Origin of the sequence: Nostoc sp. NMS4 (assembly GCF_017115095.1) — a bacterium.
In the GTDB taxonomy this organism is placed as follows: Bacteria; Cyanobacteriota; Cyanobacteriia; order Cyanobacteriales; family Nostocaceae; genus Nostoc.
In genome coordinates, this window is sequence record NZ_JABXKI010000113.1 from 1 (window position 1) to 57,163 (window position 57,163).

A 57,163-nucleotide genomic window follows, 5' to 3' on the forward strand; every position below is an offset into this window, starting at 1 on the left:
GCTTCAACTTCTACTTCTTGTGCTACCTTCACTGGTGCAAATTGACGGCTAGAACCTGCTATAGGAGTTGCTTCTACCTCGATTTTGTGGGGTGAACCATCAAAAAATTGTTCAAGCCATGTTAACTTACCTTGTTCGTCGGGAATACCTTTGTAGTCAAAAACTGTTAAATTATGTTCTGTGGCGATCGCTTTTACTTGTAAAGCTACATCTGTGATAGGTTGTCCGGTTCCAGCATCTTTCACCTGTAACCCTAAATTCGCAAGTTTTCCGACAGTTGCGTTTTTATCTCCCTCAATATTAATTTCCAATCCCTGAGATTTTTGAGATGATGGTGCAATGGCTTCGCTACTAATTGAGTGATGTTCGCTGCCATGAGCTTCTGCAACTTCTGCACTAATGTTGATAACTATTAGAGTTATTATAGCCACTACAGTTAATGCACTTAATAAAAGCCGGACTGACTGTGGTGCAATTTCTCCTTGTTGTAGTTCTTCTTGTCCGCCAATAACCCAACCACCTAACAATCCAAGTGATAGTAGAATAGCTGCGATCGCAACAAAATATTTATATTTTATGGGATTTTCCCGAACTTTCAGATTTAAGGTTTGTTCATAAGCAGCAAAACTATTTACTACCAAAGGTGACACTTTAAGTAATAGTTTGTAAGTACCGCGTATAGGTAACATCTGCTGAATTTCTAGCTTACCATCAGGTGCAGTGGCATTCATTTGTAACAAAGTTGTTCCCTCAACAATGGGAAAATCTGTTGTTAACCAAGGATTACGTGGCGGTGTCAAAATTTGTAAATTAATTTTGGCATTTGTTAAAGATTTCCCCGCAGCATCAACAGCTTGTAAAGTTAAAGTAACAGGAGATTGTGCTTTTTCTGCTTCTGCTTCAAAAGGAAGAATACGTTCTAAAGGTGGGTTGGTAGAAAGTAGAACTCTGGATGTAGGAATTTGGGAACTTACCACAAAGGAATAAAGAACTGACAAAGCAATGCAAACAGCACTGATAACTCCAAAAACTCGATATCTTTTCATAAAAACTGACGGTAAATGTAAAAATTATGTAATTTTTGCAACTGAAACTTTAGAGGTTGTTTGAAAAGTGGTTAGTTGTTATTTTTAGCACCTCTTTATCCCCCCTAACCCCCCCCTTTTTAAGGGGGGGGAACTTCTTAAATTCCCCCTTAAAAAGGGTGATTTAGGGGGATCTCATTAATAGTAGTGGATAAAAGCTATTCTAGATTCTTATTACTAAGTCAAATAATTAGTCATAAATTAGACATTATCTTAAATTAAGTTCAGGTGATGTAGAGATGTTGACACTCCCCGCACTAAAGTGACGGGGATTCTACATTCATAGACTCGCCGTTAGACGACAGGCTTGCGCCAATCGCCCAAGAGGGCAAATCTCCTGTAGCGTAAATTCCGGTATGCCCTACCGTACTCAATCCTAATTTCAAAATATTGATGCTAGCGTTCAAGTCTCTATCAGCCACATAGCCACAATAGGGGCATAAATGGGTTCTTGTAGATAGAGACTTTTTCACTTTCTCGCCACAGTTAGAACAATTTTGGCTTGTATTGTGGGGAGGAACAGCAATAGTTACTTTCCCATATTTGTGTCCAAAATACTCTAACCACAGTCGGAAAGTGTACCATCCAGCATCACTGATAGATTTAGCTAAATGTCGGTTACGAACCAACCCTTTCACATTTAAATCTTCATAGGCTACCAAATCATTAGATTGGATGACGGAGTATGCTAATCTCTTGCAGTACTCTTTTCGTTGCCTACTTACCCTTAAATGTTTACGGGCATACCTAACTCTAGCTTTGTGGTAATTGTTGGATTGTCTAACCTTGGCTTTTTTCTTTATCGGGCTGAACTTCTTCGACTTTTTACGATTGGCACGGTTCAAGGCTTTCTCGGACTTGCGGTAAAACTTAGGTGCAGGTTCTACATTACCTTTACTATCGGCAATGAAATATTTCAAACCTAAGTCAATACCAACCAGTTGTTGAGTCGGCCGTGTCTCAACTTTAATCTCAACATCAATCGCAAATTGAACATAGTAGCCATCAGCACGACGTACTAACCGGACACGCTTAATTTGCTTAATGTCGTAGTAATTAAGGTCGTAGGTTCCCTTTAGTTTTAAAGTTCCAATGCCTTTCTTATCAGAGAAAGTAATCGCTTTCCGGTTAGTGGAAAGTTTAAACCCAGTAGTTTTGTATTCAACTGATCGGCAATGTTTTTTAAACTTAGGGAATCCCCTTTTACCCAAAACTTTCTTTTTGCAGTTAGACGCTCGCGGACTCGCTACCGCTACGCTATCGTAAAACCGTGCTATGGCTGACCACGCACGTTCAGCAGCAGACTGTCTAGCCATTGAATTAAGTTCATCAGCAAAGGGAAATTCAGCAGCAAGTACAGCGCAATATTTATTCAGATCGTACTTAGTGATATTTTTATTGTCCATCCAATATCTCAAAGATTTATTCTGGATGAACTGACTAGTACGAATAGCGTCATCTATTGCACGATACTGCCTGTCTTTCCCTTTGACTTTGAACTCGTAAATTATCATCGGCTCGACCAACCAACTACATACTTATGCTATTGTGCTTTGCATAAACTAACAATCAATGCAAAACAAAGCTTCACGGAGTCCTTTAGGACTCAGTTAGCTTTCATCCCCAGCAATCAAGTACGAAATACGCAACTGCGTTGCTGTTTCTCAGGGGTTTTCAGCATTTCCCTTATAAACAAAACATCTCTACAAAACCTAAAAGTCATTTCCCAGCCAAAATACTGGCGCTAAATTTGCGCTATTTTAGCGTCGTAACTTTGTTATGTTACCTAGCAAAGCTTCATGTACATAAAAAATCTTGGGATTATGATAATTTAGTGACATGCAACGCCTAATGTGTGGTGACGTGCTGAGTGTGTTGTGTTATGAGCCGCAGGATAGGTGGAGAACAAAACAGTCCAGATAACTAAAGAAGATAGCATCATATAAAGCGTTACCTGCACAGGTTTGGATAAGGTAATACCTGCGGTCTTCTGGAATAGGGAAATATGAGAAAAAGTAGTCATTTTTGACCTCCTAATAATAAATTTGGGTAATTCATCAATCAAAGGGCATAACGCCACTTGATTGCAAAAAGATATACCATCAACTTTGTATTTGACAAGTGTGTATCAAATGTATTGTGTAATTCGACTTTAGTGAATACTATACTATTCTTTGACATCGACCGATCGCAATGCAGTAATCTACACATAAAGTCCATACAAATAACAAAAGAATGACATACGGTTTTGAGTGATGGCATTTTCAGCGATGCTAACACGAAGGTAACAGATAAAAATTAAAAATACTCATGTTGCCAAATATCCAAAATTATTTGCAGAAACGTGATTTATGTTATCTCTAAACCAATTAAATACGCTACAGATTAGGAATAGTTTCTTGCTTGCGTCCATATCCAAGGTGTTATTATACCCATTCTTTGTACTTTAAGTACTGCTGAAGCAATCAGCATATCAGGAATATGCATGAAACAGTTAATTTTATCCGAATATTATTTATACATAACTAAGCGTATAAATACAGTTAAAACCCAGAAAATTTTGGCGAGAGTTTTTCGGGACTGATTCTTGCTCGCACTAGATTTAACAACTTAACTGGCAGTTTAGAAGCATTTAAAAATTATTGACAATAATTATTAATTCCTCTAATATCTAAAAGCAATTGCAAATCTTTTGCAATTCTTTTTGAGCGCTAACCGTAATTAAATGTCATGCCCAACAACTTCGCTCTGGGTAACACAAAACCTTTGAGCCGCCGTCAATTACTGAAGCTCGGCCTAGCAGGTGCTGGAGTAACTGGTGCAGCTGGACTTTGGCAGATGTTAAATCTACAAAGTAAGTCAATCGTCAAAGTGCCGCCACTCAATATAGAAGCACCAGACGACGCTACTAACCCAATGAAGATGTTAAGGGATTTTGATTATGGGACGGTAAAGCGAGAAAATGGGCGGACTATCCGGGAATTTCAGTTAACTGCTGGTACTTCCATCATTAAACTGAATAGTGCTGTCTCTTACAACATTTGGGATTTAAACGGTCGCATCCCAGGGCCAACGCTACGGGCAAAAGAGGGCGATCGCATCCGGGTACTATTTCTCAATAATGCGGGACATTCTCACTCTTTACATTTTCATGGCATTCATCCAGCAGAAATGGATGGTGTTCGCCCAATCAGCAATGGTAGCGCCACAATTTACGAATTTGATGCTGAACCTTATGGCGTTCACTTATACCACTGCCATATTGAACCAGTCACCCGTCACATTGCCAAGGGACTGTACGGAATGTTTATCATCGATCCGCCTACTCCCCGTCCCCCGGCTGATGAAATCGTACTAGTGATGGGTGGATATGACGTGAATGATGATAGCCATAACGATTATTACGCCTTCAACGGTCTGCCCCACTATTACATGCATCATCCCATTGGCATTTACAAAGATCAGTTGATTCGGCTATATGTTCTCAACATCATTGAATACGATCCGGCAGTAACATTTCATCTCCACGCCAACTTCTTTGATGTCTATCGCTATGGCATGACTATGACTCCTAGCGAGAAAGCAGATGTGATTACGATGGGTGTCGCAGAAAGGCACATCTTAGAATTCGCTTTTCGCTATCCAGGTAAGTATATGTTCCATCCCCATCAGGATGCGATCGCCGAAAACGGTTGCATGGGTCAATTTGAAGTACTTGCCCAAAGCAACTCTCAAAATAATGTTAAGCATTCCTGACAATATTATTAGTAATTTGTAATTAATTTATTAAAGTTTTGGCAAGTAGTTGATAAAAAATCTCATTATATGCAACAGTAAAATCTATGACAATCTGTCAAACAAACTACTTTCTAGTAGTAGTTTGAAATGTTTCAATTAATACCTTTTAATTTGTGTGAGGATCAAAAATGATAAAACTTCGTTATATATGTTTAGCAGCAGCAGCAGCCGTAATAGTTACCTTGAGTTCCTGTAGTAATACCCCAACCGCAGAAAATCCATCAGCACCAGTTGCTAGCCCTCCAGCTACAGAGGCAGTCAGTAATAACAGCCATAGCGGTCATAGTAGTAAAGAAAAAATTAACATTAACACTGCTATTTTGTCAGAACTAGATAAATTTGAAGGAAAGCTAGGTGTTCCGGCATTATCGAACAAAATCCAGGCAAATCGCCCTTATGGTAGCCCAGAAGATTTAGTTACTAAAAAAGTAATTACTCAAGAGCAGTTTGACCAAATTAAAGACCAGGTTGGTGTTCAAGAAGTTGTACTCACAGGCGAGGCAAAAGATGTTGATTATATGTCTAAATTAGGCTTAATGAAAGGGCATCTTTTGGTAGCAAAAGAACTGCTCGATCAAAATCAGCCGAAACAGGCAGAACCTCATATTGGGCATCCAGTTGAGGAGATTTATGTTGATGTCGAAGATCAATTGAATGAACGCAAAGTCAAAGAATTTAAGACAACATTGGTAAGTTTGCAAGATTTAGTTAAATCTAATCCGAAGGATAGCAAAGTTAAAACTAATTTTACTTCTTCAGTGCAAGCAGTTGACGGAGCGATCGCAGCTTTGCCAGAAGCTCAACGTTCAAAACCAGGATTTGCGCTACAGGTAATTAACGAACTACTAGATTCAGCCAACTCCGAATATCGCGCTGCGATCGCAAATGGTAAAATAACCGCACCAATTGAGTATCAAGACTCCCGTGGTTTTGTCGTTTACGCCAATGAATTATACAAAGGAATTTCTAGTCAAGTAGCTCAAGCAGATCCCGAAGCACACAAAGCGATCGATGCTAGTTTTACTGAACTAATAAAAGTTTGGCCTAGTGCTATTCCACCAGCAAAAGCAGTCAAAACACCTAATGATGTTACCAAGTTGATCAAAACCATTGAGGAAAACTCTCAAAAAGTGGTTGACAAATCTAATACCCAAGCACAGCGATAAAACTTTGATTTAATGGGAAGTATAGGTTAAGAAGTTTAAAATGAGGAAATCATTAGGAATTACGAATTACGAACTCCTAACTAATTACACTCCCTTCGTTACTTTAACTAACAACTGATGCAAGAACTTGACCATAAAAAGACTATTGACCTGCTGAACGCCATCATGGAATTTGAACTAGCAGGGGTAGTGCGCTACACACATTATTCTTTGATGGTAACTGGCCCTAACCGTATTCCAATTGTGGCTTTTTTCAAAGCACAGGCAAGTGAATCTTTACTTCATGCCGAACAAGTAGGAGAAATTCTCACCGGTTTAGATGGGCATCCCTCCCTGAAAATTGCCCCAATGGAAGAAACCTACCAGCATAAAGTCAAGGATATCTTGGAAGAAAGCTTATCCCATGAAAAAAAGGCATTGGAACTGTATAAAAAATTGCTTGATACTGTCACCAATGCCAGCATTTATCTTGAAGAATTCGCTCGCGGTATGATTGGACAAGAAGAGATGCATAATCTTGAACTGAAAAAAATGCTACGCGATTTTAGTTAATAGTTATTAGTCATTAGTCATTAGTCATTGGTCATTAGTCAAAAAGAAATTCAAAGGACAGATGACAAAGGACAAAGGACAAAGGACGAAGGACTAATGACTAATGATAAAAGATAAAGGACAAAAGATGAATTTTAGTACTGCTCTACCTACTTTTGTAATCACACTCCGAGAAGGAGTAGAAGCTGCCCTTGTTGTTGGTATTGTGCTGGCTTTGCTGAAAAAAGCTAAACAATCCCGACTCAACTCTTGGGTATATGCTGGTGTCGGTGTTGGCATTGTCGTCAGTGCCTTAATAGGTGTGCTATTCAGTTGGGTAATTCAAATATTAGGAGCCGCAAATCCGCAATACACCACCGTAGTTGAGCCAGCGTTGGAGGGTGTGTTTAGTGTATTAGCGATCGCAATGCTCAGTTGGATGCTAATCTGGATGACTAAACAAGCCAGATTCATGAAAGCTACAGTTGAGGGAGCAGTAACAGAAGCGCTGACACAAAACTCAAATTCTGGCTGGGGTGTTTTTAGCTTAATTTTAATTGCCGTTGTCCGCGAAGGCTTTGAAACTGTTCTGTTTGTTGCAGCTAATTTTCAACAGGGATTAATGCCAGCATTGGGCGCTATTGGTGGTTTAGTAGCCGCATCTGCCATTGGAGTGCTGTTATTTAAATGGGGTGTCAACATTAACATCCGCCAATTTTTCCAGGTAATGGGCGTTTTATTAGTGTTGATTGTCGCTGGATTAGTAGTTTCAGGTTTGAAACATTTTGACGAAGCCGTGGCTAACCTTGCCCTTAGCAGTCGTGCTACAGAAGGCCTTTGTTTCTATTACGAACGTTTTACAAAAATCCACTCCTGTATTTTGGGGCCAATGGTTTCCAATACTTCCACAATCTTGCCTGACGAACAGTTTCCTGGCATTATTCTCAAATCTTTATTTGGTTATAGAGACAATCTCTATCTTGTGCAAGCAGTAGGATATGTGACATTTTTACTCACCGTTGGAGGACTGTATTTCCGCAGCCTTGGAGGTGCTTCTCCTAAAGCTAAAAAGAATATTCCCTTTCCTCAAAAACCGATTAGTTCTGCAAAAGATTAAAATTTTTTTGTCTCGTTGCCTCTTTCCCAGTCTCCGACTGGGAATGCCTATTGGGAGGCTCCGCCTCCCCTATTCATCATCAAAGTAGAAGCTCAATCCTTACGATTTTAAATTACACTTATTGTGTTACAAACAACGCTTTCTTAAGTTGCTGACAAGCCTTTTCAATTGCATCTATACTTCCTGGATTCACCAGACCAAAATAATCAAACACATAAACTCGGTTATTTTTAGTTGCTTGCAATTGCTGCCAAAAAGCTTCCTTTTTCAAAGAATCTAAAAGCCCTACTTCTGAATTTCCCTGTGGAGGATTAACTAAAATTATTACCTCTGGATTTGCTTCTAAAACTTTCTCAGCCGAAAGCGTCACATAGCCGCCAACTGGACTTTTACCCTGTAAATCTGCGGCTATATTTTTCGCCTGAAATTTCGCTAGCAAATCTCCTGCCCAACTGTTTTTATTCGGCGCTAAAATTGGTTGACGACTAACCAGCGCAAGAGTAGAAAAACCCTGAGTTGGCTTTTCTGGCAAGAAAGTTTTATAACGGTTTAACAAAGGCTGAGGATCGGCATTAATTAACACAGCCAGTTTTTTAGTAAGTTCTTCTAGAGATTTCCAGCTATTCACCTTAGTGAGCAAAGTTTGAATTCCTAGCTGCTGAAGTTTTTGAATTGGGATGTTAGAAAAACCTTCAGCACCAATAACTAAATCTGGCTTCAGTGCTACCACTTTCTCTAAATTTGGTGGACTTTGCCCTTCACTAACGCGGGGAATATCCTTGAATCTTGAGTCATTCTTAAATAATTTACTACCAGTAATACCAACAACTTTTGTTTGATCAAGTCGAGAGATAATATCAGCAGAAAGAGAAGAAAGAGCAACAACTCTTTTTGCCGATCCTTTTGATAATTGCTGAGAATTCGTGTTAGTCGCCTCAGTAGTATTTTCCACTTTGGTTTGTGGTTGCTGAGTATTTGCAGTGGTGCAAGCAACTAAAACTATACTCAACAAAATTGCGAAAGCAGATAATAACCAACGACGATGCATATTAAAATTCCTTATATAACTAAGAATGTATAACAGAATGTTTGTAAAGCCCTGGCGACTAAAAGTCGCGGCTACACAGACAAAACCTGCCTCCGCAGGTTAAAGACGCTTAATTTTTTCTTAGTCCACGGAGGTGGACTTTGTTTGTGTAGCTGCGATTTCCAATCGCCCAATACTTTTAAAGCATCCTTTAAAATTGATATCGATTAGGTCTGTTGTAGCTGCTAAGACCAATGTACGCCCATCTCAATGTAATTCTCCCAATCTCCAGTTAAACTTACTTCGTCTCCATCCAATTTTCACCAACACGCGCCTCTACCAGCAACGGGACACTCAACTGGACTGCATTTTCCATCACCGACTTAATTTGCAGTTGTAATTCTCCCCACTCATCAGGGGGAATTTCAAATACTAATTCATCATGAACTTGCAACAACAAACGTGCCTGATAGTTCTTCAAAACCTCATGCAATCTCACCATTGCAATTTTGATAATATCAGCGTTAGAACCTTGAATTGGTGCATTAGCCGCAGAGCGTAATAAACCTGCATCATAAGCACCCAAATTTTTCAATTTACTCAGGTTGATATCTTCAGGATTACTGCCTTTTAATTTGCGTAAACTGTTATTAGTAAAGTCAAAGTAACGACGACGACCGAAAATAGTTTCTACATAACCAAGAGCGATCGCTTCTTTTTTCACTCGTTCCAAATATGCAAATACTTTCGGATATCGTTCATTAAATCGCTTAATGAACTCGTTGGCAATAGTCTTATCTATCCCAGTTGAACGCGAAAACCTCAGAGAACCCATTCCATAAATCACACCAAAGTTGATAGTTTTCGCCATTCCTCGTTCTTCGGAGGTGATATTTTCTTTTTCAAATACTAACCGCGCCGTAACAGTGTGAACATCTTCATTTTGCTGATATGCTTGTACTAATATCGGCTCTTGACTTAAATGAGCCAATATTCGTAACTCAATTTGTGAGTAATCAGCAGCCACCATTAACCAACCAGATTCCGGTAAAAACGCCTTACGAATTTGGCGACTAAAAGCTGTACGAATGGGAATGTTTTGTAAATTCGGATTAGAAGACGATAACCTACCAGTTGATGTTGCTGCTTGATTAAAATCAGTATGCACTCGCTGGGTATCTCGACGCACCAACGCAGGTAATGCATCAACATAAGTAGACTTTAATTTAGATAGGGTGCGATACTCAATAATCGCTTCAACAAATCCAGTTTTATCATCTTCTTGAAGTCTTTCCAGTGTTGCCGCATCTGTAGAGTAGCCAGTTTGAATTTTACGAGAATGTCTAGTACTTAGTCCCAATTTTTCAAACAAAATTTGGCTCAGTTGCTTGGGAGAACCCAAGTTAAAATTTTCCCCAGCTATTTCAGTTGCTTCCTCTTTTAACCTGGCTAACTCTGTTTCTAAATGCTGCGAAAGTTCTTGTAAATAAGCTGAATTAATCCGAACGCCTGTATATTCCATTTCGGCTAAAACTGATTCTAGCGGCTGTTCGACTTCCACAAATAGTTTAGATAAAGCTGGAAATTGCTCCAGATCCTCACGCAATTTCGACACTAAACCAAAGGTAGAATAAGCATCCATCCCGCAGTAATCTGCAACGGCGGGAATATCTATATCAGCGATAGTTTTGCCTTTAGGAACTAAATCTAAGTAACTTTTAGCTATCAATCCCAAATATCGTTGCGATAAATCCGTCAAATTATGACTGGAATCGGGATTTAGAATGTAACTTGCCAGCATGGGATCAAATATCACTCCCGCCAAATTAATTCCTTGACACCTGAGAACTAAGCGGTCAAATTTGGCATTTTGTAAAGCTTTGGGATAATCAGCACTTTCGAGAATTGGGCGTAATGCTTCTAGCACCAAATCTTTATGCAAATTTTCCCCAGTTTTATGCCCGACAGGAATATAGGCTACTTCATCTGGTTGCATTCCCCAGCAGCAACCAATTCCTACTAAGTCAGCATCTCTAGGTTCTAAATCGGTGGTTTCAGTATCCCAAGCAACGGGAGTTTCTGGATTAGTGAATTTTTGCAAAATTTTCACTAACTCGGTTAATTTTGCTTCGGTATTGATGATGTGTGGTGTAATTGGAGAAGTAGATTTTTGTGGAACTGCGGCTGTATCACTAGCACTGAAAAACCACAAATCATTATCTTCATTAGCGCTGAATTCTGAGTTAGTAAAATTAGGCTTACTTGCGTCTGTTTTGGCTTCTTGCTTCTCTTCAATTTTGCCACCAAAACGCTGCTGAAGGTCATTTATCCTGCCTAAAAAAGACTTAAATTCTAACTTTTCTAAAATTGGTGATAAGACGCTTGTATCAAAGCCTTTTAATTTGCAATCTTCTAAATCAAATTCTATAGGAACATCTAAAACTATGGTTGCCAAATAGCGAGACTTCTCGGCATCTTCTTTACCTGCTGCCAGTTTCTTCTGAGTTGCGCCTTTAATTTCATCTAACGCAGCATAAACACGATCGAGTGAACCATAGGTATTCAGCAGTTGCACTGCTGTTTTTTCCCCAATTCCCTTGACACCAGGAATATTATCTGATTTATCACCACAAAGAGCTTTGAAATCAACAATTTGTGAAGGCAAAACGCCCATCTTCTCTTTGACTTGTTCTGCTTCAAATTCTGTGATGCTATTTGTAGAGCGCTTGAGGGCATCTGGACTAAAATTTAAAACAGTGATTTCTTTGTCAGAGTCGATTAGTTGAAATAAATCGCGATCGCCAGTGAGAATCTTCACCCTATAACCAGCCGCAGTGACTCGCTGTGCTAAGGTTCCCAAAATATCATCAGCCTCAAAACCAGGGGCAGTGAAAAAGGGTAGATTGAAGCCATTCAACAACTCATGCAGGTTTTCTAAGTCGGGAATGAAGTCTTCCGGCGTTTCCGGGCGATCGGCTTTATAAGTATCGTCAGCTTCGTGGCGAAAAGTTGCCTCACCCAAATCAAAAGCGATCGCCATTGCTTGAGGCTGTTGTGTTGCCATTACTTCCAACAGGCACTTCACAAAACCAAAACATATACTGGTAGGAATCCCTGCTTTAGTACGCAGTCCTCCATCTCGCCCTTTGGCGAAAGCAAAGTAGGAACGATAAGCCAGCGAGTGTCCATCTACGAGGATGAACGTGGGGCGTGTTGCAGTTGCAGAAGTGAAAGTTTCAGACATAGCCCTATTTTAGCCAGAAGCTTTGTCACATAGTTAGCAATTTCAGATGCTCGTTCAACCAGAAGCTTTGGTGATAATAGCCCCGTTTTGACATACAAGTTAATATTACGTATAATTTTAGACAAGATTATCTCTACGCATTTACAGCTTTAGTACGGAAGCCAAGTAGAACCACCTTTTGGCAGGGATGCCAGCCCAATTAAGTACGTGAGTATAAGCATATTAACCACATAGTAACTAGATCCCCAATTTATCATCAGAAGTCGGGGATCTATGTCCTGAGCCTTTTATGTTTAATTATGTTGACCTAGCTTACTTCTCAGAAACAAACAAAAACTAGCTTAATATTTCGACATAAGATTACCACTATCAAACCTTTTACACTTAACAAAACTTTATGTATACCAATCAAAAAGTCTATTTGTCGAAGGAATTTAAACATAATAACTTTACATAAAGTTACGTGTATTTATCAAGACTACAAACAAAGTTTCAGAGTTAGAAATAGGTTAGTAATTCCGTAATGATTCGTTTGAGAAAGGCATCTCTTATCCATGACAACAAAACTATTCAATACTCTAGCTGCTGCCACAACCTTGGCAGGAATTGTTGCAACATCTGGAGCAGCTAATGCAGCTTCTCTCTCCTACACCAGTTCCACTAATTACGATTTCACAAATATCATTGATGCACCTCTGAGCGTCCAAAAATTTAACTCATCTCTGGGTACGCTCAAGGGTGTAACCATAAGTTTTACTGGCGACATACTTGGAAATGCAGGTTTTGAAAACAGGAGTCCAACAGCGACTCAGGTAACAGTAAATCTTGCTAGTCAACTCAGCTTACAACTAAATAATCAGTCTCTGTTTGCGCTCAATCCCCAAGATGTATCGAGTTATCAAGCTGGTAAATATGACAAGATCACTGATTATAGTGGCACTTCTGGAAAGACTATTTCTAACTTAACTGCCACACAATCTGCTACTCAGTCTTTCACCAATACTCAATTCTTGCAGTCTTTGACTGGTAATGGTGACGTGGATTTTTTGTTCTCAGCTTTAGCCAACTCAGTAGTTACGGGTTCAGGCAACATGAGATCCTATATTGATACTTATGCTAAAGCAGGTATCCAAGTAACTTATGACTACGATGTTAAAGCAGTACCTGAATCCTCTACAACACTTGGAATTGGTTTAATTGCTGGGCTTTGTTTGTTGTCACAACGCAAAAAAAGCTGGCTAAAAATGCCCAATTCATAGACTTTATTAAATAGGTAGGTTTTTTCCACCCTATTTATCGATCGGGCAATCTAATTTAAATAAAAAAACCCGATTTTTTCGAGAATCGGGTTTTTTATTGCGCCTATTAGCCATAATTTTTAAGACTTACCTAATTTTTTCTACTACTCCCCACTGGTCGCTAGAGCCTGTTAACCTCTTACTGGAACTTAAAATCTAGGAAATTATGCAGAAAGCATCTACTGACAATCAGGCTGCTGCAAAAGAAATTAAACTACTAGTTTTGGATATAGATGGCACGATCGCAGGAGACTCTAACACGATCAGCGAACCTGTAAAGCAAGCAATCTTTGCAGCCCAAGCACGAGGAATTCAAGTGGCGATCGCTACAGGTCGGATGTATCGTTCAGCCTTGCGCTTCCACCAAGAAATCGGCTCTACCCTACCATTAATGGCCTATCAGGGAGCCTGGATTCAAGACCCGATCGCTGAAAAAATTCATCGCCATTGGGTTGTTCCCAAAGAAATCGCCCACCAGTTACTCGACTATTTTGAACAGCCAGAGTTGCGATCGCTTCTATCTGTTCACTTTTACATCAACGATCAACTCTACGTCCGTGAGTTAACCAGAGAAACCCAAATTTATGCAGAACGTTCTGGTGTTATCCCGATTCCTGTGGGTGATTTGCGTCAAGCCTTAACGAATGAACCGACAAAAATTCTTGCTTTGTCAGATGACATAGATATAATCGACAAGCTATTGGGAAATTTACGCCGCCAATACACACCTGCTGAACTTTATCTGACAACCTCTGTTGCTACCTTTTTTGAAGCCACTAACGCCTCTGTAAATAAAGGGACTGCTATACGTTACCTAGCCGAAGAATTGCTGGGATTACAATTAGCCAACGTTATGGCGATTGGCGATAACTTCAATGATCTGGAAATGCTGGAGTATGCCGGACTTGGTGTAGCTATGGGCAATGCACCAGCAGGAGTAAAAGCGATCGCTAACTGGGTAGCTCCTAGCGTAGAGTCAGATGGGGCAGCAGTAGCAATTGAAAAGTTTTTGCTATGGTGAAGGCATTTTTTCAAATCTAAACCCATAGAAATCAGAAAGGACACCGACGACTTGCCGTGTTTCGTCTCGGTGCCCCTGCTGGTTCGCTCCTCACACACCTGCTAATTTAGCCGAGGTGGTGCATTGAGTCAATAGCTATATAAAAAGTTTTTATTTTTGTCTAAGCGACATTACCGATTTATAGCTCCAAAGGCGCAAAAACCCCCAGACTTTCTTCTAGGACAAATCTTAATACTGACTGAGTAGCCATGAGCAATCCGAGTCTAGCTTGGGCCAGTTCTGGCGAGGTAATTTTCACCTCACCCCAAATCCGGCAATTAGACCAAAACTTTTCAAAAGCTTGGCTCAAATTCAGCGCTACTTTCTCCCATTTCACAGAACCGCTAACATCAGGACACTCTATGTTGTCTACCACTTGTATTAATTCGCCAATTAGACGACGCTCATCTGGATGATTTAGCCGTGGTGTTCCATCCCAATTAAGCCAAGGTAGAGGGTTAGGAGAGATAACATCCCAAAAAGCTGGACTACTATTTGCAACTGGTTCTCTAAGTTTTATCAATCCCTCTCGATGAGCCAGAAGCACTAACGAACAGCAGCGTGCATGAGCATATTGAATAGCGAATTGGGCATGGGGCATTGGGCATTGGGAAAGAGAAGGCAGGAGGCAGAAGTTCTTTAATTTTGAATTTTGAATTTTGAATTTTGAATTGATTGCTCCCCCACTGCCGACTACGAGACTTTGTAACCAAGTCGCCAAGGTTGAGTGAGTTAATTCAAAATTTATCCAACCAGGGGGAACTATTTGGATGCTAAAAACGTCCTCACAAATCCCTGATAAATCAGAGGCGATCGCACTGGCAAGCTCCATCGCTTTTCGATTCTGAGATTTTGATAGTCGCAGAGACACACTTGAGGTATAGAAAACTCTATTATCATCTCTACCTTTATATAGATGTATTATTTCATCTTCTATGCATCTGTTTTCTGATTTATAAGTATCAATGCTTAGTGATTTTATTAAATAACTATACAATAGCTGCTTGATTGACGTATATTTGCTAACTGGTAATCTATAATGCACGTAATACTATTTAAACAGTCATGTAAGATATATTTGTTACTTTTCTGTCATCTCTCTTACGGTATAAATTTAATTTAGATGAAGAAAAATGAGAAGAGGATAAAATTTGATGAATAATCGATGAATAGTAAGTAAACTTTACTACCATCATTGTACAGTAGGAAGTATAACAAAAGAGTAGAGAGTAATTTGCTTTCTATTCTTTGGATTGGCTGGCGCTGTTAGGCGTTAGGCCTGCCTCGTCAACACAAAGACACTCCTTGCACCCTTTTATTTACGTCTTTGTCTTCAGCCGAACGCTCTTTGTTACCTATGCAATCTCCATCCTCCTTTTCTGAGGCATCACGGCCTTTTTTGACTTGGCAACGCATTCTTGACTGGGCTCAAGAACACTACCGTTGCCGCACCTTTAGCAAAGATGAGCGCATTCCAGCCCGGCCTGGATTGCTGTATTTGGTGCAAAGGGGTGCGATCCGCATGGTAGGAACCGCCCAAGTTAGTGCGACTGCTAGTCAGTTAACGTCTCGACGAATCAACAGAACTCCAGAAGAAGCGTTCTTGGGTTTTGTGGGAGCGGGACAGCCATTTGAAATTGTTGCTCAATCACCATTCACACTCCAGGCTTACGCCCATGTTGACCAAACTGCGGTGTTGTGGATGTACTGGCACGATTTAGACAATTGGCCTCACTTCCGTCGGGAAGTTATGGATGCCTTTAGGTATCAGCACCAGCGTAAGCTGCTGTGGCTGAGTGCCTTGGGACAACGCCGCACAATTGACCGACTCTTAGGATTTCTCACATTGTTAATTGAGGAATATGGAGAGCCAGCAATGAGCGACACCGACCCTGATGTGATTCGCGGTTATTGTCTGCCCTTTCCCCTCACTCATGCCCAAATTGGTAGCGCGATTGGTTCCACTCGTGTCACCGTCACCCGCTTGATGGGTAAGCTGCGTCAACGTGGTTTAATCCTGACTCAAGGGGATAATCTCATTTGCTTGCCAGCAGAGTCGATTAATAGAGCTGGTTAAGGTACAGTTCAGAGCGGCGATTTCCGCCACTCTGTCTGAGTGCGATGAGCTAGACTCCGCTAGAAGCGATCGCTATTGTCAGCGAATTTTGACAAATCCCGCTTGGGTAATCAATTCCTGTCCCTGCTCAGTCAGCAGTAAATTGGCGTAAGCGACACCTGCTTGCTGCTCAGTCTGACCATTCTGTTTGACCACCACAAACAGACTGCGGGTAATCGGGTATTTCCCTGATTGGAAAGCCTCAATGTTCAACTTGTTCCGCTTACCAGGACATTCAGACGGGAGGACAGAAGGTTCTTGGTATGGTGCAATGTATTGCCCTTGCGTGCGCCCCAACGGTAAGGCTTTGATTGAGCATTGAGGAATCACCTCTGGGGCAGAAGCGTAGTAGATGCTACCAGGACTACCAGCCAATTTTTGCAAGGCTTGGGTGGTTGTGGAGATAAATTCCACATTGGAGCTGAAAGCTTGACCACCCAAGATGTCTTGGACAAAAAGTTCGACTGTACCGCCATCAGTAAGGCGGCGGGAATAGGGCTTTATCGGGATATTGGGGCCGCCCACCTGACTCCAATTATTGATTTTGCCTATGTAAATTGACTTTAACTGTTCTAGCGTTAGTCCTGGGATATTCAGGCTGGGATTAACTGCGACAGCTAAACCATCAATTGCCACAGGAATTTGTTTCAAACTGAATCCACGTTGCTGGGCGCGGCTTAATTCCGGGTCTAGAATTGGTCGGGACGACTGAGCAAAAGCTAATTGACCATCTATCAGGGAATTAATGCCAGTACCAGAACCAGGAGATGCATTACTGGGTTCTACATAGCGCAGCCGTAACTCTGGCCGTGCGGCTTGAATTGCTGGATCAACTATTAGTCGAATCGGTGCCCAAGATGTACTACCTCCGTAATTAAATAATCCTGTAGGAACATCCTTTACTGAAGTGAAAGTATTGCCACTAGGTTGTTCTGATACGGCTTCGGGCGTTTTGGTGCTACTAGGATTAATTTTATTTAGCTCCAGACCAGACTTTCTGCTGAACCACCAAAAACCGCCAGCTATTAACCCAACTGTAATCAGAATTGATAATACAAGAATAGGTGTTTCATTTTTTTGGGACATAGAAAATTACCCCCGCGTCCATTCAATATAAGTGCTTGCTTGATTCTTGCTACTTGAGATTGTATTTGGAGGATGGGTGTTTTATTAGCAAATAATGACAAATCCTAACTTCTGATTCCTTTAGAAGCCAAGGGATAATAAATCAGGACTTACGCAACTGGCATATTATTTTCAGTTTGTAGTGTTCGCGTAGCGTCTCGCAGAGAGGACTTTAGTCCTCAAAATAAGGGCTAAAGCCCTTACTAAAAACTAAAAATCTGATTTTTTTGTGACACTTACGTAAGTCCTATAAATTTCACCTGGATTATTCGTCTCTATATCTCAAGGTTTGAGTACTGTTAAGAATAAATTGCGAGTTGATACTAAGATTTTTCCCTATAAACCTCAACTTCTCATCTTGAGGGTTTTTCCAGGTTAAGTATTGGTTAATTTTTATTTAATTCTGACAAATCCAGCTTTTTCGATCAGTTCTTGACCTTGAGGTGTCAGCAGCCAATTTGCATAAGCTTCGCCAGCTTGCTGATCTGTTTGACCATTCTGTTTAACGATTACAAATAAATTGCGGGTAATTGCATAATCTCCACTACGAAATGCTTGAGTATTCAACTGGTTACGTTTACTCGGACATTCAGATGGAGATACGATAGGTTCTTGGTAAGGAGGCACAAATTGACCGCTTATTCGCCCTAATGGTACGGACTTAATCGTACATTGGGGTACAATCTCTGGGGCAGAAGCATAATAAATTGCGCCAGGATTTGCCGCTACTTTTCGTACTGCTTCTGTGGTTGTGCCAACATAACTAACGTTAGTACCAAAATTCTCTTTATTTAAAATGTTTTCGATAAAGAATTCCACTGTACCCGCAGCTTCTTTACTGCGAGAGTAGACTGTAATTGGTAAATTTGGCCCACCCACTTGTTGCCAATTAGTAATCTTGTCCGTGTAGATATCTTTAAGTTGGGCAACAGTTAAACCAGGTATATTGAGATTTTGGTTAACTGCGATCGCAATACCATCAATTGCCACCGGAATTTCTTTCAAACTAAATTCTTTTTGTTTAGCTTCGGTATTTTCTTCAGGTTTAACTGAACGAGAAGATTGAGAAAAAGCTAGTTGATTATCTATCAACATCCGAATCCCAGTTCCAGATCCTGGTTGACCTGATGGAGGTTGAGTGTAGCGTAAAATAAAGCGAGGGCACAGCTTTTGCAGTACGGAGTCTGCCTCTTTACGGATGGGTGCCCAGGTTGTACTACCACCATAGTTGAATGTCCCTTCTGGGAGATTTGGCACGTTACATTTATTGTTGTTTACAAACTGGTTTATGGGATTACTTGTGTTGCCACTCTCCGAAGATTTAGAAACAGTTCCGTTTAATTGCGCCCACCGTTCCATAAGAAACCATAGACCACCAAAGATTAGACCAATAGTGATGACAACGGCTAAAAAAAGACTAAGTGTTTCGTTTTTCTGAGACATTATACAGCTGTTAGCACCAGAAGTTTTTTAAAGTAAGAGAGATAATAATTTATAAATAAGTCGAAATACGGCTGTCAAGGAAATAGCTACTAAACCTGCCCCAACTGCTAAAAAAACTACTCCCTCAATGCCAATCCCCCCTTGTAAAAAGCGGAGAAAAAAAATAATCGCAAAAGTAATTGTAGGAATAATTAATAAATCGAACTTTTCAATCCACCGCCTGGTTTGAGCAAATATCAATATCCCCAAAATTACAGATGCAATAACGAAAGTAACTATTGGTTCTTTTACTATACTGAAGAGAGCGATCGCTATCAATGCCCCTTCAAATCCACTAAATGCTGCCCCACCTAATAATTCCAATGTCGAAAATGCTGGTTGAGTTGGTGGACGACGGGGGACGACGGGACTAGAATTGGGTGGTTGTGGCGGAAGTTTTACAGAGGGCGAATTAATTTGTATAGGGGCTTGATCTGCCTGTGAGTTAAGTGCATCTAAAACATCTTGAGCTGACTGTAAACGCTGATTAGCAGCAGGTAGCAGCATCTTATCTAAGATGTCAGCAAGGTGAGGGTTGACACTCACTTGCGATCGCCATTTCCACTGGTTGCTATAGGCATCAAGTAGTTGAACTGCTTCTTGATTTGTCAACAAAATAATAATAGTTACAGCCAAAGCGTATAAATCCGTAGATGGGAAGACTTGACCCCCAGCCATCTGCTCAGGCGGTGCAAATCCCATAGAATAAATTCCTGTGGAAGAAGCCGCAGAACCAAGTGCAACATTTGTTACCTGTTTAACTGCGCCAAAATCTAGTAAAAAAAGTCTACCATCACGACGGCGCATGATATTTGAAGGTTTAATGTCTCTGTGGATAATCCCTCTATGATGGACAAACTTTAGCACCTTCAGGATTTCTTGCAGCACCTCCAACACTTGCTGCTCAGAAAATTTGCCTTGTTGAGCTAATTCTTCCTCTAAGTTTTGCCCATCAATGTATTCTTGCACCAAGTAAAAAAACTGGTCTTGTTGTCCTGGTTGCAAACCATTAACTATTACTGGAAAGAAAGCAAACAAGTCTGGGATTTGCTCATGATCGTTACCCAGTTGTGATAAAACCTCTGCCTCTCTCTCAAACATCAACTGTGCTTGTTGCAGTTGATTTAAGCTTAAATTTCCCGCAGGTTGAAACTGCTTAACTACGCATTGACGCATTCCTGGTATTCGGCGATCGCGTGCCAAAAATGCTGCTCCAAACCCGCCCCTTCCCAGCAACTTCGTTGTGACGTATCGACCATCTAGCAACAGTGGCATACCACAGGTAGTGCAATACTTTTGCTCGGTTGTTTTCAGTGTCGTAATATCATCTAAATCGGCAAAATAGTTTTGTGGGCGTGGACAACGCGGACGAGTGCAGTAAACTTCCATTTTTGTGATTAGTCAAAATAATTCGTAATTCGTAATGATGCGACGCTCCTGCGTCGCTAACGCAACTCTTAGAGACGCTGCACGAACGCTATCGATGACTCACTAACGTAATTCGTAATTAATTCAGATTAGGACTTACACACAGTCTACGGAAAAAGTAGATGCAAAGCGGCTTGCCGTAGGCTATAAAAGAGGATGCAGAGGACACCAAGAAATGAGAGTTTGAAATGTTTTTTGCGTAAGTTTTGCAGATTACAGAGAAACTAAATTTCTTTTTTTACGAAGAATAGAACAGGAAAATTTTTCTTGGTGTCAATCCCTAGCTGGCTTACAGTAAATAGGGTAATAATTACGAACTACTAGTTACGAATTACGAATTATTTAGTCTTCGCCAGATGAGGCGGGTGTCGCTACCTCCAATGTAGTTAGCACTATGTTTTTTTGTGATGATTTTAACACATCTTGATTCCATCCTGGGTTAGCAAACTGGGGCAAAATTTCTTGACTAAAGGCTTCTGCGGCTTTGGATCTATAGCGATTGGGATTACAAATCAGCCACAGCGTCCGTTTGACGACAACGCCTTCAATGGGAGTACGGTGCAGAACGCCCATTTGTAACTCTTTAGCGATCGCACTAGTTGAAACAAAGGCAGCCCCTAAACCAGATTGCACAGCATTTTTAATCGCTTCAATGGAATTCAATTCCATTTCAACTTTAAAACGTCTGGTATCAATTTCACAGCGTCCTAGCACTTGGTCAATTACTTTGCGGATAGTCGATTGAGAATCTAGGGCAATGAATTGTAATTTATATAGGTCTTCTTTCTGGATTTTTTCAAGTTTGGTAAAAGGATGAAAGACAGGTAAAATCAGCGCTAGCTCGTCCTCAGCGTAAGGAATCACGTCTAAAGATTCTGATAGTTCACCAGGAATTTCACCGCCGATAATTGCCAGATCGACTTGTCCGTTAGCGACACTCCAAGCAGTTCGCCGGGTAGAGTGGACGTGTAATTGCACCGCCACATCTGGATATTTTTGTCGGAACATACCGATCATTCTGGGCAAAAGATAAGTGCCGGTGGTTTGAGAAGCACCGACAATCAAAGTACCGCCTTGGAGATTTTGTAAATCCTCAATGGCGCGGCAGGTTTCTTGACAGAGACTGAGGATTTTTTCACCGTAGTTTAAGAGTAGATGCCCGGCTTCGGTTAATTGGGCGCGTCGCCCTCCACGATCGAATAAGGGGACATCGAGCTGCCGTTCGAGATTTTGGACTTGCAAACTGACGGCGGGCTGGGAAACGTAAAGACTATCAGCGGCACGCTTGAAGCTTCCTTCTTGAGCGATCGCTTTCAGGATACGTAACTGATCTAAAGTGAAAGGAAGGTCAGACATAAGGCTCAACCCACAAACTTTTAAAGGAGCAGATGCACGTAATAAATCCGGTTTGGCAGCAATCAGCCGGACATGATTTGTTGCATATTAAACTTGAAGGCTTGACTCGAAAAAGACAGTAGCACAACATCTTGACTAAAGTCCCCTTTTGAATACTTTGTGGTATTGGTTGTACTGAATTCAGTTTTCTTTAAATTACTTCACCTGTGTATATGCTGCTGATTTCTTGGTTGACACCCAGTCATTTTGTCATACTGGGGTTACAAATAGTTTTTGCGATCGCTCACAGTGGAGGCGCTGCTTTGCGTCCAAGGGCAGAAAAGTACATTGGCCCAAGGTTTTATCGCATTCTCTTTGCATTAGTCAGCCTACCGTTGGCTGTGATATTAATTATTTACTTTTTTGGGCACCGCTATGATGGTTTGCAAATTTGGCAGGTACAAGGTGTGCCAGGAGTGCGAGAATTTGTTTGGCTGCTGTCAGCAATCTCGTTTTTGTTTTTATATCCTGCTACCTTCAATCTACTAGAAATTGCTGCTATTCAAAAGCCCCAAGTTAATCTCTACGAAACAGGAATTATTCGGATTACCCGCCACCCCCAGATGGTAGGACAAATAATTTGGTGTGTTGCCCATACTCTCTGGCTCGGCACTACCTTTACCCTTGTGACTTCCATTGGATTGATATTGCATCACTTGTTTGGGGTTTGGCACGGGGATCGCCGTTTGAGCGATCGTTATGGGGAAGCTTTTGAAATTGCCAAACAGCGAACTTCGATTATTCCCTGTAAAGCAATTATTGACGGTCGTCAATCTCTCAAATGGCAGGAATTTATCCGCCCTGCCTATTTGGGAGTTGCCATTTTTATCGCTTTGCTTTGGTGGTCGCACCCTCTGTTACTGGAAGCAACTAGTAGGATAGCATGGTAACTTTCGACGATCCCCAGTATCAGCAGAAAATCCGAAATAGATGGAAATTTCAGCTTATCAATTACGCCAAATCAATGTAGGATAAATTCAAACATCTATTCCGTGGGGGGTGCATTTAGTCAGCTTGAGATTTTATAATTGATAGTCCTTGGTCAATTACCTTTCCTTGAAAAAAAGTGGTAGATTCAGTCATATCCCCAGGCGGCCACGGCAATCAGGAGTTTAACATCCGAAAAAGCCAACGCGATTTCTAAGGTGGCTTTTCTATCAGAGGCACATTAACGCCCTCATTTTTTGCCAATTATTTTGTGTCCTGAAATTTTTGTCCTGAAAGCATCTATCGGCAGTTACTGACTTGCCAATCCTCCACTGAAGCAGTGCTGAGTCCTGAGTCCTGAGTAAAAGCAAGCAACTTAAGTATTCATTGCTTGGCAATTAGTCCAAATCTCTCGCTTTAACTCTAAAAGCAAAATAAACGAGTTCCTCACTCAATCCCCTAACTTTTAGTTATGGACTTCTATTTACCAACCAGAACTCGGAACTCAGCACTACTCAATTCAGTACTGATAGCTAGTTTGATATAAAAACCTTATAATCCAAGAGGTATCATGGTGTTGTCGGTTAGTGAGCGGACATTTACTCAAGAAGTTTTAGAATCTCCTATTCCTGTTTTAGTTAACTTTGAAGCACCTTGGTGTGGCTTGTGTCGAGTTATCCATCCACTGTTGTTGCAATTTCAAGCCCAGTGCGGGGATGAAATTAAATTAGTCGGGGTTAACGCCGATCAAAATTTTAAATTGTCTAATACTTATAGGCTAAAATCACTACCCACTTTACTATTGATTGAAAATGGCACCATTCGCCATCGCTTGGAATGCTTTCGCGGCAGAGAAGATTTACGTCTAGCCTTAGAAGAGATTAAAGCCAGCTACAGCAATTACCCCAAAATCTACAAAAGTTCAAAAACAGTGGACTTAGAGTATCGGTCAGCTTGATATGTATTAGGGATTGGGCATGGGGCATGGGGCATTGGGCATGGGGCAAATGACCAATGACTAATGACCAATGACTAATGACCAAATCTAAAACCATGCTTAATACCCCACCCAATCAGCCTTGGGTGGGTTATTTTATCCTAAAGGGTGTGTGTCACAATTATTAACAGTTTCGACACGCTAAATCAAGAATTCTAAAAGTAGGCGTCAGTGATGGAAGTAATCTATCAGTATGCCTGGCTGATTCCGGTGTTCCCTCTTTTTGGGGCGATGCTGGTCGGTCTAGGGTTAATCTCGTTGAATCAGGTGACAAACCGCCTACGGCAGCTTAACGCTGTGGTGATTATCTCCATGATGGCAGCAGCTATGGGGCTGTCGTTTGCCTTGTTATGGAGTCAAATTCAAGGACACGCGCCTTATCTCCGTACCTTTGAATGGGCGGCAGCAGGTAATTTTCACCTAAGCATGGGCTACACTATTGACCACCTGACAGCCCTAATGCTGGTGATTGTCACAACGGTAGCCTGTTTAGTCATGGTTTACACCGATGGCTACATGGCTCACGATCCCGGTTACGTGAGGTTTTACGCCTATCTCAGTTTGTTTGGCTCTTCAATGTTAGGTTTGGTGGTCAGCCCCAACCTAGTACAGATTTATATATTCTGGGAACTGGTCGGGATGTGTTCCTACTTGCTGGTCGGTTTTTGGTACGATCGCAAGTCAGCAGCCGATGCCGCTCAAAAAGCCTTTGTCACCAACCGCGTGGGCGACTTTGGTTTGCTGTTGGGCATTTTGGGGCTGTACTGGGCAACGGGAAGCTTTGATTTTAATATCATGGGCGATCGCCTTGCCCAACTCGTCGAATCAGGTTCCATCAGCAATTTTCTCGCTGTCCTGTTTGCGATTTTAGTTTTCTTAGGGCCAGTTGCGAAATCAGCCCAATTCCCCCTCCATGTCTGGCTACCAGATGCGATGGAAGGCCCCACCCCCATTTCTGCCTTGATTCACGCGGCAACAATGGTGGCGGCGGGTGTTTTCCTAATTGCCCGGATGTACCCAGTATTTGAAGACGTGCCAGCCGCAATGAACGTCATTGCCTTTACTGGAGCGTTTACGGCGTTTTTGGGGGCAACCATTGCCATTACCCAAAACGACATCAAAAAGGGCTTGGCTTACTCCACCATTTCCCAACTCGGTTACATGGTGATGGCGATGGGGATAGGTTCCTACAGTGCTGGACTATTCCACCTGATGACCCACGCCTATTTCAAGGCGATGCTGTTCTTGGGTTCAGGCTCAGTAATTCATGGGATGGAAGGTGTTGTTGGACACGACCCCGCCTTAGCTCAAGATATGCGCTTGATGGGTGGACTGCGAAAGTATATGCCCGTCACAGCAACTACCTTTTTGATTGGTTGCTTGGCAATTTCTGGTATCCCGCCCTTTGCTGGTTTCTGGTCAAAAGATGAAATTCTCGGCAAGGCTTTTGAGGCTAATCCACTCCTCTGGTTTATCGGCTGGCTAACTGCCGGGATTACGGCTTTCTATATGTTTAGAATGTATTTCTCGACATTTGAAGGTAAATTCCGGGGGACTGACGAGAAAATCAAAGAAAAACTCAAGAAGGCGGCGACAATTGTCCTGGAATTAGAGTCACAAGAACTAGCCCCGAATTTTGGGCCTGGGGCGATGAAGAAAGGAGAATTGGCTGCCACTGAGCATCATGATTCCCATGACTCCCACGGGCATCACAGCGACTCACCTCACGAATCGCCGTGGACAATGACCCTGCCATTAGTATTTTTGGCAGTGCCTTCGATTTTCATTGGTTTGGTGGGAACTCCCTACGCCAATTATTTTGAAGAGTTTATCTTTCCTCCTAGCGAAACTCTCTCCGAAGTTATAGAAAAGGCTGCCGAGTTCAATCCGACGGAATTCTACATTATGGCGGGTGCCTCAGTCGGAATTTCTTTGATTGCGATTACTTTGGCTTCGCTGATGTATTTGCGAGGGAAGATTGACCCGGCTGCGATCGCTGCTAAAATCCAACCACTTTACGAGTTATCCCTCAACAAGTGGTACTTTGATGACATTTACCATCGGGTTTTTGTTGTCGGCTTGCGTCGCCTAGCTAGACAAGTTATGGAAGTTGACTTCCGCGTTGTAGATGGTGCTGTTAACCTCACAGGCTTTTTCACCCTTGTTAGCGGTGAAGGTCTGAAGTACCTAGAAAACGGTCGCGCTCAATTCTATGCCTTGATTGTCTTTGGGGCAGTTTTGGGCTTAGTGATTGTCTTTGGTGTTACCTGATTTTAATCGGGGTGGGCGGATGTCCGCCCCTAAGTTTTTTTTAAGAGTCTAATTTAGACTCTTTTTTTGGCGGATAGTTCAGTAATTCGATAGTTTAGAAAAAGGTGGTGAATAGGCACATGACAAAGAAGAAATACATTTACTGGCAAGATGATGATATGTGGTTAGGTTATCTCGAAGAATATCCCGACTATTGGACTCAAGGTGAAGCTGAAGAGGAGTTAAGAGAAAATCTACTCGATATTTACAATGAATTAACAAGTGGAACTATCCAAAATATTCGTAGAGTTGCAGAACTTGAAGTTTCATGAAACGAAGAGACTTAATCAGTAAACTTGAAGAAATGGGTTGTATCTTCGTTCGTCATGGTAGCAAACATGATTGGTATCAGAATCCAATAACAAAAATATCTCAAGCTGTTCCTAGACATAGGGAAATTAAGGAGCAACTTGCAAAACATATTATTAAGATGCTTAACGATGAAGCAGGCTAATGCTTAGAATAAAAGGTACTCACTATGACCCTTGAACAGCTTGAAGCCGAAGTTTTTGCACTTCCAAAAGATTCTCAAGTGATTTTATTAGCAAGATTACTGGAAAGATTGGGTCAAGAAAGTGGAATAGATCAAGAAATTGCGGCTAGTTGGGCTGAAGAAGCCCAGAAGCGTGATGAAGATATGAACACCAATCAAATTACTGGTATTCCGGCTGAAGAAGTGTTTCAACGTAGTAGGGGATTTAAACCCCCTAAATTTTGTTAAATATTCAAGTCTTCTTTTACATCATCTGGCGGTTCAAACATAATCTCAAAACCTCCATTGGGAATAGTTCGACGCAAAAATCTTAAATGGTCTTCTGCATCTTGGCGGTTAGCAAAACGGGCGACGATCTGAGATTGGGTAATCACTACAGTTCTTGCGATCGCCCAAGGCTGATTTTGGGCGCTAACTGGTTTTATCATGGTGAATGTCTCCTTTTGTTAGGGAGCCAAGAGCCAGCAGGAAGCCTCGGAAACTTATTTGCTGGCTTTTGACAAGATTTATAATTTTGTTGGCGGGTTGCTGTAAGTGTGAGTGTGTTTTCATCGCTTCTAAACACTCTCATCTCATACATTTTGGGGTAAAAGCTGGGTTGCATCATAGTCGTGCAATCCTGGGACAACTAGCCATAGCCACATCCGGCACTTGAACAACCGCAGCGATCGCAGCTCTTCTGGGAATATTTGATTTCTGTGACCTTGCCAGTGTCCAAGGTGTGCAAGTTGTTGTTTGGCGCAGGTTGGGCAGAGGTCGCCTGGTTTTCCTTTGTCGATGGTGTAGTTTGAGTCTTCAGGATTAAGGGGTTTTATGCCAGGAAAGCGCCCTGCTTCGGAATGGGGGCAGGGTTTGCCGTCGAGTTCTGCGGGGATGATGCCAGTGCAAATTAGGTTGTCGGGGTATACGTTGCCGTCGGGGGAGAGGAAAAGGGCTTTGGGTTCAGTGTTTTGAATATTCATGCTTGACTACTGCCAGAAGCAAATGCTATCCTGACAATATACGTTAACCGAATAAATGTCAAACACGAAAATTAGAAACTTTAGCTTTCTTCCTGATGTGTAAATCCAACCATCTGAGCAACTAATTCCAAATGTTTCGACTTTGAGCGAGTTGGTTCATAGATTCCGTTTTCCCATTCACTAACTGTTGCTTGACGCACACCCAGTTGTGTTGCAAATTCTGCCTGTGTTAAACCCATTTGGAGACGTAATGCCTTGATTGATTTGCTATTCCACACCACTTTTCCATCTACAAGCTGCACTTGTTCGCTAGTAGTAAATTGGCAAAAAGTAACGCATTGCTTATCAAAATCAACATCTCCAACGCGATATCCTGCTTCTATCCAGGACAAAGCCTGTAATGCGCCTTTGCTGCGATTACTCCACCACGCCCGTTTACTTTTTGCTGAATTGGGTAAAGTATCATTTATTAAAGTCTCAATTTCAGCAAATGATAAAGTTATTTCATTTTGATCACCGCCACGTAAAAATTCAAGGAGTGGCTGGTACTTGCTGCCCTCCTTCATGTCACATCTTCCTCTCCCAATATCATGCGCTCAACACGGGCTTTTGCTTCATTTACTAAGTTTTCAGCCTTAATGCGTAGACTTTTAGCTTTATTGCAGCGTTGGGTAACTTCCGTAGCTATTTCGTTTTGAACTTCTTTATCAGGAACAGGAATAAGCGTTTCTTGAATATCACTTTCTAAGATAGCTGGATATGATGAACCCGCAGATCGTCGTTTAAATTGTTCAAGGGTAGTGCTTAATCGTAAAGCCAAGTGTAGATATGCAGAACTTACTTTTTTTGTTGGATGAATAATAGTAAATCCTGTAGAACAAATAAACCCTTCCATTTCATTTTGAATCAGTGCAATTGCTCCTCTAGTAGGACGTACTGTAGATACAATAATATCTCCAGTATGAACAACTTGCCTTGCACGACTAGGCGCACTTGCTTCAGTAATTTCTATAGCTCTCTCAATTTCTCCTAACTGAATATCAATACTGGAGATATCAATATACTGAAATATAGCTTCTGCTTCATTTGACAGCTTTCGTATTCTTTTAGGAAATTTAGCAACAGCCTTCACGGGTAAAACTTGATTTATATATGGGTCAAATTTATGAAAGCCCATATTGAAATCTACATCAAACCGAGATTTATATATTTCTGCTATTGGCCTTAGAAAACGCCTTTTCTCTTCAACATCCTCAAGAGTTATCCCTAATCTACTAAACACATAACTATCAATTGTTTGATATAATCTTTCTGCTTCAGATAACTTATTCTGTCGTTTAGCATAAGCATTTTGCATTATTTGAGCAATGCGGTCTTGAATAGGTCTAGGAGGAAGAACAATTTGCACATTTTGAAGTCCATTAACGTTAATGTGTGCATATATACTTCCGATTGAATATTCATTAAGTAACTGTTTTCCAAAGTTTGAATTTAGGTATGCTGCTAGATAGTAGGGATTGACCTTATTAGCGTGAACTTTTACACGAGCAACATGGGCACTAAGATTTGCAGGTTTTTCAGATGTATAAACTAATGCAGTTCCTAACCTTCCTGTGATAGTAACTAGCAAATCTTCTGGCTGTACTTGTGACCGTTTAAAATGCTCATGTTCTGCTTGAGTTATCATTTTTTTGTTAGATAAATCTAAGCCAAATTCAGTTATATTCCTAACTGCTAACACTGTTATGCCATCATCTACATAATGACGAGTAGAATGTAAACCATCAGAAATTTCTGCAACTAATTTTCCTAGTTTTAGAATTTGAAATCTAGTATTTTTTAAGTATTCTTCAGTTTGAAGAGATAATTCCGAATGAAATGAATAAGCCCACTTTTTTTTATTTCTTAATCGACTAATTGCAATGGTAGTATCTTCCATTTATTAAATACACCATCCTAATTTTTCATGGAAGTTATTTATAGTTGATTCTAATTCAGAGGGCAATGAAGCCTCTTCTTCTTTTACTTTTGAACGCCCAGAAGCGTCATAACCAATATCATCAATTCTTGCCATATAAACTTTATAGTCTTCTTCCTCTACAACTATCTGATTAATTTCAATTTGTTCTCCTATAGCAAGAGCAATAGCTCGTTTTTCTAAAACTAAGATACTAGATTTAACACCAGCACCATAAGGTGCAAATGTTTCTTGCGGTAAACTAAGAACTGCTTTCAATCTAGCCCAGCGTAAAATCCAGTCGCGTACATCTTGAGTTGAACTATTCGCTAATAACCCATCAGGTAAAACAATAGCTAACTTCCCGTTTGGTGCAAGATATTCCAAGCAACGATTTAAAAAAGCTACTTCTTGAAGAATACTTTTAACAACCTTGCCCTTTTTTTTTGTCACCCCATCCCGTCCAGCAAAGTCCTTTAAAACATTTTCATTTGTTAATTTAGAACCAAATGGAGGATTAGTTAAAATCATCGTTAACCCTCCCAGATAAAACCCTGGACGTTCTGGGAGTCCCTCTGTAATTCCTCCTGTAATGCTACCCAATCGCTCCAGCGAATCCATTACCTTTAAATCGGCATATTGTGCGCCATTCATTAAAGTATTAACTCGCGCTATATGCATCACATTTCGAGAATATTCAGCACCAAAGAAATGATTATCTCGAAACTTGATAAACTCTTCCGTTGGTTCTTCAAGATTAATCCCTTCAGTATTACCATCATTATTTGCTATTGCTTTTGCATACTCCTGCTTACGCACATAATCCAAAACGTGCGTCAACATCCGCGCTGAACCGCAAGCAGGATCACCAACATAATCATTTACTGTAGGTTGCAAAATTCCCACCATTAAATTAATTACTGGTGTAGGTGTGAAATATTGCCCCAAATCATCACGGAAAGTCTTACTCAAAAAATCCTCAAACACCCCACCTTTCACATCTGCTGAAGATTTTCGCAAACTCCAAGGCTGTAAACGCTTGACGATTTCCATTGTGGTGTGAGGCTTGAATTGCAGCACATCACCCTCATTAAAAGCCAACCGTGCCGAAAGGTCGTCGCCAAACTTTTTTGCTAAAGTCTCTCGTTCCCACTGCTTCGCTTTTTCAAAAGTGTCTCTTACTTGAACTAATAAACGTTCTGGGTCAGTTTCATTACTAACACTAAATACATAAGCCCGTGATTCTCCTGTTTGCTTTACCAAGTCAATTGTTGCCTGTTCGTCATACCACTTAGCAAACAAGAATTTAACCATTGCATCAACGGCTTCTTGTGGCTGCAAACCCTCGTTATCTCTCAGAATAGAGTGACAACCAGAACGCGTATCTCCCAAAACCTCCCGAAACTTATCACGGGTTAGTGGCGTTAGTCCGGTTTTAATCCCATCTGGTTGACTGGGATTAAGGATTACAGTGTAGTCACTGTGCTTTGCGGCTTCACCGGCGCTTTCATACTTCTCTAAATCACCAATTATTTCTAACTTGCGTGGGTAGTCAAGGTCACGACGATAAATTACTGTATGTTTACCACTGGTTAAAATAGCATAACGGGCAGATGGTGAAGCACTCATGTAAGCATTGAGTCGGTTAAGATGATCAACCCAACCATCCGCCTCAGTCCCGCCAAATTTTTTACTTGGTTCCATAGCCTCCACCATAATAAAGGCTACATCCAAATTACCTACAGAATCAGCATAACGGTCATCGTAAACTACAAGGTCTACCCGCCCAAGATAGCGTCGCCCGCCTTGATAAGTTCCCTCGGCAAAATCTGAATTTAGTTCTAGTTCCATCGCCTCTAGTGGAACACCGTACTCTTCTACTAAAATCTGAAGCGCCCACATCGTCACAGGGTCTTCTGCTGGACGCACATAAGAACCATCAGCTTTAAATAACTTTTGTAGATTTCGATAGTTCTGTGGTATGTTAGCGGGATTTTGGTAAGGATTAGTGAAATCGGAGAAAGGCATGAAGTTATTGCTATGGGAGACAGACTACACAGTAGATAAATGATATGGTATTCTGGGCGATCGCTTAAGATAAAAATTAATATAAGCCCAAGATTCAGCAAAATAATAAGTTTATCACTAATTATAATTTAAAAATAATTCATGTATTGTCAAAATCTAGTTTTCTCCCGTCATGCTCCCAACAAATGTTTTATCGTCGTATCGCTCAAAAAGATGTAAAAACTGTGATTTCTTATGGAGAAGTGATAGAAGAAAATCCTGATGATACACCCTACCCTAGTTATCTAATATTGGATTTTATAGAAGGTAAGCCAATTCATGTTGTATTTTCCTACGATGAAGCTACAGATATAGGATATGTAGTAACAGCTTATATTCCTGACACTAATATTTGGTTAGATGGTTTTACAGCTAGGAGACAAAGATGATGAAATGCGTAATTTGTAAGCATGGAGAAACTAAACCAGGTTTAGTAACTGTGACATTAGAAAGAGATGAATGTATTATTGTTTTAAAAAAAGTTCCAGCAGAAATTTGTGATAACTGTGGTGAATATTATTTAAGTGATGCAGTTACCGAACAGGTTTTAGAAAAAGCAGAGTCAGCTATTAATAATGGAGCAGAATTAGAGATTATTCGATATGCAGCTTAGTTTTCTTATTGGCGTTTCTGCGTATTTTCAACTGTCTTATTAACTTCTTCACTTTTACCCGACATGCAAAGTAATTCTTCTTGCGGTGACACAACTTGAAGGATAAGAAAACATTTCTCTCGAATAATAGTTCCTAAAGATGGAATTTTGCCTGACTGAGAAATGCGGTCGCGCACATATTCAAAAAAGCTAATTCCTAATTTACGAGTAGTAGCGACAAGAGACATGAAAATATCCCAAGCCTTAGTACCTTCACTTGTTTGAGTGGCATAACTAATGTTACGTCGCTGCACCATAGTTCTAGCAGCCAGTTCAGCAGGGTTATTATGCAACGGTAGTTCAGGATTCTCTAAAACCAATAACAACTCAGATACTTTTGCTACGGTTAATCTTTTTCGCTCTTCCTATCCCCTATTTATTGAGCGGATACAAATTATTGCTCTTCTCCTGCGCTATTGACTAGAGAGAAATTTTTTGGAAACCCAACTGATAATACCACTGAGAATGGCACCGCCCATGAGGATGCCGATCGCTGGATTAAAAACGGGTTGCCACAGTTTATGCCACAAATCCAAACCCAAGTTTAATCCTACAGAATCACCGATCGCAGCGATCGCTAACCAGCCAAAGCCAAACAAAACCAAAAAAACATCTGCGACTAAAACCATGTTTAGCCAATTTAACAATTTATCTTTCATGATTGGAATGGATACTGGGCGTTAGGAGTGCTGAGTGCTGAGTGCTGAGTTAAGAGTTAAGAGTTAAGAGTTAGGAGTTAGGAGTTAAGAGTTAGGAGTTAGGAGTTTTGTTTATCTCCTTCTCCCCCTGCCTCCCCTGCCTCCCCTGCCTCCCCTGCTTCCTTGTCTCCCTTGTCTCCCTTATCCCCAGTCCCCAGTCCCCATCTTTTACTTTTCAAACAGCCAATTTTTGACTTTTGTTAAACTTTGCCAATCTGGTTTTCTACTTAAACCATCCTCAATACTATTTTTTATTTCATCACTCCATTCTTCATTGACAAAAATCAACTGCTGTGCTATTTCAATATGTTCCCGCAAACCTTTTTGCTTTGTTTCGAGCATGGCTAAGGCGAGATTGACTCTAGCTTGGGGATCTTGTGGATTTAACTTGACTGCCTTCTGTGCAGCTTTGTAAGCCAAGTTGGGTTTGTTATCGAGTAGATACAACCACGCTAAACAAACCCAAGCAGCACTAGTTTTAGGAGCGCGATCGCACACTTCTTTAAACACAGGGATTAAAGATTCTGCTGATTCTCCTGCTTTATAGCGTTCTAAACCTGTATCAAACAGGGATTCAACTGTATTAGTCATTGGTCATTAGTCATTGGTCATTGGTCATTAGTCATTCGCCATTGGTCATTTGCAAAGGACAAATGACAAAGGACAAATGACAACTGACAATATTACACCCCAAATGACTTGCCGCAACCACAAGTTTGATTAGCATTGGGGTTAGTAAACTGGAAACCACCGCCAATCATGGCATCGCTGTAATCGAGCATTAATCCGTAGAGATATAACAGACTCTTGCGATCGCTGACAATTTTGAAGCCATCATAGTCAAAAACTTCATCCTGGGGGGTGATCTTGCTAGTGTCTTCAAAGTCCATCATGTAAGACATCCCAGAACAGCCACCCTGACGTACTCCTACCCGTAAGCAGAAGTCTGTGCCTTGCTTGTCGCGGAGGGATTTTACCTGGTGCAATGCGGACTCGCTCAACAGAATTCCGCGTTGTTGAGCCTCAATTGCTTGTGTCATCTGCTTTTCAACTCCTTAATTAGTATAAGCTTTACCCTATATCGGCTTGTTAATGCTTCTGGGTTGCTCGCTTGAGTGTTTTTATTTTCATTCTAGCGACTTAGATGTTGCTAGATGCCAAATTGTAAACACTCCGTCAAAAGCAGCCAAATATTTTTATTCTAGAATTGAGAGACTCAATGTGTTTATACATTCGGTATTCTTGAAATTCAAGCCTTGCGGCAGCAACAGAAGCAACCACCCTTCAGGTGCAGCCGTAAAAATTTAATTCGAGGCTAGCTATTCCCAAAGTTTACTTCCAAATTGCTTCTTTTGATCTCTATGACAAGTTTTAATCGCTCTACCAGTCGTCGGTTGAAGAAATTAACTCAAATTCCTTCTGTATGGGAGGGCGATCGCCGTCCGTTGTCATCACCAAACCATCTGTCAGACTCAGAGGCAAAGGGAGAATGCATTCTTTGGGTAGATTACTCCCAAGGTGTTGTTCGAGGAATGGACGTGGTAGCTCCCGATATCGGACCAGAAGCAATAGTTCGCACCTTAATGCAAGCAATGGAGCATCCCCAGAGTCCGGCAAGACCTGCCAGACCCCAAAGAATTGTAGTCAAAGACCGCGAGATCCAATTTTACCTGCGGGGGGTGCTGCAAGATTTGGATATCGCCATTGACTACGCACCAGAACTACCTTTAATTGACGAGCTATTTCGTGGATTCGCCGATCTCCTCGATAGTCAAACCCCCGACTTACCGCCACAGTACGCACAAATCTTGCGAGAGAAAGCATTTGCAATTTGGCAAGCAGCACCTTGGGAATTTTTGGAAGAACAGCAAATTTTGGCTATTGAGATTAATAAATGGGATGTTGGGACACTCTACGCCTCAGTTATGGGAATGCTGGGAATGGAGTATGGGATTTTGTTTTATCGCTCAGAAGAGTCTTTAAAACAGTTTCGCGCCGCAGTTCTCACAGATGAAGAATCAACAGAGCATCTAGAAGAAGCGTTTCTCAAGCAAGATTGCTTGTTTCTCACTTTTGAGAGCGTTGAGGAAACCGATGAAGATGAGGATGAAGAAGACGATTTGGCGGATCTGCCATTATCAGAAATTGACCCTACTTTTGGTAACATCCATCCTTTAGAGGGGCTACGGTCTGTTTTGTATGACGAAGAAGCATTGGTAATGTTGGTTGCGCTCGAAAGCCTGAGCCGCTTTATTCGCGATCATCGTCGCCAACTTCATGAAGACATCTTCCCTACTCTCAACCGTCGCTATCGCATTTCTCTACCGCAGTCGGAAGAATCAACTAAATCTCTGCCTGTAACAGTCTCTACCATGCCGCAGTTAGCAGCAGAATTAGAGGAAATGACAGACTTTGATATTGATGACGAGGAGATTGACAACCAAGGTTTCCAATCATTGCGAGATGACTTGATACCAGAAGATTCCTTCCTCAGCTTAGGTGTCGTGTCGTGGGAAATGTTGGAATCCCTGCGAAAGGGGGTTAGTTATCACCAGGCTAGTGAAATTAAACAAGTGGGCGATGGTTTGCCGGTGATTTTAATTCAAACCTCCCGCCCCAAGGCGAAGACTGTAATTGAAAGAATTGAAGTAGCAGGTGGATTGAAGGCAATTTGCTTTAATCCAGGTGCCGATCCCTTTGATGGCGATCGCTACGACTTGGGTTTATTGCAAACTCAAAATGACGAATTGTTCCTATTCGGTGAATTTTTAGATGAAGATCCGATTCATGTCGAAGCTCGGAAAAAATGGAATCAACGGTGTAAAAATACTCAGGGCTACTGTGGCTTGATCATTGCCAAAGGTCTAACAGGAGCCTCCCGTGGCAATCCTCAGTTACGAGATATGATGGCTTTGTTTGAAGGGCGATCGCTTTCACCTAAAAATTTAGGTATTGGCACTCTCCAACTTATGCCCGAACTTCAATTTGAGTAATTGCATGAATTGCTGCAATCTTGAGTCTCAATTTATCGATATCAGAAATTAACAGGACTTACGCACAGACTACGATTTTGTGTCATTACTAGCGATCGCAACTGCGCCTATTGACTTATAGCCCAATACGCTTGGGTTAAGGGCTACTGGCAACAATTTTGGGTTTTCGAGACGCGATAAATCGCCGTCTCTACAATTGTTTTGGGCTTATCTGAACTGTATTGACTTGTAGCCAGTCTTTTAGCCAGGAGGCAGAGCATTTCCGGTTCCGTCATCCACGTACCTATCAAGGCGCGGCATTTTGTAATGAATATTCATGTATGTGTCAAAACTAATAGGTGACTAATCATGAGAAGCTAACTTTACCTAAATTTCATGAAGTACCTGTATTTTCATAGTTTTCAGTTATTTTAGGGAAATAATTCTCAGTATAAATAACTACAAAAACCTAAAAAATTATCTACAAAGACTGCTTGAATCAAACCTAACTGATGTACTTAGATATTGAAATCTTTTTTTTTAACAAGTTTTTGAGTTTAGCATCCTGTTATATATCAATATCATTAAGCAAAAGTTCAGATAGATATCTTTTTCTTTGTAATTTTTTTATAAAGAATAAAAAATAGTTTAGTTATTGCGTAAATGAAGATTATTTAAAGTGCGTAAATAATAGCTATAATAAACACACTGCCGAAGAAACTAAAAGATACGATTCTTTTTGTAGGTATACTTACCGAATAGAAAATAGTTGTAAATAGAAATTTATTGGCAGCAATTAATATTTTGGTTTAGAGATGAGGGAAAGATTTTATGTCAAAATTATAGCGCAGGACTTGGCTAAAAATGATTTATATAACCTCCAGATAGATTAGTACTAAATAATCGTAAAAAATCGCTGATTTTAAAGAAAAATCTATCGCTAGAAGGAAGATGAAAATATGCAAGATTTCATTGCATAGTGATGAGAAACTATTTTCAAAGTATGAAGCAAAACTAAAATATTATTATCGGCAACAGTCAAATAACATCACATCTATTCGGGATTAATTCGTCTGTGTGAAATTACAGATACTTCTGTTAAAGTTTACCAGATTAGTTGGCTATCTATACTCAGTAGACTGATTTGTGTTCCCTTTTTCTGCCTACTATATTGGTACTGAAAAGCAATCAGCTTGATCGAGATAAGCCAAAATTTATAACCGTTCAAGCAGCTATTAACTCCTTAGTTACAGTCAGGCTACAGATGGGTATTTGTCGCTTATTTGCCTACTTTATAAGTGACTATTCACGCTCTATACACACCACTCCAACCCGCCTACAAGTCAGTATTTCAGCATGACAATGAATAGCAAAGCTTTATTTTTGGGGTTCTAGGGGATGTTCTCTCCAAGCGGGTTTGGCGAACTTAGTTAACAGAGAAGGTCAAATGCTTTTAATGGAGAATAACTTTGGCAATCTTCATTGAGTCAACAGTAGATGTCTCGAATTCATTTATAAAATTTTATGGTCAGGCTTTAATGATGCTGTTAGTACGGTTATTATCTTCAAAAGCAACTATGCGCTATTTATGCTGTCACAATGGTAACAAATAAAGTCTAGTATTTTAATTTTTTTAGAAAATGATCGCTCGTTTGACAAAACTAACATTTTTAATATTAATGGTATTACTTGTTTCCTGAGACAAACTCTGATAACCTTATCGGTTCCCTCATTAATTTAGACTCTTTCGACCATCTAAATATACAGCAGATAGCATGATAGCAATGACAAATAAAAAATGGGCCGTTAAACGCATAACAGTTAATCTCGCAACGCAGGAAGCGGAAAAGCTAGAAAAATATTGTCAACAAACAGGTAGACCCGCAACTGACGTGATTCGTGAACTGATTAGAAGTTTGCCTTTCTCTGACGACAGCAAAGATGCAAACAACTAAGAAGTTAGTTTCACGACTTATCCAGAAAACTGCTTTCTCACCAAAAAAATATCTATGATACTTTTGAGAGTCCGCTACTATGGACAAAAGTTTGTCTAGATGACACAGGCGCGTTTTTATCGCGTCTGGTCATTTGCCAAAACTAAAAGAAGTAATCAAAGATATTTTAGTATCAACATTGGCAAGCCTTAATATGCTGCTGGAGTTGATATTAAGTAGCAAATTCCGACACCAACCCAGTTACAATCTGTAAAGAAACTGAAAAGGAACGACGGAATGCGCGTTGCAATCGTAGGTGCGGGACTGGCTGGACTAGCAACCGCAGTAGATCTAGCTGATGCTGGTTGTGAAATAGAGATTTTTGAGTCTCGTCCGTTTGTCGGTGGTAAAGTTGGCAGTTGGGTTGATGGAGATGGCAACCATCTAGAAATGGGGTTGCATGTATTTTTCGGGTGCTACTACCAACTATTTGACTTAATGAAAAAAGTGGGGGTGTTAGAAAACTTACGCCTCAAGGAACATACCCACACTTTTATTAATAAAGGGGGGCGCACTGGTGCTTTAGATTTTCGCTTTATTACAGGTGCGCCTTTCAATGGGTTAAAGGCATTTTTCACGACTTCCCAACTATCGTTGCAGGATAAATTGCAAAATGCGATCGCATTGGGTACTAGTCCGATAGTTCGCGGATTGGTAGACTTTAATGGGGCGATGAAAACTATCCGCAATTTAGATAAAGTTAGCTTTGCCGATTGGTTCCGCAGTCATGGTGGAAGTAACGGCAGCATCAAGCGCTTATGGAACCCCATTGCTTACGCATTGGGATTTATTGATTGCGAAAATATGTCTGCCCGTTGTATGTTAACCATATTCCAGCTATTTGCAGTTAGAACTGAAGCTTCAGTTTTGCGAATGCTAGAAGGTTCTCCATCTGAATATTTACACAAGCCGATTCTGGAATATCTGGAAGCTAGAGGCACTAAAATTTACACGCGCCGACAAGTTCGGGAAATTCAGTTTACTGAGTCAGCTGAAAAAACCCGTGTCACTGGTATAGTAGTTGCCCAAGGTGATGCAGTAGAAACGATCGCTGCTGATGCTTATGTTTTTGCCTGTGATGTTCCAGGAATTCAACGCATATTACCCCAGGAGTGGCGTAAGTGGTCAGAATTTGACAATATTTACAAACTGGATGCAGTACCAGTGGCTACAGTGCAGTTACGCTTTGATGGTTGGGTGACAGAACTGAACGATGGAGAGGAACGTAAACAGCTAAATCATGCGGCTGGAATCGATAATTTACTTTACACAGCCGATGCTGACTTTTCTTGTTTTGCCGATTTAGCGTTGACTAGCCCCGCTGATTATTATCGCCCAGGACAGGGATCTTTGTTACAGCTAGTGCTGACACCGGGAGATCCGTTTATTGGACAAAGTAATGAAGCGATCGCACAGAATGTCCTCAAGCAAGTTCATGAACTCTTTCCCTCATCGCGGGAGCTAAATATGACTTGGTACAGTGTTGTAAAGCTTGCTCAGTCTCTCTACCGGGAAGCGCCAGGGATGGATGCATACCGTCCCAACCAAAAAACACCAGTAGATAATTTCTTCCTTGCAGGGAGTTATACTCAGCAAGATTACATCGACAGTATGGAAGGTGCTACTATTTCTGGACGGCGGGCGGCAAAAGTGATTTTGGAAAGTTTGAAGAAATAACGAACCGCCAAGGACGCAAAGAGCGCAAAGGAAGAAGTAGAGATGCCAGACTGGTTAGAGCATACTGTGCAGGTAGAAGTAGAGGCTCCCATAGATTTAGTATGGAGCCTCTGGTCTGATTTAGAGCAAATGCCTCGGTGGATGAAGTGGATTGATTCAGTGAAAATTCCGCCAGATAATCCAGATATATCTCTTTGGAAATTAAAGACTGGCAGTCTAGAATTTAATTGGCAATCCCGAATTCTCAAAGTTATTCCTAACCAAATTATTCAATGGGAATCGGTTGATGGTTTGCCGAATCAGGGAGCGATTCGCTTTTACGATCGCGGCAATAGTAGCATTGTGAAAATGACTATTTCCTACGCTATCCCCGGCATTATTGGCAAAATTATGGATAACTTGTTTTTGGGAAGGATAGTTGAATCAACGATTCAAGCTGATTTGGAAAGGTTTAAAGAATACGCGCTGAATGTTAAAGCTAATTGATATAGATAGCAAAACCAGGCAGTAGGAAACAAACTGTAAAAGTTTCTTGCTGTCTGATAGGAAAAATATGGATTTTTTAATTGCGTGTCTTTATTACGAAGTAGAAGTTAGAGAGTGCTTTATCTTTTCTATAGCTTGATTCAATCCTTTTGTGTGAATCCAACCTACATAACCACCAAAAAGCATTTTGTTATTGCTGTCAGCTAAAAAGATATGCTTGACGTGAGCCGGATTAATAAAAATTTTAATTACAGTACCATCTTTAAGAGTAAAAATAGGTGTTGCTCTTCTGAAATCTCTACTGTGGGCTTGAGTCATACCTGGGACATTGACCAATATTTCAACAACTTTTTGAGCGATTTGAGAAATACTGGTAGCTATTTCTGCTTCAGTATTCCATTCTTCCAGCCAATCTATTCCTTTTTGACTTAAGCGAAAACCCTCTTCAAATAATCCTAATGGCACTTTTATTACCTCATTTAAATATATATTTACAACAATCTGATTATTCACTAAACTATACAAATTCTTAAAAATATAAAATAACCGTGATAACACGGAAAAATACTATTTAAACCAAAATAACCTGCGATCGCACAAATTGTGGAGTATTAGTCACTAGCTAGTAGTAGGTGCGATCAGCTTGGGTTATAGCGTGGTTGTACCTTTGCTCAGTAAATGCAAACTTTAATTCTGAATAGTTTTAATGGTTAACACTTGGCTGGAAAACAGTGTTTACATTTATTGAGTGTATAATTTTCAATAAACTCATTGGTTTGATGGCAGTAGAGCGGGATTTCTGTACCGTCCTGACAATCGTGAATTGGGCTATCATCGTCTAAATTATAAATACCCCAGAACTCTTCCAAATTAGCGAATCTAAGATTATCGTGAGAACCAAAGAAATCACTTAGATCAACACGATGTAATTCCTTGCTTACTGGATTGAGTATATAGTTGTAGCCATCATTTACAAACTCTTGGTAGTGTTCTATGTTTCTTGATACTCTAAATCTACGTATAATTTTTGCAACTCTTGGATTTGACATATTAACTATTGCCTGTTGTGAGGATAAGATTCCTAGTCCTTAAATATAAAAATTCTTTAAATGTAAAAAATCAGTAATAATACGTAAAAATACTATTTAAACCAAAATAAGCCCCGATCGCGCAAATTGTTAAGCATTAGTTACAACCTAGTAAAGTGCGTTAACGCACCCTATTTACTGTTGGTTCTGGAAGTGGATCACCCGTAGCTTCGTAAGCAATAATTAGAGACTCTAAGGCTTCAATTCCATTTGCCACAGCCAACTCGTAAGTATCCCCATGAGTTCGCCAGCGTTGTCCTGAAAAATCAGGGAATCCTACCAAAAAACAATTATCTTCTTCAGACCATTGAATAATCATTTGGTACTTCAGTTTACTCATCTTCTTTCCCTTCTACTTCCTCAATTGCCTGTTTTACTTCCTCCTCTTGATAGCGTTTAAAGCATTTGCTCCGTCTTTGCCTGAAATGGTTATTTTTCCACTATAGAGGGGATGCACCCAGTTAGTATGACTTCCTTTTCCTGGGACTTCTGTAAAACCTACTTGGGAAAGCATTTGCTTCAGTTCCCGGATTTTCTTTGGCATTAATTTTATTAAAAAATGCGATCGCCGCACCAAGAAACAATGGGTCAAAGTTTCTTGCTGTCTATCCCAAAAATCTAATGATTGATTAGATTTTTGTTTATGCATTGACTTGCTTGTACTCAGATAATATCCGGGGCGAAATAGTTGCCTGAATTTCTTCACCCATTTTTTCTTCAGCTAGTCTAAGCTCATAATTCTTTTGTAAATTCATCCACAACTCGGCACCAGTGCCAAACCATTGGCCTAATCGTAATGCTGCGTCAGCAGTAATTGCCCGTTCACCATTAATTATTTCAGTAATACGATTTGTTGCTACATGAAGAATACGTGCTAACTCACTTGCGCTCATCTGCAATTCATGAAGCTCATCAGCAAGAATTTTTCCAGGATGGATAGGTGGCCGTGCCATGTTGTTATTCTTTAAGAATGATAGTCTGTAATTTCGATGTTGAAAGGTTTAGATTCTTCGTCTGGCCAATTGAAACAAATTCGCCATTGCGTAGCATACCAATCCTTATTCAATAACAGGAGGGACATTACCAAGTTGGGTCGCTAAACAAATTAATCGTCAATTCTTCGCGTGGTGGTACTCCGGTGATACAAGCGCGAACGATCTCTCCATCCTCTAATTCGACAGTGCAAGCGTGACAAGACCCCATTAGACAACCGGTGGGAATAAATACCCCAGCCCGGTTTGCTACATCTAAGAGGGCTTCTCCCACTTCGGCATCTACTGTGACATCATCTGGTAAAAAGCGGACACGAACAATCATCAGATAATAATTCGTAATTCGTAATTCGTAATTCGTAATTAAGAGAGTCTCAAAGTGAGATCAGAGCCTAGTTTAAGACAAAAATAGACTTAAATCTAAATGGCTATCAACTTCAATGGCTAAAGAGTCCAAAATCTGCTCTCGCTGTTCCCGATAGTTAGCAACACCGGTGGGCAAAGATTTTAAACCTCTCTGTTGACGAAGGCGATTTAACCAAGCGCGTCGCCAAGGCCCATTATCAAAAAGCCCGTGGAGATAACTACCCCACACCGATTGACAACTATCCACTAACCCTAAATTAATATCGTCAAATAGGGCATGGTAGGATTGGGGATCTATACCTTGCTGTTCAATGCGCGATCGCCCTTGGTGGATTTCAAAGCCATTAACTGGCAAACCTTGTTGTGGATAATTTGAGCTAACTTGGCGCTGGCGAGCGATTTTTTGGCCTGTAATTACAGTTCTAATTGGTAAAAGATTTAACCCTTGAAATCTGCCAGCTTGTCCCTCTATCCCTTCTGGGTCAGCGATGATTTGCCCAAGCATTTGATAGCCACCGCAGATACCTAAAACCGTTCCCCCAGAAGCAGCATAGTGTTGGATAGCTTCTGCCATGCCGCTTTTTTGCAGCAGTAGCAAGTCAGCAATTGTGGTCTTTGTACCTGGGATAATTACGGCATCAGGATGTCCCAAATCTTGCTTCGGGCTTAAGTATTTAACGGAAACTGTACTTTCTGATTCCAGTGGGTCAAAGTCGGTAAAATTGGCAATTCTTGGTAAGCGGATGACGGCAATGTTGAGGTCAGTTTGGGGTTTATTCGACGACGATTGACGTTCTAGCAGGTCTAGGGAGTCTTCTGCTGGAAACATTTCTTGCAAGTAAGGTATAACACCGATAACGGGGATCTTTGTGCGTTCTTCTAACCATTTGATCCCCGGATCTAAGAGCGATCGCTGCCCTCGGAATTTATTAATTACTATACCCTTAATTAAGGCGCGTTCATCTGGTTCCAATAACTCTAGAGTGCCTACCACATGGGCAAAAGCACCACCGCGATCGATATCAACTACTAACATGGTTGGCGCATTCAAATATTTTGCCACCCGCATATTAGTTAAGTCGCGGTGCTTGAGGTTAATTTCTGCTGGACTACCAGCACCTTCACAAACCACCATGTCAAATTCTGTTCCTAAATGCTGAAGCGATTCTTCAATCGTCCGCCACCCCAATTCAAAATATTGCTCGTAGTAATCTGAGGCACTCACTTTACCTACAGACCTACCTTTGATAATTACTTGAGAAGTCATATCCCCTTGAGGTTTGAGTAAAATTGGGTTCATTTCTACCCAAGGCACGACTCCCGCCGCCCAAGCTTGCACTGCTTGAGCATAGCCAATTTCTCCACCACTGGCAGTGACATAAGCATTTAAAGCCATATTTTGACCTTTAAAGGGAGCCACTCGCCAACCACGCCGCGACAGAATGCGGCAAATAGCTGTAGTTAAAAGTGATTTCCCTGCATGAGATGTTGTCCCCACTACCATAATTGATTTCATAGTTGCTATCACTTAGTTTTTCAAGATACAGGATTAATTTTTAGGAGCGAACAGTTATATGACAATCCATTCATCAGTTAAAAGGCAGGAGGCAGGGAGATAAGGGAGACAAGGGAGAGGGGGGAGACAAGGGAGAAAGATTGCTACCTTGTCCCCCTTGTCCCCCTTGTCCCCTTTGTTCTCTTCCCAATGCCCAATTCCGCATCACATAGATGGTTATGGTAAAGACTTCATGAATAGATGTGATGTTTCCGTGTATATTGTTCCCTTTGATTCCCTAATCCTAACTCTTGGATTTTTTATTCTAAAAAGGTATCCGTAACCAACGAATCACAGCATCATAAAAACGATCGCGCCATGAAGGAGTCCGCCAATTTTTTCCCTGGTACTGTTCGACTAACTGGCGACCCAAGGGAGTGAGGCGAAAACCATCTGTAATCCCCTGTCCATCGACTTCCCGACGCAATACACCTACTTGAATCAGCCAGCCCAAGGCGTTATCACAGGCTAATTCTGATAAAGGGCGCTTAGTATAGCCCTGCTTGAGTCCATTTTCTAGGGCGATCGCAGTTAATGACACGCTCTGGTGTCCCATCACTTCAAATAAAGATACATTAAAAGGCGAACACACTAGCGATCGCTCGGCTCTTTCTACTGTGCTTTGAGGATAGACAAAAATATTTGGGTTTTGGGAATCAACAGCAGCCATTGTGTATTGGTAGAAATTTTTCTTCTAACAAAGGTTAATTTAAGAATATATTTTTTCTTGTACCAAATACCGCATTAAACCAAAATTAGTTACCGAAAGTATATTTATCCTATTTTTTAGTAATTATATTTAAACATTATAAATTAATGTAAAATTTCAAGTGCATCAACAATCTGAAACAGGAAAGGTTAATTATGCCTCTAGCAGTTGGTACGGATGCACCTGCATTTACCGCCAAAGATACAAACGGCAACACAGTATCATTATCTGATTTTGCCGGGAAGACAGTTGTTTTGTATTTTTACCCCAAAGATGACACACCGGGCTGCACCAAACAAGCCTGTAGTTTTCGGGATGCCCAGTCTCAATATCAAGGTAAAGATATTGTCATCTTGGGAGTTAGTGCAGATGATGAAGTCTCCCATCAGGCATTCACCCAAAAATATAATTTGAATTTTCCTCTACTGGCTGACAGCGACAAATCCCTAATCAAAGCTTTCGATGTGGATGGCGGCGGTTATGCCAAGCGCGTCACCTACGTAATTGACCCCAGCGGCAAAATTACCCATGTTGACAGTGCTGTAAATACCACCACCCATGCTAGCGATGTTTTAGCTGCACTTGGGCTGATCTGATTAATTCAGGATTTTATTAAATAGTCTTAGCCCCAAGCCTCTAAAGGTTTGGGGTTCTTTGTTTGATTCAGTTACCTGATGGTGGTGTCAGCAATGGCGGCGTAACTGATGGTTGTGTAACCGTTGGCAAACTGAGGGTTGGTTGCTGTTGTTGACCTCGAATTAATTTTTGTTGCCTTGCTTTAAAGGCTGCTGCTGCTGAGTTTAGTTCTTCGTTTTGTTGGTTAGAATCCCAGTTGAGAGTCCCGAAATTTGCCCGATGAATCAGATCGAACATATTGAAATTGTCTGAGTTGGAACGGGCGAAAGGATCGGTGTTTTGGTCTGTTGTACTATTACTGGGGAAAGCATCAGTTGGGCTGGTGACTTGAGCCGAACTTGGTTGAGCCATGAGCAAGGAGGCAAAGCTAATTCCTGCTGCCGTAGCTACAAAGAGTCTAGTAATTTGTAAAAATGGTTTTTTCATGGGTTTTGACCCTACCTAAAATTTATCTATTTTATCTTTTTAAGCCAGAGTTCGCCGCAGCTGGGGTTGAATACTCACTAAGGCGACTAGGGCAAAGCCAAACAATACCAGCAATGCTCCTCCAAAGGTAACATCACCCCAAGGGGCCTGCATTACTACACTACCTAGTCCCCAGCTACTATGGAAATAGAGATAGCGTATTGGTTCGATCGCATAACTGAGAGGATTTAGGGTAGCTACAACCTGCAACCACTGAGGCATGAAGGATAGAGGTGCTAAAGCTGTACTTGCAAACAATAATGGTAGGTTAGTGACGAAAATCACTGCAATCAATTCAATGTGTCCGGGTAGAGCGAAAGCTAAACCGAGAGAGATGGCTGTTACACCCAAAGCTAAGAGTAAAACAATTAGTGCGATCGCACTTAAACCCGCTATATCTGGAAGTCCAGCGCCCAAGAATGCCGCCGCCACTACAATTACGGCAGCTTGCAGCAAACTTTGGCTGATGATAAAGATTGCCGAAGCAAAAACAATAGAAAATCGTGATGCTAAGGGTGCTACGAGTAAACGATTCAAAAAGCCGAACTCGCGGTCAAACATGACTGGTAAACCAGCATTCAGCGCCCCAGCAAAGGCTGTAAACACAATGATGCCAGCCGCCAAAAATTGGCAGTAATTTGTTGTATTGCCAAATATACCTTTGGGAGCATTTTGGAACAAAGCGCCAAATAGCACTAACCACATTACTGGCTGAATAATTCCAGCAACCAAAGATGAGGGACGGCGTTGCAACTGAATAAACAAGCGACGAGTTAAAGCCAACGTCTCTTGTATTAATTCACCGAAAAAGTTAGGTGCAGTATTAACATCTGCTTGCGGCGATGCTAATGGCTGCCAATTGATATCAGATTTAGGAGTAACACTCATAGCAATTTTGGATTTTGGATTTTGAAATTTTAGATTGGGCGTTAGGAGTGCTGAGTGGGGAGTGCTGAGTGCTGAATTAGGAGTTAGGAGTTTTGTTTATCCCCTTGTCTCCCTTGTCTCCCTTGTCTCCCTTGTCTCCCTCATCCCCCATTCCCTATCTCATATTCTGCTTCTTCTCAGCTTTCGGATCGCGGGTGGCGACGGCTGCCAGTTCTGCATCTAATAAGGTGCGTCCTGTGGCGGCGAGATAAACGTCATCGAGGCTGGGGCGAGATTGGGCGATGCCAAATATGGGGAAACCGGCAGTGTTTAGCGCTTGCTGTATGTTAATGAGAACATCATTTTGTGGTGTCACTACCAAGTTGAGTGAATTACCTTGAGCGCTGTTGATGATGACTTCTTGGACAAAGGACAAAGGTTTTAGGAGGTTTTTCGCTTTTTCAGCTTCTTCAATGGGGGAAAACTCGCGGATTCGCAAGGTGATGCGATCGCCCCCTACTTGATCTTTCAATTGCGATGGTGTACCACTGGCAATTACAACGCCCCGATCTATAATTGCCACGCGATCGGCTAGAGCGTCAATTTCTTCTAAGTAATGGCTGGTAATTACTACCGTCGTCCCAGAGGCGCGTAATTTTCTTAGGAAATCCCATACCACAAAACGTGTTTCTATGTCAAGTCCTACAGTTGGCTCATCCAACACCAAAACATCCGGTGCATGGAGCAATCCAGCAGCCAAGTCTAGGCGCTTGCGTAAACCGCCTGAGTATGTTCCTGTCTTTTTATTGGCGTATTCTTGCAAACCGAGTAAATCTAATACCGTCTCAATACGCTGTTTGGCTACTGCGCCTGGGAGGTGATAAAGTGCTGCTTGCAATTGCAGCAGTTCTTTTCCAGTTAACACCTTATCTATAGCGACTTCCTGGGCTACATAACCTAGTCGTTGTCTTGCCACTCTAGGATTATCTAACACAGAGATGCCAGATACTTCGATTTTGCCAGCATCCGGTGTGGTCAGCGTACACAAAGCACGCAAGGTAGTAGTTTTCCCAGCACCGTTGGGGCCTAGTAAACCAAAAATTTCTCCTGGTTCTACCTGAAAGGAAACATCTTGGACGGCAACCACTGTACCGTAACGTTTTTGCAGATTTTGAATTAAAACGGCGGGAGCCATGACAGCCGATCCCCAACTATACAAATCTCAATAAAGTCTATCTATCCCTATTGTAGAAGGTAGAGAGCAAGGAAATAGCGCATGAGCGAAAATCTATAAACAATTTCGCTTCATGCGCTATGCTGCCAAAAATTTTTAACTATTCTAAACAAGTTACTTGATTGCGTTTGTAGCGAAACAAACCAAATACTACAGCAATTAATCCTAAACCTGGAAGATTTGCAGGTTCCGGAACCTGAATACGAGTGCGAGGCTTAGGAGGATTGTAGTACCTCGTTGGGACATCTGGCAGATCGCCATTAAATAGATAGTTGTGAGACTCACCATTTCCGATCAAAGAAGCCACTACCACATTGCCGTTAACTTGACCATTGTTGAAATTAAAATTCGCCAAAGGTGCAAGAATACTACCTTGAATGCCAATCCCACTGGCAGTTAGATTTGTCGCCTCATAGAAGTTGTAGATTACCTTTTGTTTATCTGCGCCAATGATATTAAACCCAAAGTTTTGCAGTGACACATCCTTACCGCTTATATTGACAACGATAGTTGAATTTGCGTCCCCCTTAATTTCAAAATAGTTTGTCTTGGAGACAGATGAGCCGACAAGATTAAAAACATTGAAAGCAGTACTACTACCACTAAGGTTAATAGCACCCCAAGGTTGAACTGTGTAATCAGAGGCAGCACCTAACTCAACTGCATTCGCTCTTGCCGAGAAACCCAGCGCCAGAGTGATTACAGTCGGAGCTGCTACTAGCCCTCTATAATAAGTTTTTGATTTCATCTTCTAGTTTCGGAATCATCAAGATGATCCTATGGTTATAAATTAAAGATTGTACTAGTCTAGTAGCTATTTTATTGAAGTTTTACACTGGTATAAATACTATATATTTTTTTCTAAATTATTTGCAAAACCGTACATTCACCATTGACTTTATCAAAACAGAATTCAGGAGTCAGGAGTCAGAATTCAGAATGAATTCTGTACGAAAAAGCGGATAGCGCCGGCGGCAAGCGAGTCAGACACTCCTTCGTCGCTAACGCTCCGCTATCGAGCGTCGCGTCTTGATTCTGAATTCTGAATTCTGAATTCTGGATTCTTCTTCAATTTACAACTTTCAAAGTTTTGAGGCTAATATCATTGCAACCACTGATAAATCCTCCCATAGCCTGAACTTGTTGTAGGTATTCAAGGACAGATTTGGTGATGGCTTCTCCCGGCATTAACACCGGAATTCCTGGGGGATAGGGACAGACGATTTCAGCACAGATGCGTTTATTGGTTTGTGTCAAAGGTAGGATTTCAGTGACAGCAAAAAAAGCTTCACGGGGAGAAAGTTGTAAAGCATAATCTAGTGTTCTATCTAGATTTAGCCAAACCTGGTTTTTAACAGTTAAGTTGCTTCGGCTATATTCTTCGGCGAGGGTGGTGAAACCTTGCACTAATTGTTTAATATCGGCTGGGGTGTTGCCCAAACTAATGATAAAGGTGAGATGTTGTAGTGAGGCGAATTCAGCAGTCACACCTAATTTTTCATCGAGAATTTCATCTGCCGCAAATCCGGTTAAACCTAAATCAGAAACAGTGACAGTTAGTCGCGTTTTATCTAAAGCTACAAAGCCGGGAGATTTCCCCAACTGAGGGATTTTTAAAACTGATAATCCAGATATTTGATTGATTCTGGTTCTAGCTTCATTAGCAAGTTGCAAGGTGCGAGACATCAGCACTTTTCCGTGGAGTGCCATTTGCTGACGGGCTGCATCTAAAGAAGCTAAAAGTAAATAACTAGGACTGGTAGATTGTACGAGTTGCAAAGCTTTACTGATGCGATCGCAATCTATCCTATTACCTTGGATGTGCAGCATTGATGCTTGTGTCATTGCACCAAGTACCTTGTGGATAGATTGTACAGTTAAATCAGCACCTGCGGCTAAAGCTGGAGTGGGTAATTCGGGATGAAAGGCAAAGTGTGCGCCGTGTGCCTCGTCTACAAGTAGAGGGATATTATATTGATGGGTAATATTGGCGATCGCACTCAAATCTCCGCAAACACCGTAATATGTTGGATAAACTACTAACACTGCTTTGGCATCAGGATGCTGTTGGAGTGCTGATTGTACAGCTTTGGGCGTGATGCTGTGGGCAATATCTAAAACTGAATCGTATTCAGGATTAAGAAAAATGGGTATAGCACCAGAGAGAATTAAACCTGCGATCGCCGAAGAATGTACATTTCGAGGCAAAATAATTTTATCGCCCGTACCACAGGTAGCGAGAATTGCTGCTTCAATCCCGCAGGTAGAACCATTGACAAGGAACCATGTTTGCGAAGCGCCAAATACCTCTGATGCAAGTTGTTGTGCTTCTTGAATCACGCCTTGGGGTGCAAAGAGATTATCTAAATCTGCTAATTCGGTTAAATCAGCACGAAAGACGGCTTTGCCAAGTAAGTCAGCCAAAGGTTGAGAAATTCCCTCACCTAATTTATGTCCTGGGGTGTAAAAAGGCGCATGAGGTCTTGCTGCATTAGCTTTTAAGGCATCTAATAGAGGTGTTTGGTTTTGATTGAGCATTTATTGAAAAAACGAGCCGTTAACGCTAATAAACCCTATCCACGTTTGATTACTGCATTTTTGAAGTTAAATGAACAAAATTAAACTTTTGGATACTATTGCTACACTTAAGCCGATTTCCATTGAGAGATTACAACTACTGGAAGAAGATTATACTTCTATCAAAAGCTTACCAAGTGGACAAGTTGGAACAATTGTAGAAGTGTATGAGCAAGAAGAATATCATTATTTAGTCGAGTTTGCTAATACTCAAGGCTGTGAATATGCAATGGCGACTTTGAGATCGGACGAAATTTTAGTTTTACATTATGATTTGGCAATTGCCTAAATTTTTACTTCATAGGATGTTTTAAAAGTCCTTTAGTCGGTAGCAAAACGTTTTAGATCCCCCTAATCCCCCTCAGTTGGGGAACTTTGATTCGGGTTCTCCCCTTTTTTCAGCTACGGTGTATACACAAGTCTGAAATACCTGATGAATCTGGATTTTACCCCACCCTAACCCTCCCCGTATGTATTGGCTACGGTGTACACACAAGTCTGAAATAGCTGATTAATCAGGGTTTTACCCCACCCTAACCCTCCCCGTATGTATTGGGGAGGGAACAAGATTTATTATTTCCCCCCTTTACAAGGGGGGATTAAGGGGGGTAATTCGAGTTGTGTATAGACCGAGCTTAAAAAAGAGGGGTTAGTGGGAGATCAACAAGTGCCTAAAATTACAGCCAACCACTTTTAAAACATCCTCTAACCGTTCTACGGGTTTAATAAGTAATCAAGCAGACATGATCTAATTCCTTACTTTAAATAATTATCTTTTTACTGCACGGTCTCTCACCCATTGTTTTAACAGAGGAATTTCAAAATCATATCCTCCATTGATTTTGTGTAAAATATGATAACGCAACAAGCGGGTTAATACCTTTTCAGCAATTTCAGAATTTATAGGTGATAAAATATCTGTCTTGGCAACTTGTAATAATAATTCTTGACCAATTACCATTTCTTCTGGTGTAGTTCCTGTAAATTCTGTCCAAATATTTGTAAAATAAGGTTGACCGGAAATAAATGCGTCATTAATAGAAGCTTGCAAGAGTTCAGCAGTAATAAAATCAGTATGGTTAAAGTTAGCTTGATTCACCATTGATGCGCCCAATAATTGTAGGCAGTAAGGGTGACAACTGGTAAGCTTTAATACTTCTTTTACAATGCCTGGAGCGTAACGCAGTGCAAAATCTGGATCTGGCTCAAGGAGTAATTCCTTGGCTTCTTTAGGTTCAAGATAAAGCATTTCTATTGGGACAACGCTGATAAAATAGCTACTCCAATTCGGACCTAATTCCTCTAAAGTTTGCACCCCAGAAAAGAGAATATTGAGTTGTTCATAATGTTGAATTAAGTGGCGTAGTTGGTCAAATAAACGTAAAGTTATCTGTCCGTTTTGGATGGCGGTACCGATTTTTTCAAATTCATCAAGGTTGAGAAGGATGCGCCGTTCTCCGATTTTGGCAAGTGCTTCATCCAACCAATCTTCTAAGGTGGTATAGGGACTAGCTTGAAAATCGGTGCGTTTAGGAATGTTTGGTAATTGAAAGTGTTTACTTTTGCAGTCTTTATGAATTCTATAGACTAAGCCATAGCAAAAGTCAGATTCGCTGGTGGTAATGGCGGAACTTTGCATATCCACAAATACGGGGAGGATATCACTGTTAAGCAGGCGGTGAAAGTTCCGCAAAAAGGAAGTTTTACCACAGCGACGGGGGCCATGTATCACAAGGGTAGGTCGGTCACGGTCGAAAACTCGACGGAGAATTTGATTGGCAAATGCCTGACGACCTTTAAACAAGTTTTTTTGGTCAGGTCGCACCGGATTTCCATATTGGAACGGGTTGATTAGTTCGCCTTGAGAGAGTTTGCTTTGTTCATTTTGTTCTAATTCAATAACGCTTTGCCAATGTTCCAGTACGGGTGTCCAGCGTTTGATGGCTTCGTTTTTAAGTCCGAGAGAGGGTAATTGGCGTTTTAATTGATCAACATTTTCATTGATTCGTTTTAATCCTCGTTCTCGTAGGGGTATATTTTGATTTTCAAGTGCAGATTGAATATCTTGAATAATAGTTTGTAAGCGAGGAAGAAGGATAGAAAGTTCAGGTTTAACCTTTGGTAAAGGTGTTTCTGGAGTGGGGGTGTAGTTATCAAAATCGAGATTATAGAAGGGGGAAATCAGGAAGGGTAATATGGGATGGTCTGAGTTGGCAGTAAAGATTAGTTCTGGAATAGTTTGAATTTGCTTGAGTTGGTCGGCAACAATTTGTGGTAAAGCATTTTGTAGGGTTATTTGAAATCCTGGTAAGGAAAAAGTTTGGATATATTGAAAGATTTTTAAAGCTTGTTGAGGTCTTTTACGAAATTCAGAAACAAGAAGTTGAGCATGATTAGGTAAAGGTATCCATAGGAGTTCGCTAGTGTAAGGAGGTAATTGAAAAAGTATTTTTGCTGTTTGGGGACGTAACCGCCTAATTGTTGAATCTGAAAATCTGAAAAGTTTTAGTAAAAAATTAGAGGATGTATAATAACCACCTAAAAAGATAAAGCTATAATCAGGAAATATTCTGTAATAGCTGACTAAGGTTACAGGGATAATTAATGCTGAAAGCCATCCTAAATTTTGGGCAGAAAGAGCTATTAAAATCACTGTAGTGATGATAAAAACTCTGTTATCTTTTGCTGGTGCAAGAGCAAAAGCGATTAAACCTACAACAACCGAAAACCAAGTAAGCGATAAAAAAGTAGCAACTTGCGCCACTTTGAACGCCACTCCAAACGCCACAACGAACGCCACTCCGAACGCCACGACTCGCGCCACTCCAAACGCCACTCCGAACGCTACTCCGAACGCCACTCCTAACGCTACTTCAAACACCATTTGGAATCGGTCTATGAACGGCTGGTCTCTTGGCATGACGGCCGCCACTCCGAAGGCCACGACTAACGCCACAACGAATGCCACTCCGAACTCAACTTCGACCGCCATGAATCCTGAATCATCAATATTTTCTATACTTTCTCTTGCTGAAAATAGAAGAAAGCCTGTTATTCCACTTACTAACAACAGAAACAACCAGTTTTGAGTTGCTAACGACGCTCCTAACATCGCTCCTAACATCATACTGATTGTTCCTCCCACCACCATCACATTGCGAGGAAGGTAAAGAAGCTTGTCTAACAGTTGCAATATTAACCAAACAATTAATGATATAAATACTGCAAAAACTATAAAAGCTATCCCTAAAACTATCCCTTCTTGAGCTAAAGGAGGTAAAACTTTAAAGGACTTTAACCATACAAGGATTTGCGTAGATACCTGATAGTGATAGTGATGAGTTGACGATTGAGAATTCGTTTCAATTATAGCGACATGATCCCATGATTCATCAGGAACGCCTAATACAACTACCAACCACAACAAAGGGATAACTAGTCCTAAAGGTAAAAATAAAACTCCTGTCGTATAAGCAATTAACATTGCACAAGGTAACTGCAACCAATCTAATAATTGATTACGTTCAATCAGTCTTAAAATCAGAGGAATATGAAAAATAAATAATAATAATAAATACTGACTAAGAAATCGTAAGTTTCCGAAAACTAAAATATCAATAAAACTTGTGTCTCGTCTGCCTCCATCTTTTTTTTCTTTATATAACCATTCATTCATTCTTTGTTGAAGCCTTGAAGGACAAAACATTGCCCACCAAAATAGTTCCCAAGTTTCTCGCAAAAATAACAACATTTTTTATATTTAATGTCTGATTTTTTGACTGATTACTTTATCTTTGACCTTTCACAAACTCTGCAAAAACACTGCTAAATAAACCCCTATTCTTCCGTAATAACCCATGACGCTGAAGCATATCTACAATTGCCCGATCGCTAATAGGTAAATTACCCCTTCCCAACTCATAACGCAATGCTAAACGTTCAACTTCCGTTAAATCTTTCCAAAGTTCTTCAAAACGGGGCTTTGCTTGAAAATTAAACTCATTTTTAGCTATTTCTTGATTACTATTTTGCCACAACATCGCCCCCGCCATCTGCACATAATAGGGCAACCCTCCTGCTAACTCATCCACCCATTGTAATACCGCAGAATTAGGCGAAAATCTTTTCTGGATGATGCTTTGCCAAGCTTCCTCCTCTAATGCCCCTAAAATAGTCATACTGAAAATATTGGCAAATGGAGAACCCAGACTCAAAGTTTCGTAAACTTCATTAAGAGGGCGTTTACTGGCAATTACCATTGTTAATAAACCCGCAGAAGCCTTAGAACGCCAATCTTCTCCCCAATCCTGAAACAATTCCAATCTATCTTTTTTACTAGCAATGGCTTCAAACTCATCCAATAAAATAATTAAACGATACCTTTCATTTACTAAATCCTGTAAGCCATCTTCTACTGCAAAGCCATCTTCATTATCTTCCTTTGACCAAGGAAAATTCCCTGTTAGTTTGTGAATCCCTCGCCTTAAGCCTTCAATAATCCCCTCTGGAGTATGAAACTTCCCATTCGTTAAATCTAAAAAAACAACTAAAGGCTTTTGTTCTGGCGAACAAAATTCGCTGATTCTTTCTCTGATATATCGCAATAGAGAGGTTTTTCCATTGCGCCGCAAGCCTACCAAATTGACACATTGAGGACTAATCGCACCAATGCGGTTTTTAATCTCTAATATCTCTCTTCTCCGTCCGTAAAAACGTTGTGGAGGAACAGGAAGACCATATTCAAATGGATTATCACCTTTGGGCTTTGGCTGATGAAATTGTTGATTAAGTAAAGCAATATCGGGAAAGTGTTGCACAATAACTTGAGCCGAAACTGCCCGCCCACCTAAATCGTTACCCTCATCACGGGAAAGATGCACAATTCCACAAACTTTACCTGTTAGTAAATTTAGCAAAGGCGATCCACTAAACCCTGAGATAACTTGCCCTTGCTTTAACTTATAGAGAATAATATCCTCTTTAATATGCTGTTTAAAACTTATTCCTTCATATTTAAAACTTGCCGAATCTCCCTGCGAATAATCAACTTCGCTATTCTTGGGATAACCGAAAATATATAAATCATCGTTGACATTGGGTTCTGTGTTATCCAATTCAACACAGGGATGATGCAAACAATCCTCGTACAGTTGTAAAAGGGCTAAATCAAGGGGATATTTGCATAATTGCGTAACTTTAGCGGTGTAATTCTGGTTTCCTGCTTTCCAGAATACTTGTACAGGGTTATCTTTTGCAGATTCGACCACATGGGCGCAGGTGAGAATCCAATTCGGTGCAACAAAAAAACCTGTTCCCTGACTACTGGCAACATTTAAACGCACTGTACAGCGTTGTAAATTGTCTTCGTTACCCATTAATTGCTCTCACCTAGCATCTTTGTAAAAAGATTATCACAACTACAAAGCAATCAACTGTTATTTATTCCATTCCATTGTAATTTCCAGGTTAGCTGTGCCTGTTCCTTTCACAATTAAAGCGGTTAGTTGTCCTGACTCAACTCCAATTTGTAAACCTAGTTTGACACTAAATTTATCTGGTTTGACTGTCTCGCTAATATCTTTTAATGTACCTGCGACATCTTCAGCAATGGATTTAATAATTTCTGTCGCTTGTTTAAAGACTCTGGTTTCAGCAGAAACAGGTTGTTCTCCTATAGGCGTAACCTCTACTTTAATTATTTTGCCGTCAGAAAGTTCAAAGGAAATAATTTTGGTTTTATCTGCCATACTTTCTTTTTTATGTTAATTTTTAGTGCAAGGATCTTCCTGAAGAATGAGAGGAAGGTATATGGTATTGTTACATTTTTCGGACGCGATTAATTTGAGAAAAATTGGTATTGCACGCAGAGGCGCAAAGGACACAGAGGAAGAAGAGAATCGTTACGCACAATGCTATGCTTGCGTTAAAATGCGTAAGTCCTGTGTAGTTGACTAGATGAGACCTTATCATCAAATCCCAATTTTCGAGTGTGGTGAACCGCTAATAAAGATTCCTTTAGAATTGTTTGCGGTGGAATCTCCCCACCCTTATGAAAAATTAGGTGCGCCTTATGGCGATCGCTCTCCTTATTATCTCCGTGAAAGCGCGATCGCAAATTTGCTGCAAGCCCAAAATTATCTTAATCTCCTCCATCCTCACTGGCATATCCAAATCTTTGATGCCTATCGCCCGATCGCAGTTCAGCAATTTATGGTAGATTACAGCTTCGCCCAAGCAGTTCAGGATAGGGGACTAACTAATGTGGAGTTATCACCAAACCAACGCCAAGAAATTTGGGAAGCGGTTTATGCAATTTGGGCTGCACCGAGTTTCGATGAAAAAACTCCACCTCCTCACAGTACTGGTGGGGCGGTAGATGTAACACTAGTAGATGATACTGGGCAAATAGTAAATATGGGTTCGCCCATTGATGAAATGTCAGAGCGATCGCACCCAGATTATTATGCCAATAGCGACGACTCAGAAGCACAAAAGTATCATGCTCATCGTCAGCTATTGCGAGATGTAATGTTAAAAGCTGGCTTTCAACGCAATCCTAGAGAGTGGTGGCATTTTTCTGTCGGCGATCAAATGTGGGCTTGGCTGAATA

At 40.9% G+C, this 57,163-nt stretch carries 56 protein-coding genes and 1 pseudogene (1 of these 57 cut by a window edge); 22 read left to right on the top strand and 35 right to left on the bottom strand.

Going from position 1 to position 57,163, the window contains the following annotated elements; all coding sequences use genetic code 11:
* The 3 genes from HWQ37_RS08635 to HWQ37_RS08645 form a co-directional block, all read right to left on the bottom strand.
* The coding region (locus tag HWQ37_RS08635; protein WP_292745867.1) for a hypothetical protein at window positions 1-1,046 on the bottom strand (1,046 nt) is incomplete at its 3' end.
* Window positions 1,047-1,342: 296 nt separating this feature from the next.
* Complete coding sequence (locus HWQ37_RS08640; RefSeq protein ID WP_292745868.1) at window positions 1,343-2,599, bottom strand: RNA-guided endonuclease InsQ/TnpB family protein; 1,257 nt, start codon at window positions 2,597-2,599, stop codon at window positions 1,343-1,345.
* Window positions 2,600-2,916: 317 nt separating this feature from the next.
* Window positions 2,917-3,108 carry a CbtB domain-containing protein gene (locus tag HWQ37_RS08645; RefSeq protein ID WP_292745869.1) on the bottom strand — a complete coding sequence of 64 codons (192 nt, stop codon included), beginning with the start codon at window positions 3,106-3,108 and terminating at the stop codon, window positions 2,917-2,919.
* Window positions 3,109-3,815: 707 nt separating this feature from the next.
* On the opposite strand from HWQ37_RS08645, the gene HWQ37_RS08650 reads away from it, so the two are divergent.
* From HWQ37_RS08650 to HWQ37_RS08665, 4 genes are all read left to right on the top strand, one after another.
* Complete coding sequence (locus tag HWQ37_RS08650; protein ID WP_292745871.1) at window positions 3,816-4,841, top strand: multicopper oxidase domain-containing protein; 1,026 nt, start codon at window positions 3,816-3,818, stop codon at window positions 4,839-4,841.
* Window positions 4,842-5,011: 170 nt separating this feature from the next.
* Window positions 5,012-6,049 (top strand): helix-hairpin-helix domain-containing protein, encoded by a 1,038-nt coding sequence (locus HWQ37_RS08655; RefSeq protein WP_292745873.1) that lies wholly within the window; start codon window positions 5,012-5,014, stop codon window positions 6,047-6,049.
* A 117-nt stretch (window positions 6,050-6,166) separates the two neighbouring features.
* Window positions 6,167-6,601 carry a ferritin-like domain-containing protein gene (locus HWQ37_RS08660; RefSeq protein ID WP_292740978.1) on the top strand — a complete coding sequence of 145 codons (435 nt, stop codon included), beginning with the start codon at window positions 6,167-6,169 and terminating at the stop codon, window positions 6,599-6,601.
* Between the two features lie 127 nt (window positions 6,602-6,728).
* On the top strand, window positions 6,729-7,697 hold the full coding sequence (locus HWQ37_RS08665) for an FTR1 family iron permease (RefSeq protein WP_292745976.1): 969 nt from the start codon (window positions 6,729-6,731) through the stop codon (window positions 7,695-7,697).
* 118 nt (window positions 7,698-7,815) lie between these two features.
* Here the strand turns inward: HWQ37_RS08665 and HWQ37_RS08670 are convergent, their stop codons facing one another.
* Window positions 7,816-8,745, bottom strand: a complete 930-nt coding sequence (locus HWQ37_RS08670; RefSeq protein WP_292745875.1) for an ABC transporter substrate-binding protein — start codon at window positions 8,743-8,745, stop codon at window positions 7,816-7,818.
* A gap of 277 nt (window positions 8,746-9,022) precedes the next feature.
* Window positions 9,023-11,968, bottom strand: a complete 2,946-nt coding sequence (polA, locus tag HWQ37_RS08675; RefSeq protein WP_292745877.1) for a DNA polymerase I — start codon at window positions 11,966-11,968, stop codon at window positions 9,023-9,025.
* A 554-nt stretch (window positions 11,969-12,522) separates the two neighbouring features.
* On the opposite strand from polA, the gene HWQ37_RS08680 reads away from it, so the two are divergent.
* Both HWQ37_RS08680 and HWQ37_RS08685 read left to right on the top strand, forming a co-directional pair.
* Window positions 12,523-13,227, top strand: a complete 705-nt coding sequence (locus tag HWQ37_RS08680; RefSeq protein WP_292745879.1) for a PEP-CTERM sorting domain-containing protein — start codon at window positions 12,523-12,525, stop codon at window positions 13,225-13,227.
* 205 nt (window positions 13,228-13,432) lie between these two features.
* Complete coding sequence (locus tag HWQ37_RS08685; RefSeq protein WP_292745881.1) at window positions 13,433-14,287, top strand: Cof-type HAD-IIB family hydrolase; 855 nt, start codon at window positions 13,433-13,435, stop codon at window positions 14,285-14,287.
* 178 nt (window positions 14,288-14,465) lie between these two features.
* On the opposite strand, the gene HWQ37_RS08690 is transcribed toward HWQ37_RS08685, so the two are convergent.
* The gene (locus tag HWQ37_RS08690; protein ID WP_465249680.1) at window positions 14,466-15,158 is read right to left on the bottom strand and encodes a DALR anticodon-binding domain-containing protein; all 693 of its coding nucleotides are present in this window, start codon (window positions 15,156-15,158) and stop codon (window positions 14,466-14,468) included.
* 525 nt (window positions 15,159-15,683) lie between these two features.
* Here HWQ37_RS08690 and HWQ37_RS08695 point away from each other — a divergent pair.
* Entirely contained in the window at window positions 15,684-16,403 is a 720-nt protein-coding gene (locus tag HWQ37_RS08695) for a Crp/Fnr family transcriptional regulator (protein WP_012412419.1), read from the top strand.
* A 78-nt stretch (window positions 16,404-16,481) separates the two neighbouring features.
* On the opposite strand, the gene HWQ37_RS08700 is transcribed toward HWQ37_RS08695, so the two are convergent.
* The 4 genes from HWQ37_RS08700 to HWQ37_RS08715 all read right to left on the bottom strand — a co-directional run bounded on the left by HWQ37_RS08700 (window position 16,482) and on the right by HWQ37_RS08715 (window position 21,833).
* On the bottom strand, window positions 16,482-17,528 hold the full coding sequence (locus tag HWQ37_RS08700; protein WP_292745885.1) for a PstS family phosphate ABC transporter substrate-binding protein: 1,047 nt from the start codon (window positions 17,526-17,528) through the stop codon (window positions 16,482-16,484).
* 432 nt (window positions 17,529-17,960) lie between these two features.
* Window positions 17,961-19,010 (bottom strand): phosphate ABC transporter substrate-binding protein, encoded by a 1,050-nt coding sequence (locus tag HWQ37_RS08705; protein WP_292745887.1) that lies wholly within the window; start codon window positions 19,008-19,010, stop codon window positions 17,961-17,963.
* Window positions 19,011-19,037: 27 nt separating this feature from the next.
* Window positions 19,038-20,438 (bottom strand): serine/threonine-protein kinase, encoded by a 1,401-nt coding sequence (locus tag HWQ37_RS08710; protein ID WP_292745889.1) that lies wholly within the window; start codon window positions 20,436-20,438, stop codon window positions 19,038-19,040.
* Window positions 20,439-20,819: 381 nt separating this feature from the next.
* Window positions 20,820-21,833: a LysR family transcriptional regulator gene (locus HWQ37_RS08715; RefSeq protein WP_292745891.1), complete on the bottom strand. Its 1,014-nt coding sequence runs from the start codon at window positions 21,831-21,833 to the stop codon at window positions 20,820-20,822.
* Window positions 21,834-22,045: 212 nt separating this feature from the next.
* Here HWQ37_RS08715 and HWQ37_RS08720 point away from each other — a divergent pair, with 212 nt between their 5' ends.
* From HWQ37_RS08720 to HWQ37_RS08745, 6 genes are all read left to right on the top strand, one after another.
* The gene (locus HWQ37_RS08720; protein WP_292745893.1) at window positions 22,046-22,762 is read left to right on the top strand and encodes an NnrU family protein; all 717 of its coding nucleotides are present in this window, start codon (window positions 22,046-22,048) and stop codon (window positions 22,760-22,762) included.
* A gap of 608 nt (window positions 22,763-23,370) precedes the next feature.
* On the top strand, window positions 23,371-23,757 hold the full coding sequence (locus HWQ37_RS08725) for a thioredoxin family protein (protein WP_292745895.1): 387 nt from the start codon (window positions 23,371-23,373) through the stop codon (window positions 23,755-23,757).
* Between the two features lie 213 nt (window positions 23,758-23,970).
* Complete coding sequence (locus HWQ37_RS08730; protein ID WP_292745897.1) at window positions 23,971-26,067, top strand: NAD(P)H-quinone oxidoreductase subunit 5; 2,097 nt, start codon at window positions 23,971-23,973, stop codon at window positions 26,065-26,067.
* Between the two features lie 119 nt (window positions 26,068-26,186).
* Entirely contained in the window at window positions 26,187-26,378 is a 192-nt protein-coding gene (locus HWQ37_RS08735) for a hypothetical protein (protein ID WP_292745899.1), read from the top strand.
* A complete protein-coding gene (locus tag HWQ37_RS08740) occupies window positions 26,375-26,560 on the top strand; it encodes a type II toxin-antitoxin system HicA family toxin (protein WP_292745901.1) in 186 nt (61 codons plus the stop codon). Before HWQ37_RS08735 ends, HWQ37_RS08740 begins: the two co-directional genes overlap by 4 nt.
* A gap of 24 nt (window positions 26,561-26,584) precedes the next feature.
* Window positions 26,585-26,827 carry an addiction module protein gene (locus tag HWQ37_RS08745; protein WP_292745903.1) on the top strand — a complete coding sequence of 81 codons (243 nt, stop codon included), beginning with the start codon at window positions 26,585-26,587 and terminating at the stop codon, window positions 26,825-26,827.
* On the opposite strand, the gene HWQ37_RS08750 is transcribed toward HWQ37_RS08745, so the two are convergent.
* From HWQ37_RS08750 to HWQ37_RS08770, 5 genes are all read right to left on the bottom strand, one after another.
* Window positions 26,824-27,027: a hypothetical protein gene (locus HWQ37_RS08750; RefSeq protein ID WP_292745905.1), complete on the bottom strand. Its 204-nt coding sequence runs from the start codon at window positions 27,025-27,027 to the stop codon at window positions 26,824-26,826. The genes HWQ37_RS08745 and HWQ37_RS08750 overlap by 4 nt on opposite strands.
* 144 nt (window positions 27,028-27,171) lie before the next feature.
* On the bottom strand, window positions 27,172-27,561 hold the full coding sequence (locus HWQ37_RS08755) for a hypothetical protein (protein WP_292745907.1): 390 nt from the start codon (window positions 27,559-27,561) through the stop codon (window positions 27,172-27,174).
* An 80-nt stretch (window positions 27,562-27,641) separates the two neighbouring features.
* Entirely contained in the window at window positions 27,642-28,127 is a 486-nt protein-coding gene (locus HWQ37_RS08760) for a helix-turn-helix domain-containing protein (protein WP_292745909.1), read from the bottom strand.
* Window positions 28,124-29,500 (bottom strand): restriction endonuclease subunit S, encoded by a 1,377-nt coding sequence (locus HWQ37_RS08765; protein ID WP_292745911.1) that lies wholly within the window; start codon window positions 29,498-29,500, stop codon window positions 28,124-28,126. The genes HWQ37_RS08760 and HWQ37_RS08765 overlap by 4 nt, the downstream gene beginning before the upstream one ends.
* 3 nt (window positions 29,501-29,503) lie before the next feature.
* Window positions 29,504-31,546 carry a restriction endonuclease subunit M gene (locus HWQ37_RS08770; RefSeq protein ID WP_292745913.1) on the bottom strand — a complete coding sequence of 681 codons (2,043 nt, stop codon included), beginning with the start codon at window positions 31,544-31,546 and terminating at the stop codon, window positions 29,504-29,506.
* 185 nt (window positions 31,547-31,731) lie between these two features.
* Here HWQ37_RS08770 and HWQ37_RS08775 point away from each other — a divergent pair, with 185 nt between their 5' ends.
* Window positions 31,732-31,974: a DUF4258 domain-containing protein gene (locus HWQ37_RS08775; protein ID WP_292745916.1), complete on the top strand. Its 243-nt coding sequence runs from the start codon at window positions 31,732-31,734 to the stop codon at window positions 31,972-31,974.
* A complete protein-coding gene (locus HWQ37_RS08780; RefSeq protein WP_223277960.1) occupies window positions 31,971-32,198 on the top strand; it encodes a type II toxin-antitoxin system MqsA family antitoxin in 228 nt (75 codons plus the stop codon). The genes HWQ37_RS08775 and HWQ37_RS08780 overlap by 4 nt, the downstream gene beginning before the upstream one ends.
* Window positions 32,199-32,203: 5 nt before the next feature.
* On the opposite strand, the gene HWQ37_RS08785 is transcribed toward HWQ37_RS08780, so the two are convergent.
* The 4 genes from HWQ37_RS08785 to HWQ37_RS08800 form a co-directional block, all read right to left on the bottom strand.
* Window positions 32,204-32,563, bottom strand: a complete 360-nt coding sequence (locus HWQ37_RS08785; RefSeq protein WP_292745920.1) for a hypothetical protein — start codon at window positions 32,561-32,563, stop codon at window positions 32,204-32,206.
* A gap of 87 nt (window positions 32,564-32,650) precedes the next feature.
* Window positions 32,651-32,896, bottom strand: coding sequence for a hypothetical protein (locus HWQ37_RS08790; RefSeq protein ID WP_292745922.1), 246 nt, complete (start codon window positions 32,894-32,896; stop codon window positions 32,651-32,653).
* Between the two features lie 207 nt (window positions 32,897-33,103).
* Window positions 33,104-33,526, bottom strand: a complete 423-nt coding sequence (locus tag HWQ37_RS08795) for a hypothetical protein (protein WP_292745924.1) — start codon at window positions 33,524-33,526, stop codon at window positions 33,104-33,106.
* 92 nt (window positions 33,527-33,618) lie between these two features.
* Window positions 33,619-33,975 carry an iron-sulfur cluster assembly accessory protein gene (locus tag HWQ37_RS08800; protein ID WP_292745926.1) on the bottom strand — a complete coding sequence of 119 codons (357 nt, stop codon included), beginning with the start codon at window positions 33,973-33,975 and terminating at the stop codon, window positions 33,619-33,621.
* A gap of 321 nt (window positions 33,976-34,296) precedes the next feature.
* Here HWQ37_RS08800 and HWQ37_RS08805 point away from each other — a divergent pair, with 321 nt between their 5' ends.
* From HWQ37_RS08805 to HWQ37_RS08820, 4 genes are all read left to right on the top strand, one after another.
* Window positions 34,297-35,928, top strand: coding sequence for a DUF6930 domain-containing protein (locus HWQ37_RS08805; RefSeq protein ID WP_292745927.1), 1,632 nt, complete (start codon window positions 34,297-34,299; stop codon window positions 35,926-35,928).
* Between the two features lie 1,757 nt (window positions 35,929-37,685).
* A complete protein-coding gene (locus HWQ37_RS08810; RefSeq protein WP_292745978.1) occupies window positions 37,686-37,862 on the top strand; it encodes a ribbon-helix-helix domain-containing protein in 177 nt (58 codons plus the stop codon).
* A gap of 276 nt (window positions 37,863-38,138) precedes the next feature.
* Window positions 38,139-39,578, top strand: coding sequence for a 9,9'-di-cis-zeta-carotene desaturase (gene zds, locus HWQ37_RS08815; protein ID WP_292745929.1), 1,440 nt, complete (start codon window positions 38,139-38,141; stop codon window positions 39,576-39,578).
* A 42-nt stretch (window positions 39,579-39,620) separates the two neighbouring features.
* Window positions 39,621-40,064, top strand: coding sequence for an SRPBCC family protein (locus tag HWQ37_RS08820; protein WP_292745933.1), 444 nt, complete (start codon window positions 39,621-39,623; stop codon window positions 40,062-40,064).
* Between the two features lie 93 nt (window positions 40,065-40,157).
* On the opposite strand, the gene HWQ37_RS08825 is transcribed toward HWQ37_RS08820, so the two are convergent.
* The 8 genes and pseudogenes from HWQ37_RS08825 to HWQ37_RS08860 form a co-directional block, all read right to left on the bottom strand.
* Window positions 40,158-40,577, bottom strand: a complete 420-nt coding sequence (locus tag HWQ37_RS08825) for a hypothetical protein (protein ID WP_292745935.1) — start codon at window positions 40,575-40,577, stop codon at window positions 40,158-40,160.
* Between the two features lie 197 nt (window positions 40,578-40,774).
* Window positions 40,775-41,113, bottom strand: a complete 339-nt coding sequence (locus HWQ37_RS08830) for a hypothetical protein (protein ID WP_292745937.1) — start codon at window positions 41,111-41,113, stop codon at window positions 40,775-40,777.
* 160 nt (window positions 41,114-41,273) lie between these two features.
* Entirely contained in the window at window positions 41,274-41,492 is a 219-nt protein-coding gene (locus tag HWQ37_RS08835; RefSeq protein ID WP_292745939.1) for a type II toxin-antitoxin system HicB family antitoxin, read from the bottom strand.
* Window positions 41,485-41,696: pseudogene (locus tag HWQ37_RS08840) on the bottom strand (type II toxin-antitoxin system HicA family toxin). The gene HWQ37_RS08835 and the pseudogene HWQ37_RS08840 overlap by 8 nt, the downstream one beginning before the upstream one ends.
* Window positions 41,697-41,793: 97 nt before the next feature.
* Entirely contained in the window at window positions 41,794-42,105 is a 312-nt protein-coding gene (locus HWQ37_RS08845; RefSeq protein WP_292745941.1) for a HigA family addiction module antitoxin, read from the bottom strand.
* A gap of 127 nt (window positions 42,106-42,232) precedes the next feature.
* Window positions 42,233-42,469 carry a 2Fe-2S iron-sulfur cluster-binding protein gene (locus HWQ37_RS08850; protein WP_292745944.1) on the bottom strand — a complete coding sequence of 79 codons (237 nt, stop codon included), beginning with the start codon at window positions 42,467-42,469 and terminating at the stop codon, window positions 42,233-42,235.
* A 72-nt stretch (window positions 42,470-42,541) separates the two neighbouring features.
* A complete protein-coding gene (cobQ, locus tag HWQ37_RS08855) occupies window positions 42,542-44,026 on the bottom strand; it encodes a cobyric acid synthase CobQ (protein ID WP_292745946.1) in 1,485 nt (494 codons plus the stop codon).
* Between the two features lie 304 nt (window positions 44,027-44,330).
* Window positions 44,331-44,735, bottom strand: coding sequence for an Npun_F0494 family protein (locus HWQ37_RS08860; protein WP_292745948.1), 405 nt, complete (start codon window positions 44,733-44,735; stop codon window positions 44,331-44,333).
* A 194-nt stretch (window positions 44,736-44,929) separates the two neighbouring features.
* Between HWQ37_RS08860 and HWQ37_RS08865 the strand changes: the two genes are divergently transcribed.
* Entirely contained in the window at window positions 44,930-45,370 is a 441-nt protein-coding gene (locus HWQ37_RS08865; protein WP_099101976.1) for a peroxiredoxin, read from the top strand.
* Between the two features lie 67 nt (window positions 45,371-45,437).
* Here HWQ37_RS08865 and HWQ37_RS08870 read toward each other — a convergent pair whose 3' ends face one another.
* The 5 genes from HWQ37_RS08870 to HWQ37_RS08890 form a co-directional block, all read right to left on the bottom strand.
* Window positions 45,438-45,836 carry a hypothetical protein gene (locus tag HWQ37_RS08870; protein WP_292745950.1) on the bottom strand — a complete coding sequence of 133 codons (399 nt, stop codon included), beginning with the start codon at window positions 45,834-45,836 and terminating at the stop codon, window positions 45,438-45,440.
* A 39-nt stretch (window positions 45,837-45,875) separates the two neighbouring features.
* Entirely contained in the window at window positions 45,876-46,763 is an 888-nt protein-coding gene (locus HWQ37_RS08875) for an ABC transporter permease (protein ID WP_292745952.1), read from the bottom strand.
* 154 nt (window positions 46,764-46,917) lie between these two features.
* Window positions 46,918-47,937 carry an ABC transporter ATP-binding protein gene (locus tag HWQ37_RS08880; RefSeq protein ID WP_292745954.1) on the bottom strand — a complete coding sequence of 340 codons (1,020 nt, stop codon included), beginning with the start codon at window positions 47,935-47,937 and terminating at the stop codon, window positions 46,918-46,920.
* A 139-nt stretch (window positions 47,938-48,076) separates the two neighbouring features.
* The gene (locus HWQ37_RS08885; protein WP_292745956.1) at window positions 48,077-48,724 is read right to left on the bottom strand and encodes a choice-of-anchor A family protein; all 648 of its coding nucleotides are present in this window, start codon (window positions 48,722-48,724) and stop codon (window positions 48,077-48,079) included.
* A 320-nt stretch (window positions 48,725-49,044) separates the two neighbouring features.
* On the bottom strand, window positions 49,045-50,514 hold the full coding sequence (locus HWQ37_RS08890) for an aminotransferase class I/II-fold pyridoxal phosphate-dependent enzyme (protein WP_292745958.1): 1,470 nt from the start codon (window positions 50,512-50,514) through the stop codon (window positions 49,045-49,047).
* A gap of 70 nt (window positions 50,515-50,584) precedes the next feature.
* Between HWQ37_RS08890 and HWQ37_RS08895 the strand changes: the two genes are divergently transcribed.
* Window positions 50,585-50,842 carry a DUF4926 domain-containing protein gene (locus HWQ37_RS08895; RefSeq protein WP_292745960.1) on the top strand — a complete coding sequence of 86 codons (258 nt, stop codon included), beginning with the start codon at window positions 50,585-50,587 and terminating at the stop codon, window positions 50,840-50,842.
* 480 nt (window positions 50,843-51,322) lie between these two features.
* Here HWQ37_RS08895 and HWQ37_RS08900 read toward each other — a convergent pair whose 3' ends face one another.
* Genes HWQ37_RS08900 through HWQ37_RS08910 form a run of 3 tightly spaced genes read right to left on the bottom strand, consistent with a single transcriptional unit; the run spans window position 51,323 to window position 56,300 of the window.
* Window positions 51,323-54,304 (bottom strand): AAA family ATPase, encoded by a 2,982-nt coding sequence (locus tag HWQ37_RS08900; protein WP_292745962.1) that lies wholly within the window; start codon window positions 54,302-54,304, stop codon window positions 51,323-51,325.
* A gap of 37 nt (window positions 54,305-54,341) precedes the next feature.
* Window positions 54,342-55,928 (bottom strand): trypsin-like peptidase domain-containing protein, encoded by a 1,587-nt coding sequence (locus HWQ37_RS08905; protein ID WP_292745964.1) that lies wholly within the window; start codon window positions 55,926-55,928, stop codon window positions 54,342-54,344.
* A 60-nt stretch (window positions 55,929-55,988) separates the two neighbouring features.
* A complete protein-coding gene (locus HWQ37_RS08910; RefSeq protein ID WP_292745966.1) occupies window positions 55,989-56,300 on the bottom strand; it encodes a CU044_2847 family protein in 312 nt (103 codons plus the stop codon).
* 208 nt (window positions 56,301-56,508) lie between these two features.
* Here HWQ37_RS08910 and HWQ37_RS08915 point away from each other — a divergent pair, with 208 nt between their 5' ends.
* Window positions 56,509-57,163: the 5' portion of a M15 family metallopeptidase gene (locus HWQ37_RS08915; protein ID WP_292745968.1), read on the top strand. The gene runs 53 nt beyond the window's last position; 655 of the gene's 708 nt are visible here — the first part of the coding sequence; the start codon lies at window positions 56,509-56,511; its stop codon lies off the right edge, out of view.

What these genes read in the sequence shown, in the direction of transcription:
- HWQ37_RS08640 (WP_292745868.1), bottom strand. Translation starts at nt 2,599, where the DNA reads ATGATAATTTACGAGTTCAAAGTCAAAGGGAAAGACAGGCAGTATCGT.
- HWQ37_RS08645 (WP_292745869.1), bottom strand. Translation starts at nt 3,108, where the DNA reads ATGACTACTTTTTCTCATATTTCCCTATTCCAGAAGACCGCAGGTATT.
- HWQ37_RS08650 (WP_292745871.1), top strand. Translation starts at nt 3,816, where the DNA reads ATGCCCAACAACTTCGCTCTGGGTAACACAAAACCTTTGAGCCGCCGT.
- HWQ37_RS08655 (WP_292745873.1), top strand. Translation starts at nt 5,012, where the DNA reads ATGATAAAACTTCGTTATATATGTTTAGCAGCAGCAGCAGCCGTAATA.
- HWQ37_RS08660 (WP_292740978.1), top strand. Translation starts at nt 6,167, where the DNA reads ATGCAAGAACTTGACCATAAAAAGACTATTGACCTGCTGAACGCCATC.
- HWQ37_RS08665 (WP_292745976.1), top strand. Translation starts at nt 6,729, where the DNA reads ATGAATTTTAGTACTGCTCTACCTACTTTTGTAATCACACTCCGAGAA.
- HWQ37_RS08670 (WP_292745875.1), bottom strand. Translation starts at nt 8,745, where the DNA reads ATGCATCGTCGTTGGTTATTATCTGCTTTCGCAATTTTGTTGAGTATA.
- polA (WP_292745877.1), bottom strand. Translation starts at nt 11,968, where the DNA reads ATGTCTGAAACTTTCACTTCTGCAACTGCAACACGCCCCACGTTCATC.
- HWQ37_RS08680 (WP_292745879.1), top strand. Translation starts at nt 12,523, where the DNA reads ATGACAACAAAACTATTCAATACTCTAGCTGCTGCCACAACCTTGGCA.
- HWQ37_RS08685 (WP_292745881.1), top strand. Translation starts at nt 13,433, where the DNA reads ATGCAGAAAGCATCTACTGACAATCAGGCTGCTGCAAAAGAAATTAAA.
- HWQ37_RS08690 (WP_465249680.1), bottom strand. Translation starts at nt 15,158, where the DNA reads ATGGAGCTTGCCAGTGCGATCGCCTCTGATTTATCAGGGATTTGTGAG.
- HWQ37_RS08695 (WP_012412419.1), top strand. Translation starts at nt 15,684, where the DNA reads ATGCAATCTCCATCCTCCTTTTCTGAGGCATCACGGCCTTTTTTGACT.
- HWQ37_RS08700 (WP_292745885.1), bottom strand. Translation starts at nt 17,528, where the DNA reads ATGTCCCAAAAAAATGAAACACCTATTCTTGTATTATCAATTCTGATT.
- HWQ37_RS08705 (WP_292745887.1), bottom strand. Translation starts at nt 19,010, where the DNA reads ATGTCTCAGAAAAACGAAACACTTAGTCTTTTTTTAGCCGTTGTCATC.
- HWQ37_RS08710 (WP_292745889.1), bottom strand. Translation starts at nt 20,438, where the DNA reads ATGGAAGTTTACTGCACTCGTCCGCGTTGTCCACGCCCACAAAACTAT.
- HWQ37_RS08715 (WP_292745891.1), bottom strand. Translation starts at nt 21,833, where the DNA reads ATGTCTGACCTTCCTTTCACTTTAGATCAGTTACGTATCCTGAAAGCG.
- HWQ37_RS08720 (WP_292745893.1), top strand. Translation starts at nt 22,046, where the DNA reads ATGCTGCTGATTTCTTGGTTGACACCCAGTCATTTTGTCATACTGGGG.
- HWQ37_RS08725 (WP_292745895.1), top strand. Translation starts at nt 23,371, where the DNA reads ATGGTGTTGTCGGTTAGTGAGCGGACATTTACTCAAGAAGTTTTAGAA.
- HWQ37_RS08730 (WP_292745897.1), top strand. Translation starts at nt 23,971, where the DNA reads ATGGAAGTAATCTATCAGTATGCCTGGCTGATTCCGGTGTTCCCTCTT.
- HWQ37_RS08735 (WP_292745899.1), top strand. Translation starts at nt 26,187, where the DNA reads ATGACAAAGAAGAAATACATTTACTGGCAAGATGATGATATGTGGTTA.
- HWQ37_RS08740 (WP_292745901.1), top strand. Translation starts at nt 26,375, where the DNA reads ATGAAACGAAGAGACTTAATCAGTAAACTTGAAGAAATGGGTTGTATC.
- HWQ37_RS08745 (WP_292745903.1), top strand. Translation starts at nt 26,585, where the DNA reads ATGACCCTTGAACAGCTTGAAGCCGAAGTTTTTGCACTTCCAAAAGAT.
- HWQ37_RS08750 (WP_292745905.1), bottom strand. Translation starts at nt 27,027, where the DNA reads ATGATAAAACCAGTTAGCGCCCAAAATCAGCCTTGGGCGATCGCAAGA.
- HWQ37_RS08755 (WP_292745907.1), bottom strand. Translation starts at nt 27,561, where the DNA reads ATGAATATTCAAAACACTGAACCCAAAGCCCTTTTCCTCTCCCCCGAC.
- HWQ37_RS08760 (WP_292745909.1), bottom strand. Translation starts at nt 28,127, where the DNA reads ATGAAGGAGGGCAGCAAGTACCAGCCACTCCTTGAATTTTTACGTGGC.
- HWQ37_RS08765 (WP_292745911.1), bottom strand. Translation starts at nt 29,500, where the DNA reads ATGGAAGATACTACCATTGCAATTAGTCGATTAAGAAATAAAAAAAAG.
- HWQ37_RS08770 (WP_292745913.1), bottom strand. Translation starts at nt 31,546, where the DNA reads ATGCCTTTCTCCGATTTCACTAATCCTTACCAAAATCCCGCTAACATA.
- HWQ37_RS08775 (WP_292745916.1), top strand. Translation starts at nt 31,732, where the DNA reads ATGTTTTATCGTCGTATCGCTCAAAAAGATGTAAAAACTGTGATTTCT.
- HWQ37_RS08780 (WP_223277960.1), top strand. Translation starts at nt 31,971, where the DNA reads ATGATGAAATGCGTAATTTGTAAGCATGGAGAAACTAAACCAGGTTTA.
- HWQ37_RS08790 (WP_292745922.1), bottom strand. Translation starts at nt 32,896, where the DNA reads ATGAAAGATAAATTGTTAAATTGGCTAAACATGGTTTTAGTCGCAGAT.
- HWQ37_RS08795 (WP_292745924.1), bottom strand. Translation starts at nt 33,526, where the DNA reads ATGACTAATACAGTTGAATCCCTGTTTGATACAGGTTTAGAACGCTAT.
- HWQ37_RS08800 (WP_292745926.1), bottom strand. Translation starts at nt 33,975, where the DNA reads ATGACACAAGCAATTGAGGCTCAACAACGCGGAATTCTGTTGAGCGAG.
- HWQ37_RS08805 (WP_292745927.1), top strand. Translation starts at nt 34,297, where the DNA reads ATGACAAGTTTTAATCGCTCTACCAGTCGTCGGTTGAAGAAATTAACT.
- zds (WP_292745929.1), top strand. Translation starts at nt 38,139, where the DNA reads ATGCGCGTTGCAATCGTAGGTGCGGGACTGGCTGGACTAGCAACCGCA.
- HWQ37_RS08820 (WP_292745933.1), top strand. Translation starts at nt 39,621, where the DNA reads ATGCCAGACTGGTTAGAGCATACTGTGCAGGTAGAAGTAGAGGCTCCC.
- HWQ37_RS08830 (WP_292745937.1), bottom strand. Translation starts at nt 41,113, where the DNA reads ATGTCAAATCCAAGAGTTGCAAAAATTATACGTAGATTTAGAGTATCA.
- HWQ37_RS08835 (WP_292745939.1), bottom strand. Translation starts at nt 41,492, where the DNA reads ATGAGTAAACTGAAGTACCAAATGATTATTCAATGGTCTGAAGAAGAT.
- HWQ37_RS08845 (WP_292745941.1), bottom strand. Translation starts at nt 42,105, where the DNA reads ATGGCACGGCCACCTATCCATCCTGGAAAAATTCTTGCTGATGAGCTT.
- HWQ37_RS08850 (WP_292745944.1), bottom strand. Translation starts at nt 42,469, where the DNA reads ATGATTGTTCGTGTCCGCTTTTTACCAGATGATGTCACAGTAGATGCC.
- cobQ (WP_292745946.1), bottom strand. Translation starts at nt 44,026, where the DNA reads ATGAAATCAATTATGGTAGTGGGGACAACATCTCATGCAGGGAAATCA.
- HWQ37_RS08860 (WP_292745948.1), bottom strand. Translation starts at nt 44,735, where the DNA reads ATGGCTGCTGTTGATTCCCAAAACCCAAATATTTTTGTCTATCCTCAA.
- HWQ37_RS08865 (WP_099101976.1), top strand. Translation starts at nt 44,930, where the DNA reads ATGCCTCTAGCAGTTGGTACGGATGCACCTGCATTTACCGCCAAAGAT.
- HWQ37_RS08870 (WP_292745950.1), bottom strand. Translation starts at nt 45,836, where the DNA reads ATGAAAAAACCATTTTTACAAATTACTAGACTCTTTGTAGCTACGGCA.
- HWQ37_RS08875 (WP_292745952.1), bottom strand. Translation starts at nt 46,763, where the DNA reads ATGAGTGTTACTCCTAAATCTGATATCAATTGGCAGCCATTAGCATCG.
- HWQ37_RS08880 (WP_292745954.1), bottom strand. Translation starts at nt 47,937, where the DNA reads ATGGCTCCCGCCGTTTTAATTCAAAATCTGCAAAAACGTTACGGTACA.
- HWQ37_RS08885 (WP_292745956.1), bottom strand. Translation starts at nt 48,724, where the DNA reads ATGAAATCAAAAACTTATTATAGAGGGCTAGTAGCAGCTCCGACTGTA.
- HWQ37_RS08890 (WP_292745958.1), bottom strand. Translation starts at nt 50,514, where the DNA reads ATGCTCAATCAAAACCAAACACCTCTATTAGATGCCTTAAAAGCTAAT.
- HWQ37_RS08895 (WP_292745960.1), top strand. Translation starts at nt 50,585, where the DNA reads ATGAACAAAATTAAACTTTTGGATACTATTGCTACACTTAAGCCGATT.
- HWQ37_RS08900 (WP_292745962.1), bottom strand. Translation starts at nt 54,304, where the DNA reads ATGTTGTTATTTTTGCGAGAAACTTGGGAACTATTTTGGTGGGCAATG.
- HWQ37_RS08905 (WP_292745964.1), bottom strand. Translation starts at nt 55,928, where the DNA reads ATGGGTAACGAAGACAATTTACAACGCTGTACAGTGCGTTTAAATGTT.
- HWQ37_RS08910 (WP_292745966.1), bottom strand. Translation starts at nt 56,300, where the DNA reads ATGGCAGATAAAACCAAAATTATTTCCTTTGAACTTTCTGACGGCAAA.